Below are 56,099 nucleotides of genomic sequence, written 5' to 3' on the forward strand. Positions count from 1 at the left end.
GCCTGACCCACTCCAACGACACCACCGGCAAGGACAAGAAGGCCAACGGCTTCCGGCACTTCTTCAACGCCTATATGTCCGGTGCGGCTCTGGCCCCCGTGCTCGCTGCCCGCTACGGCACCGACCGCAAGGCCTATCACCTCACCGCCGATTACACCTGGGGCTGGACACAGGAAGAGTCGATCAAGGCATCAACCGAAGCCCTTGGTTGGGAAACCATCAACGCCGTGAAAACGCCGCTCGCCGCGACCGACTTCTCGTCCTATATCGCGCCCGTGCTGAACTCCGGTGCCGATGTGCTGGTGCTCAACCACTACGGTGGCAACATGGTGAACTCGCTCACCAACGCCGTGCAGTTCGGCTTGCTCGACAAGGAAGTGAACGGCAAGAAGTTCGAGATCGTCGTGCCGCTCTACTCGCGCCTGATGGCCCGTGGCGCTGGCGAGAACGTCAAGGGTATCCTTGGCTCGACCAACTGGCACTGGTCGCTTCAGGATGAAGCTTCCAAAACCTTCGTGAAGTCCTTCGGCACCAAATACGGCTTCCCGCCATCCCAGGCCGCGCACACCTGCTACGTGCAAACCCTGCTCTATGCGGATGCCGCCGAGCGCGCCGGAAGCTTCAACCCCTGCGCCATCGGCGAAGCCCTCTCGGACTTCGACTTTGACGGCATGGGCAACGGCCCAACCTCCTATCGCGGCGCAGACCACCAGTGCTTCAAGGATGTGCTGGTCGTGCAGGGTAAAGAAAACCCGACCTCCGAGTTTGACCTTCTCGAAGTGATCGAAGTGACCCCGGCCGCTCAGGTCACCTATGCGCCGGATCACCCGATGTTCGCCGGTGGCGACCTCGGCACCTGCAACGAAGGCGCCTGATCGCGCTTCGGGAAGCCGCTCCGGCGGCTTCCCACCCCCACGCCCCTTGGCGCAAAGAGGCCTGAGGCCCTTGGGGGGCAGCCCGGACAATACCTTGAAAGATAATACATAATCGGCCCATGCCGCGCGGCACCGCTTCGCGCGAACGGGCTTCCTGTAACCATAGCCGCTTAGGTGGGGATCATGGACGCCTTTCTACTGCAAATCCTCAACGGGCTCGACAAGGGCAGCGCCTATGCGCTCATTGCTCTCGGGCTCACTCTCATTTTCGGCACCCTCGGCGTGGTCAACTTCGCCCACGGTGCCCTGTTCATGATCGGGGCGTTTTGCGCCGTGACGCTCAGCCGTATCCTCGGGGCCTCCTACGAGGTGATCGACCCGACCAAAACAGATTTTCTGGGCAATCCCGCCAAGGTGCAGATGCCCTATGTGAACGACTGGTTCGGGCCCGTCGCTGGCCCCGCCCTGCAGGATTGGGCCGTGCCGCTGGCCATCCTCTTCTCCATCCCCGTGATGCTGCTGGTGGGCTGGATCATGGAGCGCGGGCTGATCAAGCACTTCTACAAACGCCCCCACGCCGACCAGATCCTGGTGACCTTCGGCCTCGCCATCACCCTTCAGGAAATCATCCGCAATTTTTACGGTGCCAACCCCATCCAAACCCCGGCCCCCGAAGCCTTCACCGGCTCGGTGGATTTTGGGGTCTGGCTCGGGTTTGCCGAAAACGCGATCATCTATCCCGAATGGCGCCTCGTCTACTTCGTCTTCGCCGGGATCGTGATCGCGGGGGTGTTTGCCTTCCTTCAGTTCACCACCTTCGGGATGGTCGTTCGCGCCGGTATGGCAGACCGTGAAACCGTGGGGCTGCTCGGCATCAACATCGACAAGAAGTTCACCATCATGTTCGGCATCGCTGCCGCCGTGGCGGGCCTTGCCGGGGTGATGTATGCACCTATCAACTCTCCCAATTACCACATGGGCATGGACTTTCTGGTGCTCTCCTTCGTGGTGGTCGTGGTCGGCGGCATGGGCTCTTTGCCCGGTGCCGTGCTGGCGGGCTTCCTCCTGGGCATCCTCGAAAGCTTCTTCTCGAACAGCTCGTTCAAGGGCTGGATCATCGAGAACCTCTACCTTGATGGCACCTTCCTGGCCTCGTTCATTCAAGGCATCGACCAGATCATCATCTACCTTGTCGCAATCGTTATCCTTCTGACCCGCCCGCGCGGTCTGATGGGTCGCAAAGGCGTGATGGAGGACTAATCACATGTTCGGACTTTCAAGCAAACATGACCGGACGATCCTGATCGTCGCAACGCTGTTCATGCTCCTCGCCCCGGTGATCTTCAACCTGTTCCCGGAAAACTCGGCCCTCGCCTTCTTCAACGGCGGCTACCCTGACCTGATGCAGCGGTTTGCGATCTTCGCGATCCTTGCGACCGGGTTCAACATCCTCTTCGGCCTCACCGGCTACCTCTCGTTTGGCCACGCGGCCTTCCTTGGGGTGGGCAGCTACTCGGCCGTGTGGATGTTCAAACTGCTGGGCTACAACGTGCTGCCCGCGATCCTGCTTTCGATCGTTGTCGCCGGGCTGTTCTCGGTGGTGATCGGCTACATCTCGCTGCGCCGCTCGGGGATCTACTTCTCGATCCTCACCCTCGCCTTCGCCGAAATGAGCTACCGCCTCGCCTACTCGGTGCTGACGCCGCTCACCAATGGTGAAACCGGCCTCCAGGTCTATAACAGTGACCCGCAGGTGCTGGCGGGCGCAAATTCACCAACCTCCCCACACCTCTTCGGGATCGAAATGAGCTCGGCCTTCGACATCAACCTCGGGCCTTGGCAGTTTACCTTCCCGGTGGGCTACTACCTCTGCGCGATCCTGATGCTGATCTCGTTTTACATCGCGATCCGCATCTTCCGCTCGCCCTTCGGGCTGATGCTGCGGGCCATCAAATCCAACCAGACCCGGATGACCTATACCGGCCTCAACCCCAAGCCCTACACCCTCGCGGCCTTCGTGATTTCGGGGATGTATGCGGGCCTCGCCGGTGGTCTCCTGGCCTCGATGGACCCGTTGACAGGTGCCGAGCGGATGCAGTGGACAGCCTCCGGCGAGGTGGTCATCATGACCGTCCTCGGCGGCGCGGGCACCCTTTTGGGGCCAATCCTCGGCGCGGGCGTCATCAAGTATCTTGAAAACGTGTTCTCCAAGATGAACGAAACCCTGCTCGAAACCTGGTTCGCCTTCCTGCCCGATTCACTGCAACACGCCGTGGTCTGGGTCCTGTCCAAGTTCACCGGCGAAGGCTGGCACCTCACCCTCGGCCTGATCTTCATGGTCGTGATCATCTTCCTGCCCGGTGGCCTCGTTGAAGGCGGCCAGCGTATCGGCAAGCGGTTCTCCAGGCGCAAATCGTCCGGCAACGACGACGACAATGCCGCCGCCTCTGAACCTGCTGAATAAGGAGAAAGACCAATGGGAATTCTCGAAGTCAAAGGCGTCAACAAGCGCTTCGGCGGCCTTCAGGCGCTGGGAGATGTCAATCTCTCGGTGCAGGAAAATACCGTCCACGCCATCATCGGCCCCAACGGGGCGGGCAAATCCACCCTGCTCAACTGCCTCGTCGGCAAGCTGATCCCCGATAGCGGATCGGTCAGCTTTGATGGCCAGTCGGTGCTGGGCCGCTCGCCCTTCGCGATCAATCAAATGGGGATTTCACGGGTGTTCCAGACACCCGAAATCTTCAGCGATCTCACCGTGCTCGAAAACGTCATGATCCCCTGTTTCGCGCGGCGCGACGGCACCTTCAAGCTGAACGGCATTCGCTCGGTGATGAGCCAGAACGACATGCGCGCCAAGGCAATGGCCATGCTGGAAGACGTGAACATGGCCGACAAGGCCACCATGCACGCCGCCGCCATGTCCCGCGGTGACAAGCGGCGCCTCGAAATGGCAATGTGCCTCGTGCAAGACCCCAAGATGCTCCTGCTCGATGAGCCAACCGCCGGCATGGCCCGCGCCGATACCAACAACACCATCGACCTGCTCAAGGAGATCAAGGAAAAGCGCAACATCACCATCGCCATCATCGAGCACGACATGCACGTCGTGTTCTCGCTGGCCGAGCGCATCACCGTGCTCGCCCAGGGCACACCGCTGGTGGAAGACACGCCGGAAAACATCAAGGGGCACCCGAAAGTTCAGGAAGCCTACCTTGGTGGCAACCACTAGGGCCGGAAAAGGAACCAATCAGATGAACGTCAAACCCGACTTTTCCAAGAACGCCAACCATGCGGCAACCGCCCCGGCCTATTTCTCGGTCTGGGATCTCGAGGCCTATTACGGCGAAAGCTACATCGTTCAGGGCATCAGCTTCAACGTCCATGAAGGCGAGATCCTCGCGCTTCTGGGCCGCAACGGCGCTGGAAAAACCTCAACCCTGCGCGCCCTCGCCCGGCTTGATTCCCCCATGGTGACCCATGGCGAAATCTGGCTAGACCACCAGCCGCTGCATGGCAAAAAGTCATATGAGGCCGCGATTGCCGGCATCTCGCTGGTGCCCGAAGATCGCCGCATCATCCCCGGCCTCACGGTGGAGGAAAACCTGAAACTGGCGCAGATCGTCGAGCCGGTCGGCTGGTCGCTGGAGCGCATCTACGAGCTGTTCCCCCGCCTCGGCGAGCGCCGCAGCCAGGAGGGCGTCACCCTCTCGGGCGGCGAGCAGCAAATGCTGGCCATCGCCCGCGCGCTGGCCCGTGACATCAAGGTGCTGCTGCTCGATGAGCCTTATGAAGGTCTTGCCCCGGTGATCGTTGACGAAATCGAGAAAACCCTGCGCATCATCAAGGAGCAGGGCATCACCACCGTGATCGTCGAGCAAAACGCCGTGCGCGCGCTTGAGCTTTCGGATCGCGCGGTGATCCTCGACACCGGAAAGATCGTGTTTGACGGCACCGCCGAAGAGGTGCTTGAAAATGAAAGCCTGCGGTCGGAATATCTCGCAATCTGACCGGGCCAAAATCAGGCACAGGACCAATGGAGGGCTGGCGTGCGAACCGGGCCAGCCCTACACACGACCCAAAGTCAAAGACCGGCCCCCAGCGGCGCATCCTACGTCCCGGGCCAAGAGGAGGACAGATGACCGACACACCCACCTACCCGCCCAGTGCAGACTTTGCCGCCAAGGCCCATGTCAACGAAGCCAAATATAACGAGATGTATGCCGCTTCGGTGAACGATCCCGAAGGCTTCTGGAAAGAGCAGGCCCGGCGCGTTGACTGGATGACCTTCCCGACCAAGATCAAGAACACCTCGTTCAAAAGCGATGACGTGTCGATCAAGTGGTTCGAAGACGGCGTGCTGAACGTCGCCGCCAACTGCATTGACCGCCACCTCGAAACCCGCGCCAACCAAACCGCCATCATCTTCGAGCCGGACGATCCCGAAACCCCGGCACGCCACATCACCTACCGTGAGCTTCACGAGAAGGTCTGCCGCATGGCCAACGTGCTGCTCTCGCAAGGGGTGATGCGCGGCGACCGCGTGGTGATCTATCTGCCCATGATCCCCGAAGCCGCCTTCGCCATGCTGGCCTGCGCGCGCATCGGCGCGATCCACTCCATCGTCTTTGCCGGGTTCTCGCCCGATGCGCTGGCCAACCGGATCAACGATAGCCAGGCCAAGCTCGTCATCACCGCCGATACCGCGCCCCGTGGCGGGCGGCGCACCGCGCTGAAATCCAACTGCGACGCCGCCCTGCTGCACTGCTCCGACAAGGTGCGCTGCCTCGTCATCAAGCACACCGGCGATCAAACCACCTGGATCGACGAGCGCGATGTGGATGTGCTGGCCCTGATGGAAACCGCCGCCCCCGATTGCCCGCCTCGCCCGATGAACGCCGAAGACCCGCTCTTCATCCTCTATACCTCCGGCTCCACTGGCAAGCCCAAGGGCGTGGTCCACACCACCGGCGGCTACCTCACCTATGCCGCGCTCACCCATGAGGTGTCGTTCGATTATCATGACGGGGATATCTACTGGTGCACCGCCGATGTGGGCTGGGTCACCGGCCACACCTATATCGTCTATGGTCCGCTGGCGAACGGCGCGACCACGCTGATGTTTGAAGGCGTGCCAACCTATCCAGATGCCGCGCGCTTCTGGCAGGTCGTCGAAAAGCACAAGGTGGCGCAGTTCTACGCCGCCCCCACCGCCCTGCGTGCCTTGATGGGCCAGGGCACCAAGTTCCCCGAAAGCTGCGATCTGTCGTCGCTCAAGCTGCTCGGCACCGTGGGTGAGCCAATCAACCCCGAAGCCTGGAACTGGTACAATGATGTGATCGGCAAGGGCAAATGCCCCATCGTCGATACCTGGTGGCAAACCGAAACCGGCGGCCACATGATGACCCCCCTGCCCGGCGCCCACGCCACAAAGCCCGGTGCCGCGATGAAACCCTTCTTCGGCGTGCAGCCCGTGGTGCTTGAGCCAACCACCGGCGAAGAGATCCACGACATCCCCACCGAAGGCGTGCTCGCCATCAAAGACAGCTGGCCCGGCCAGATGCGCACCATCTGGGGGGACCATGACCGTTTCGAGAAAACCTACTTCTCGGATTACAAAGGCTATTACTTCTCCGGTGACGGCTGCCGGGTAGACGGCGATGGCGATTACTGGATCACCGGCCGCGTCGATGACGTGATCAATGTATCCGGTCACCGCATGGGCACCGCCGAGGTCGAAAGCGCATTGGTGGCCCACGCCAAGGTCGCCGAAGCCGCCGTTGTGGGCTACCCGCATGACATCAAGGGCCAGGGCATCTACTGCTATGTCACCCTGATGAACGGCATCGAGCCCTCTGATGAGTTGAGCAAGGAGCTGCGCGCATGGGTGCGCACCGAAATCGGCCCCATCGCCACGCCCGATGTCATCCAATGGGCACCGGGCCTGCCAAAAACCCGCTCCGGCAAGATCATGCGCCGCATCCTGCGCAAGATCGCCGAAAACGACTACGGCGCATTGGGCGACACCTCCACCCTGGCCGACCCTTCGGTGGTGGACGACCTGATCGCCAACCGCGCCGGATAGCTCGTTTCCACCGGCTGTAGGGTGGGTGCCAACCCATCTCTCGCACCTAAAAAGGCCGGGCCTCCACGCCCGGCCTTTTTATGCGCTCCCCCCGGCTCTCGCGCCCCACCCCAAATCCCGTGGAACTTCCGGCACGACCATGGGTTGGTCTTTATGCAATGAAGGAGCGACCGATCATGCCCGATGAAAAAGACGTCCCCCACACAACCACAGATGCCGGAATTCGCGTTCAAAGTGATGAGCATTCGCTAACCGTCGGCCCCGATGGTCCGATCCTCTTGAACGACCATTACCTCCTCGAACAGATGGCCAACTTCAACCGCGAGCGCATCCCCGAGCGTCAGCCCCATGCCAAGGGCTCCGGTGCGTTTGGCCACTTCAAGGTCACCGAGGATGTCACCAAATACACCAAGGCCAGCGTCTTTCAGCCCGGCACCAAAACCGATGTGCTGATGCGCTTTTCCACCGTCGCCGGCGAGCGCGGCAGCCCCGACACATGGCGCGACCCCCGCGGCTTCTCGATAAAAATGTATACCGACGAAGGCAACTTCGACATGGTCGGCAACAACACCCCGATCTTCTTCGTCCGCGACCCGATGAAATTTCAGCACTTCATCCGCTCCCAGAAACGCCGCGCCGATAACGGCCTGCGCGATCATGACATGCAGTGGGATTTCTGGACCCTCTCCCCCGAAAGCGCCCACCAGGTCACCTACCTCATGGGGGATCGCGGCATCCCCAAAACCTGGCGCGAAATGAACGGCTATTCCAGCCACACCTACTCCCTGATCAATGCCTCGGGTGAGAAGTTCTGGGTCAAGTTCCACTTCCACACCGATCAGGGCGACGGCAACGCTCACTTCACCCAGGCCGAGGCTGACAAGATGGCTGGCATGGACGGCGATTATCACCGCCGTGACCTGTTTGATGCCATCGCAGGGGGCAATGCTCCAAGCTGGACCCTGAAATGGCAGATCATGCCCTACGAGGACGCCAAAACCTACCGCATTAACCCTTTCGATCTCACCAAGATCTGGCCGCACGCCGATTACCCGCTGATCGAAGTCGGCAAACTGGTGCTTGATCGCAACCCAACCGATTTTCACACCGAGATCGAACAAGCCGCCTTTGAACCCAATAACATGGTTCCGGGCGTCGGCCTGTCACCGGACAAGATGCTGCTGGCCCGTGGCTTTTCCTACACCGATGCTCACCGCGCCCGCCTCGGGGTGAACTACAAGCACATCCCGGTCAACGCGCCCCAATCCCCAACCCACAGCTACTCCAAGGATGGCGAAGGCCGGGTCGTGAACGCCACCGATCCGGTCTACGCTCCCAATTCCTACGGCGGCCCCGCCGCGCAGCCTCATCAGCACGAGGCCGGGCTCTGGCACACCGATGGTGAGATGGTCCGCGAGGCCTACACCCTGCGCCCCGACGATGATGATTGGAGCCAGGCGGGCGCGCTGGTTCGTGACGTGATGGACGAGGCCGCCCGAGGCCGTCTGGTCGACAATGTCACCGGCCACCTCTGCGATGGTGTCAGTGAAAAAGTGCTGGTGCGGGCCTTTGAATACTGGCGCAACATCGACCGCGAAACCGGCGACAAGATCGAAGCCGCCGTGCGCGAAAAGCTGGGCGGTGCATCCAAAGCACCGGGCCTTGCCTCCGCCAAAAGCATCAGCGGCTAAAGCCCGGACGAGACGACGAGAACACAAAAGGCGGGGCCATCGGCGCCGCCTTTTGCTCCCCAGCCCCCTCTCCAACACAGGCCCGCACCACCTCCCACATAGCCGCCCCCAAAGGCGCAACCGCCCCCTCTTGCACCCCGGCTCCCGTCCCTGACAGCCATTGCCGCAGCCATGCCGTCATAAAGCAATGCACCCAATTTTCCCCCATTTTCAGAGCCTTGAGCAACACCCTCACCGCCGGGAAACGTTTCATCCCACCGTTACAAAACCGTCGCGCCCCCGTTATGAAACCCGCCGACTTTGCGCGCGAAAGCGTTCATAACAGGGAATCCAACATGTCACTCAAACTGCTCGGCATGACGTCAATCATTGCGCTCACCGCAACACATGCTGAGGCTGAGATGAACTTCAATCGCATCAGCAGCTTTGCGACCTTTGCCAACAACGAAGATGCGACTGCGGAATCCTCCGCCGAAATCATCAGCGCATCCAGCGATGGCATGACGCTTGTTTATTCAGACAGCCCGCTTGGCGTGATCGGCATGATCGACATCACGGACCCATCCGCACCCGCCGCGAAAGGCACAATAAACGTGGGCGGCGAGCCAACAGCCGTGTCCGTTTCGGGCAATATCGCTATCGCAGGCGTGAACACCTCCAAAAGCTACACCGCCCCCTCCGGCATACTGAAAGCTTTCGATCTGAGCACTCTGCAAGAGGTCGCCGCCTGCGATCTGGGAGGCCAGCCCGACAGCACTGCAATTGCCCCCGACGGCAGCTTTATCGCCATTGCGATCGAAAACGAGCGTGATGAAGATCTGGGCGATGGCGGGCTTGGCCAAATGCCGGGCGGCTATGTTGTCACGGTTGGCCTCAACAATGGCATTCCCGCCTGTGACAGCATGGTCAAGATTGACGTCACCGGCTTGGCAGAGATCGGCGCCGACGATCCGGAGCCAGAGTTTGTGGACGTAAACGCCGACGGTGAAATCACTGTCACCATGCAGGAAAACAACCACATCGTGGTGATGACCCGCACCGGCGAAATCCTCAACCATTTCTCGGCGGGCTCCGTTGATCTCACCGGGATTGATGCCACCGACGAGCGCGGCGCGCTGTTGTTCACCGAAACCCAAAAGGGCCGCCTGCGTGAACCCGACGGCGTTCAGTGGATCGACGCGGATCACTTCGCAACCGCCAATGAGGGCGATATGGACGGCGGCGCGCGTGGCTGGACCATTTTCAACAAGGACGGAACCGAAGTTTTTGAGGCAGGCACCAGCTTTGAACATGCCATCGTGCAGCATGGCCACTACCCCGACAAACGCTCAGATTCCAAAGGTGCCGAGCCCGAAGGCATGGAGTTCGCCATTTTTGACGGCACGCCCTACGCCTTTATTCTGGCAGAACGCGCCTCACTGGTCGGGGTTTACGATGTCACCGACCCGCGTGCGCCGACCCTTGTGCAAGTGCTCCCCTCCGGTATCGCGCCAGAAGGGGCCATCGCGATCCCCTCGCGCGGCCTGTTCATCACCGCAAACGAGGCTGACCTGATCGAGGACGGCGGCGTGCGCAGCCATGTGATGATTTATGAGTATCAGGACGCCCCCGCAGCCTATCCGCAGCTTACCTCTGCAGGTGCGGATGATTTGATCGGCTGGGGCGCGATTTCGGGCATGGTCGCGGGCGAAAACGGCCTGGTTTACGCCGTCAACGACAGCTTTTACGGCTACCAGCCAACGATTTTCACCATCGACACAGCCGTTTCCCCGGCGCAAATCACCTCGGCCCTGCCGGTCACACGGGGGGGCTTTGCCGCGCAAAAGCTCGACCTTGAAGGTATCACGCTGGACGGTGAAGGCGGCTTTTGGCTCGCCTCCGAAGGCCGCACAGACCGCATGGTCCCCCACGGGATCTACCACGTAAATGCGAAGGGTGAGATCACGGAAGAAATCAGCCTCCCCGCCGCGCTCTTGGCGGTTGAGCGGCGTTTCGGGTTTGAAGGCATCACCCTGATCGACGGAACACTCTGGATGGCCGTTCAGCGCGAATGGGCAGACGATCCGGCGGATCATGTCAAACTGATCGCCTACAACATCGAGTCCGGTGAATGGGGCGCGGTTCTCTACCCCAAAACAGCGGCTGACAAGGGATGGGTCGGGCTTTCCGAAATCGTGAGCCACGCGGGCGATGTTTATGTCATCGAACGCGATAACCAGATCGGCGACAAGGCCAAGATCAAAATGGTCTACCGCATTTCCGGCGACCAAATGGTGCCCTCGGCCCTTGGTAGCGATCTCCCGGTGGTGGAGAAGGAAGCGGTTTACGATCTGATCCCGGATCTGCAATCCGGCAACGGCTATGTCGTGGACAAAATCGAAGGTCTGGCAATTTTCCCCGATGGCACAGCTTGGGTCAGCACCGACAACGATGGTGTTGATGACAGCTCGGGCGAAACGTTCTTCTGGACCATCGGCAAACTCTAAGCCAACCCGGTTTCAAGATTTCGGCGCGCAGCCCCCTGCGCGCCGATTGCGTTTTCAAAGCGGCCCTCGCAGCACGCCGCCCAAAGCCCCTACTGCGCGTTAAACACAAACAGCCCCTCGCCGCCGATCTCATAGCCATCAATCAGCGCTTTGGCGCGGGGGGATACCAACCAGCCCTCCAACTTCTCCGCAAGCTCGGCCTTCACATGCCCATGGCGCGCCGGGTTCACGGGGATGTAGGCATATTGGTTGAACAGCGCCGGATCGCCCGCATATAGCAGCGCCAACCCGCCCTTGTTGCCAAAGTTCAGCCAGCTCGCCCGGTCCGAAAGCACATAGCCCCCCATCCCCGACGCGGTGTTGAGCGCCGCCCCCATGCCCGCGCCCACCGCCTTGTACCACGCGCCAAAGCGCTCCGGTTCCAACCCGGCGGCGCGCCAGAGCGACAGCTCCTTCTTGTGGGTGCCGCTGTCATCCCCGCGGCTGACAAAATCCGCCTTCGCGCCCTCGATCCGTTGCAGCGCCCCTGCGGCGCTTTCAGCCTCGCCCACCCCGGCAGGGTCGCCAGCAGGGCCGATCACAACGAAATCGTTATACATGATCTCCCGGCGGTGGGTGCCGTAACCCGCTTCCACAAAGGCCTCCTCCGCCGCCTTGGCGTGGACCAGTATCGCATCCACATCGCCCGCCTCTCCCAGCTTCAAGGCCTGCCCGGTGCCCACCACCAAAAGCTGCACCTCAAGCCCCAAGTCATCGCTGATCTCGGGCAGCAGCACATCAGCCAACCCCGAGTTGTGAAAGGAGGTTGTCACCGCCATGCGCATCACATCTTCGGCCTGCGCAACACCCGCCGCCCACACCACGGCCACCGCCGCCAACACCCGCTTCATCATATGATATCTCCTCGCAAGAAAGCCTGTGCCTCTGCCGTTTCCGGCCCTTCAAAAAACCCCTGCGCCGGGCTGCGCTCCCGCACCCGCCCGGCCAGCAAAAACAACACCTCATCGCCCAGCCGCCGCGCCTGCCCCATGTCATGCGTGGCCATCACCAGCGCTGTGCCGCCTGCCTTGGCCTCGCTCAATATGGCCTCGATATCGCGGGTTGCAGCCCCATCAAGCGCAGCGCATGGCTCATCCAAAAACAACACCTCCGGCCCAATGATCAACGCCCGCGCCAGGGCCAGCTTCTGGCGTTCCCCGCCAGACAGCACCGGCGCCTGCCGCCCCAGCATCGCGCCCAAGCCCACCCGCTCAGCCCAGACCCTTGCCTTCGCGCGCGCCTCGCCCCGCGCCACCCCGCGCGCGCGCAGCGGATAGGCAAGGTTCTCCTCAACCGAGCGACGCAGCATCACCGGCTGCTGAAACACAAACGCCTGCCGCTGGCGCGCCTCTGCCTCGCCACAGCCCCAGCGCAAAGACCCACCCGTCAACCGCGCCGTGCCATGCATCAGCCGCAGGAGCGAGGTCTTGCCCGCCCCGTTCGGACCAATCACCACCGTGCAGCCCGCCCCCTCAAGGCGCACATCCACCGGCCCCACCAGCCGCTGGCCACGCCGCGCGGTTTCGGCAGCTTTCAACTCCAGCGGAAACAACGCCCTCACCAGCGCCCCTCCCGTTCGGTGCGGCTCAGGCTGTGGATCGCAAGGTTCACCGCAATCGCAAGGCCGATCAGCACAAAGCCCAGCGCCAGCGCCAGCGCAAAATCCCCCTTGCCGGTTTCCAGCGCGATCGCCGTCGTCAGCACCCGTGTCGCGTGATCAATATTGCCTCCCACGATCATGATCGCCCCCACCTCGCCAATCGCCCGCCCAAAGCCCGCCAGCGCCGCCGTCAACAGCGCCCGCCGCGCATCCCAAAGCAGGGTGCGCATCTTCTGGCCCTGGCTCACATTCATCGAGATCAGCAGATCATGGTATTCATGCCAAAGATCGCGCAGCGACTGATGCGCAATCGAGGCCACCAGCGGCACGATAATGGTAACCTGCGCAATCACCATCGCCGTGGGGGTAAACAGCAGCCCAAGCACCCCAAACGGCCCCGAACGGGACAGCAGGATATAAACCAGCAACCCCACCACCACCGGCGGCAGGCCCATCAAGGCATTGAGCAGCGCAATCACCGCCCGCCTGTAGCGAAACCGTTTGACCGCGAGGAAAGCCGCAAGCGGCATGGCGATGACAGAGGCAATCGCAAGCGCGCTCAGCGTCACCCGCAGGGAGCGCGCGGAAATCTCCACCAGTGCCGCGTCCAGCGTCACCACCAGCCAGAAGGCCTGCACCAACCCGTCCCAGAGATCGACCATCCGCGGGCCTCCCCCCTTGCCGCTCCTGTGGTAAACCTGTCAGAGGATCCCGGCCAGCGCCAGACCCACCTGCGCCTAGGCCAGTTGCTTGTGGCACCAGCCCAGCACCGCCTGCACATCGGCAGGCAAGGCCTCAGCCATGCCATCGGCAAAGCTTTCGAACCCGGCCAGACTGCCCCGCGCCACCGCCGCCAGCACCGGCACATCCCGCGCCAGCGCCTCGCCGATCAGCGGGCGAAAGCCTCGGCCATCCGCCTCTTGCTTGCCAAATTTGTTGATGATCATTAGCTGCGCGCCGCCCTCCAGCGCCGCGTTCGCAAGGCCCACCACCTGCTCCAGCCCATCCGGGTCCAGCCGGCAGCCCTCAGACAAGGCACCAAGGTCCTGGCTGATACGAACAACCTCGCCGCCCGCCAGCACGTGCAAATCCATGTGGCAGTGGTTTTCGGGGGCGGTCTCAAGGTTCACCTGCACCGCGCCCGCCAGCTTTACGCCCTCGGCCCGCAGCGCCTTGGCCACCTCTCGCAAGAGCGCATCCGACGCCCCCCGCCCCTCTGCCATGACATATCCCAACATGGCCAAATTCATGCGCCCCGCCCTCGCCGCCGTCAAGGCCCGCCGCCTGATTTGCCGGCCCGAACCCGGCGCAAATGTCCCATCCTTTCCGGGCGCTGCGTTAACCATCGAGTCACTTTTGGAGCGGCCGTTAACACCTTGGAGAGATGTGTGAAGATATCGTGTCTGTGTGGGGTCCCCTCAGGACAAAGGAGCGACGATATGAGCACCGTAAGGCTCGATGCAAACACCCAATCGCAGGCAGCCCTGGCCCTGCCCGCGCAAATCCTTGCCGCACGCCAGCAGCAAAACAGCGTCTCCCCGCAGGAGACAGATATTCGACCACCCGAAAGGGTTGAACCGGCTGAAAAGGCCCGGATGGACATGAAGCAAGGCGAATACGTCAACCACGATGGCGAGCGCCGTCCGCCTCCACCGCTCAAGGAATACGCCCGTATTCCCACCAAGGTCACCGCCGAGATCCTGCGCTTGCAGGAAGAAGCCCTGCAAAAGGCCGATGAAGCGCACCGGGCCGAGGCCAAGGCCGAAACCGCCCGCACCGCCGCCGCCCATGCCGAAGCCGCCGCCGCCAATGCGCGCACGGCTCCAACCGGCCCCAGCGAGGCCCCCGCGCCTGAGGTGGCACCGCAGATCACCCAGGCCGAGGCGCCCCCCCAGCCCAGCCCCGCCAGCACCGGCTACGCCAATGATCTGGTGGCGATCAGTGACACCGCCGAAAGCCGCGTCAACCTGCAAGCCTGAACCACGCCCCTTTTCCCGGTGTCGCGCTTGCTCACCAAGGCCGATTCCCGGCCCCAAAGCGCATGGTTCTATCTTGCCTGACCCCTCCGCTCTGCTAAACTTCTCCCACAATTGATTATTTAAAACTTGATTCAATCACGAGGTTATCCGCATGGCCGCCCCTGACTGGCTCCAGCACATCCAATGGTCCAAACCGCATCGGCTTTCCGAGCTTATGGCCGATATGTCGAAAATCCCTGACTACCAGGGCTTTTACGCCTTCAACGAAGATCCCGGCCCCCTCCAGGTGGGCCGTGTCCTCTACATCGGTGAAACTGGCCAAGCCGGCGGGTTGCGCTCCCGCCTGCGCACCTATCTCCACGCCGATCCGGAGAACGCCAGCATCAAGCACTCCGGCGCGATCTGGATTCACAACCACCGTCTCTACGAAACCTCCAACGATCAGATCTACCTGCGCTGGTCCGGCTGGGAGAGTGACAAACGCACCCGCATGGATATCGAAACCGGCCTCATGCAGTATTATCAGGCCTGGTATAACAAGCGGCAGATGAAAAAAGACATCGACCTCGAAACCATCTGACCCGCTCCCGATACCCCACAAAAAAAGCCCGGCAGGTTTCCCCGCCGGGCCTTCTTTCTTATCCCGCGCCTTACTTCAATGCAGCGTCAGTGATCTCATGGGTCCAGGCGGTGCCCTCCGGCTCCTTAGTGATCGCCGGGTTCTCCGGGCTCACCGCCGAAAGCAGCGTTGCCACCGTCTGCTCATAATCCTCCGGGGCAAGCTCACCGTCGGTCTCGGCCGTCAGCTTGGCAACCTCGGTCATCATGTAGGTCTGGTGAGCCAGCGTCTGCGCGCCGGTGTCATCGTTATCCACAACGATCTGCGCGGCCTCTTCAGGATGCTCCTCGGCATATTTCCAGCCCTTCATCGACGCCCGCACAAAGCGCGCCATCTTGTCCTTGAAGGCCTCGTCCGAAAGGTTTTCTTCCAGCACATAAAGGCCATCTTCCATCATGCCAACGCCCTCCTCGAGGTAGTTGAAGGTCACCAGCTCGTCCTCGGTGATCCCGGCATCCAGCACCTGGCCATATTCATTATAGGTCATCACGCTGATGCAATCGGCCTGCTTTTGCAGCAACGCATCCACGTTGAAGGCCTGCTTTAGCACTTCCACACCATCGTCACCGCCCTCGGTCGGCACACCCAGCTTGGCCATCCACGCAAAGAACGGATACTCGTTGCCAAAGAACCAAACCCCAAGCGTGTGGCCCGGAAAATCGTCCGGCGTGGCAATCCCGCTCTCCTTGAGGCAGGTCAGCTGCATCGCGCCCTTCTTGAAAGGCTGGGCGATGTTCACCAGCGGCACACCCCGCTCCCGCGCGGCGAGGCCCGCGGCCATCCAGGTCACAATCACATCGGCCCCGCCGCCTGCGATCACCTGCTCGGGGGCAATATCCGGGCCGCCGGGCTTGATCGTCACGTTCAGGTCTTCTTCTTCGTAAAAGCCCTTGTCGGCGGCCACATAGTAGCCGGCAAACTGCGCCTGCGTGACCCATTTGAGCTGCAATGTCACATCATCGGCGGCCTGTGCAGCCCCCCCGGCCAGCGCCAGCGCGGCACCCAATACCAGTTTCTTCATCGTCTAACCTCCTTGCAGGTTTTGCGCCTCTCCGGACGCAGATTTTTGGTTCCCCCCATCAAACCCTCTGGCTCGGATGCCAGAAGGTCACGATCTTCTCGATCAGCGCGACCAGCCCATAAAGGGTGGTGCCCACTGCGGCGGCCACGGTGATCTCCGCCCAGACGAGCGGAATGTTCAGGCTCCCCACCCCCGTCGAAATCCGAAAGCCCATGCCCCGGATCGGCGAGCCGAAATATTCTGCCACGATAGCGCCAATCAGCGCCAATGTGGTGGCAATCTTCAACCCGTTGAAAACAAAGGGCATCGCCGCCGGAAGCCGCAGCTTCATCAGGGTTTGCCCATAGGTGGCGCCGTAGGTGCGCATCAGGTCACGCTGCATCGGGTCTGTCTCTTTCAGGCCCTGCACCACGTTCACGAGGACCGGGAAAAACACCATCACCACCACCACCGCGGCTTTGGAATGCCAGTCAAATCCAAACCAGCTTACCAGGATCGGGGCGATGCCAATGATCGGCAGCGCGGCCACAAAGTTGCCAACCGGCAGCAACCCCGCCGTCAAAAAGGCCGAGCGGTCAATCAGCAGCGCCGTCAGAAACCCCACGCTACAGCCGAGCAAATACCCCGTCAGCGCGCCCTTCAGCACCGTTTGCACAAAGTCGACCCATAGCGTGTCGGTCTCATTGGCGAAGGTGGCGGCAATGTCGGTCGGTGCGGGCAGGATCACCGGCGAAACATCAAGCCCCCGCACCAGCCCTTGCCACAGCACCAGCAGGGTAAACCCAAACAGAACCGGCACAAAAATCCGCACAGCGCGCAAGTCTGACCAGCGCGAGCGCGCCAAAATGGTATTCACCCCCCATGCCGCCAGCCAAAAGGCCAAGGCCCCGTAAAGCACCGTCATCGCGCCATCCCCATGCGTTTAAGGACCAGGCCCTGCGCCAGCCCTAGCAGCGTCACCAGAACGCCCGCAAGGATCGCGGCGGCAAACAGCGCCGCCCAGATCGCCAGTGGCGTGCCAAACTGGTCGCCAATCAAAATCCGCGCGCCCAGCCCGCTGATGGCCCCGGTCGGCAACTCGCCCACGATGGTGCCCACCAACGCCGCCGCAATAGCAATCTTGAGCGAGGTGAACAGATAGGGCATCGAGGCGGGCAACCGCAGCTTGAAAAAGCTCGCCGCCACGCCGGCGTTATAGGTTTTCAGCAGGTCCAACTGCTCGGTTCCGGGCGAGTTCAGCCCTTTGACCATGCCAACCAGCACCGGGAAATAGCACAGGTAGGCCGAAATTATCGCCTTTGGCACCGCGCGGCTCTCGATCCCCACCGCGTTTGACAGCACAATAATCATCGGCGCCAGCGCCACGATCGGGATCGTCTGGCTGACAATCGCCCAGGGCATCAGGCTCATCTCCATCACCCGGCTATAGGTGATTGCCACCGCCCCCAGAATCCCGATAAACACCCCCAGCGCAAAGCCCGTCAACGTAGAGCCAAGGGTGATCGCCCCATGGTAAATCAGCGACCTTTTGCTAAAGGCCTTCCCCCGCTGCACCATCGCCCCGGTAGATTTCCAAAGCTCCGAAACCACCTGATGCGGCGCCGGAAGCCGCGGGCGATCTTGCTGCATCGTGGCCTTGAAAAGCTCCCCGGTGGTTAGTGTCTGCTCCGCCCGCGCCGCTTGCTGAAGGGCCCAGGGCGTGTTCATCCGCCAGGAGCCAAGATACCAGATCGCGGTGATGACCAGCAAAACGGTTATAACAGGGAAAGTTTTACGCATTGGTTAATCGACCTATGCGCCAAACGCATGTGTATGGGTTGTGCATGGGATGTGCATCACTTGTGCCCTTTAACTATTTCGACCTTAGTCATCGTAGGAATGCCCCGCTCTCAGCCCTTCACGGACCCGGTGCGCCACTTCAAGAAAGGCTTGCGAGTCTCTGATATCCAACGGCCTTTCCTTTGGGAGAGGGCTTTCTATCACATCCGTTATCCGACCGGGCCTTGGGCTCATCACAACAATTCTGGTTGAGAGATAGACCGCCTCTGGTATGGAATGGGTAACAAATCCAATGGTTTTCCCGGTGCGCGCCCAAAGCGCCAAAAGCTGCTCATTCAGGTGGTCACGAACGATCTCGTCAAGGGCGCCAAAGGGTTCATCCATAAGGAGAATTTCGGCATCAAAGGCCAGTGCGCGGGCAATCGAGGCCCGCTGCTGCATACCGCCTGAGAGCTGCCAGGGGTATTTTCCACCAAAGCCTTCAAGATCAACAAGTTGTAGCACGTTCTTCACGCGTTGCTCTTGCTCGTCGCGCGAAAAGCCCATGATTTCGAGCGGCAGCTTGATGTTTCCCGCAATCGTGCGCCACGGGTAAAGCCCCGCCGCCTGAAAAACATAGCCGTAAGCCCTTGATTTTCTGGCCTGTTCCGGCGTCATCCCGTTCACGGTCAGCGTCCCGCCGGCGGGGGTTTCGAGGGCGGCGATACAGCGTAAAAAAGTGGTTTTGCCACAGCCCGATGGTCCGATGAAGCTCACAAAATCGCCCCGCTGAATGTCCAGCGAAACCCCCTTGAGCGCATGCACCGGCCCATCTGTGGTCTCGAAAGTAAGATCAAGGTTTTCCGCCCTGATAACAGTATCTTCCGACGGGTTCCTAACGTTCTCGTTCACTCAGATCCCCGCCGGAATATACATCGGATCGCGCTCGATCCGCTTTGGTGATGTCAGCTCTTTCCACTTGCTAAGGGCTTGATGCGCCGAAGGAAATGCCGGTCGCGGCACAAACCGACCCCGCCCAGGTTGGGGCTGAGAGTTCTGCCCCCAGGCCCAGATCACCTCGCCACGAGACAGGGTGAAACGGCTTTGCGCCTTCACGTCAAACCCTTCGAAGACGTTGTAATCCAACACAGAATGGTGGTTAGCCTGCGAAATCGTCTTGCTGATTTTCGGGTCCCAAACCACCACATCCGCATCGGCCCCCTCAACGATCGCGCCTTTCTTGGGATAGATGTTCAGGATCTTGGCCACATTGGTCGAGGTTGCCGCGACAAACTCATTCGGCGTCAACCGCCCCGTCTCCACCCCTTCGGTCCAGAGCACCGCAAGCCGCTCTTCCAGCCCGTTGGAACCATTTGGAATCAGGCAGAAATTGTCGACGCCCAGGCGCTTTTGTTCGGTGCTGAAGGCTGCGTGATCTGTCGCCACAACCTGCAAGCTGCCGCTCTGCAAACCGGCCCAAAGGCTTTGCTGGTGGTCCTTGTTTCGGAACGGCGGCGACATTACGCGGCGCGCAGCATGGTCCCAGTCTTTGTTGAAATACTCGGATTCATCCAATGTTAGGAATTGTATGAGAGGTTCACCATATACACGCATCCCCTTCTGCCGCGCCCGCCGGATCGCTTCATGGGACTGCTCACAGGAGACATGCACGATATACAGCGGCACACCCGCCGCATCGGCGATGGTGATGGCGCGATTTGCCGCCTCGCCCTCAAATTCGGGCGGGCGAGAATAGGCGTGGCCTTCGGGCCCGGTGATCCCCTCGGCGAGCATCTGCTCCTGCATGTCGGCCACCAAGTCGCCGTTCTCGGCGTGGACCATCGGCAAGGCCCCAAGTTCCTTGCAACGCTTGAAGGAGGCAAACATCTCGTCGTCCTCGACCATCAGAGAGCCCTTATAGGCCATGAAATGCTTGAATGAGTTCACGCCCATCTCTACGGCGTCTTTCATCTCATTGAAAATCGTTTCGTTCCAACCGGTTATCGCCATATGATAACCGATATCGCAGCATATCTGCGGCGCTGACTTGCGGTGCCACTCATTGATCGCATTCTTGATCGAGCCATCTTCGCCCGGCAAACAGAAGTCGATCAGCATCGTCGTGCCGCCCGCCGCCGCCGCCCATGTGCCCGATTCGAAGGTTTCCGCCGCAGTGGTGCCCATGAAGGGCATCTCAAGGTGCGTGTGGGGATCAATGCCGCCGGGGATCACATAGGCCCTCTCCGCATCGATGTACTCATCCCCTTTCAAGTCTTCACCGATCTGCTTGATGATCTCGTCCTCGATCAGCACATCGGCTTTCCATGTGCGATCAGCGGTACAGACCATACCACCTTTGATGACTTTGCTCATTGGCTAACTCCCCGTGTCAATTGCAAGATTTACTCCCGCTGCGATATCATGGTCCTTCAACAGCAGCTTGATCCCGCGTGTTTTACTGTCCGTACAGATGGTGCCTGCATCCAAGCTACCGTCGATTTATTCTATTGCCAACACATCCTAACCCCCCTCGGCGTGGGGCTAAAGATCATCACAAGACTGGCCCGTGCAGCCCACATCAACCATCAAAAAAGCGAACGTGCTCACCAATTCATCCCCTAGGTCAGGCGCGGTTTTCTACGCAACTTCCGGCCCCTCAAAGTGGGCATGGTCAGCCATGCCGTGCACATAGATTAGAGCGTCGTCCTGGTTGATTGGAAAGCCGCACCTTCATTGGAGCCAGCACGCGTGGATCACGAGTGTTGAGGTAGGTCTCATCACGCCATCCGCCGAAGGGCCTGCCCCGCAGTTCGGCCGGAAAATCAATGACTTCCTCACGCCTCGATCCCTGCGGTTTCGACCACCGCGTGGAACAGCACATCCGCGCCAGCGCTCGCCCATTCCTTGGAAATCTCCTCAGCCTCATTGTGCGAAAGCCCGTCCACGCAAGGGCACATCACCATCGCCGTTGGCGCAACATCGTTGATCCAGCAAGCATCGTGGCCGGCCCCTGATACGATATCCATGTGGCGATAGCCGAGCCGTTCAGCGGCCTTCCGAAGGGCCCCAACGCAGCCCTCGTCGAAGGTGGGCGGATCAAACTGGCCGACGATCTCGGCATCAAACTCCACTCCGATCTCGGCGCAGATTCCGGGGGCCTTTTCCATCAATTCCGCGGCCATTCCCTCAAGCTTTTCAAGGTTGGGGGTGCGGAAATCGATGGTGAAAACAACCTTGCCGGGGATGATATTGCGCGAGTTCGGGTAGACATCGATATGCCCAATCGCCCCCACCGCATTGGGCTGATTTTTCATAGCGATTTCATGCACCAGCTCGGTGATCAGCGCCAGACCGCGGCCTGCATTCTTGCGCATGTGCATCGGAGTGGAGCCGGTGTGGCTTTCCTTGCCGGTGACCGTGCATTCGATCCAGCGCAGCCCTTGGCCATGGGTCACAACGCCAATATCACAGCCCTCGGCTTCAAGGATCGGGCCTTGCTCGATGTGCAGCTCAAAGAAGGCGTGCATCTTGCGATCCCCCACCTTTTCGGGGCCTTTCCAGCCGATCCGCTCCAGCTCATCGCCAAAGCGTTTCCCTCCGGCATCAACCCGGTCATAGGCCCAGTCACGCTCATGGATTCCGGCAAACACGCCCGAGGAAAGCATCGCGGGGGCAAAGCGGGTGCCCTCTTCGTTGGTCCAGTTGGTCACAACGATCGGGTGCCTGGTTTTGATGTCCAAGTCATTGAGAGAACGGATAATTTCAAGCCCGCCAAGCACGCCAAGCACGCCATCATACTTGCCGCCAGTCGGCTGGGTATCAAGGTGGCTGCCCACGTAAACCGGCAGCGCGTCGGGGTCGGTGCCCTCACGGCGGGCAAACATATTGCCCATCTCGTCCACACCCATCGTCATCCCTGCGGCTTCACACCATTTCTGGAACAGGGCGCGGCCTTCGGCGTCTTCGTCGGTCAGGGTCTGGCGATTGTTGCCGCCTGCGATTCCGGGGCCGATCTTGGCCATCTCCATCAGGCTGTCCCACAGCCGATCACCGTTGATCCTAAGGTTTTCTCCTGGGGCGGCCATGGGCGTTCCTTTTGCGCTGGGGGCCACCCTGGGTGGCCGTCTTGCTATTGTGGGGGCCGCCATCAGCTTTGGCGGGTCGCCCCGGAGTTTGGCAGCGGGTGCGCACCCGGCTGATATGGATGTTTGACCATATGGTCAGGATAACGCTACCACTCTCAGGAAGAGGGTCAAGAAAATGCGGGGCAACAGTCGGGTGCATGATTTGAAATTTGGGCACAGACCCCGGATAGCGGCTGGAATTTGGGCGGGATGAAAAGTTTCACGAGTGCGCGGTAGAGCAGACCGCGAGGAAAGGTTGGGAATGGAAGGAAAACCGCAAACGCGAATCCAGCACAAGAACACGGCGGCCATCCTTGATGCGGCGCTTGATGTGTTCTCAAGCCACGGGTTTCGCGGCGCGACGGTGGACCAGATCGCCAAGGCGGCCGGTCTCTCAAAACCCAATCTTCTTTACTACTTCTCCTCAAAGGAGGTGATCCACCGAACCCTCCTCGAAGGGCTGCTTGATACCTGGCTCGCGCCGCTGCATGCCCTTGATTCCCAAGCCGAAGATCCGCTGGAAGAGATCCTCGATTATGCCCGGCGCAAGCTGGAGATGAGCCGCGAGATGCCGCGCGAGAGCCGCCTTTTTGCTAATGAAATCCTGCAAGGGGCGCCCCGTCTGGAGGAGGTGCTGAGCGGCCATCTGAAACCCTTGGTGGATGAAAAGGCGCAGATCATTTCAGGCTGGGTTGCGGCGGGCAAGATCGCGCCGGTTCACCCCTATCACCTGATCTTTTCGATCTGGTCCCTCACCCAGCATTACGCCGATTTTGACATACAGGTGCGCACCGTCCTGCCCGAAAATGAAGCGGCTGACCCCTTCCCGGAGGCCAGCCACCATTTGGAAACCATACTGCGCAAAATGCTGGCGCCCTAGGGTTACTCCGCCGCCGTCACGGCACCGGGGTTGTTGGGGTGGGTTGTCCAGTTGGCATAGTCCGCCTCCACCTTGCGGCCGGTGCGCGGGTCGGTCGTGCCCGGCTCCAGGCGCTCCATGGTGATGCACCCCTCCACCGGGCACACGTTGACACACAGGTTGCAGGCCACGCATTCGGCGTCGATCACCTCAAACACCCGGTCTTCGCTCATCGAGATCGCCTGGTGCGATGTGTCCTCACATGCGGCAAAACAGCGGCCACATTTGATGCAATCGTCCTGGCTGATCCGCGCCTTGGAGATGTAGTTGAGGTTGAGGTGCTGCCAATCGGTGACGTTGGGCACGGCCATGCCGATAAAATCGGCAGTTGAGGTATAGCCCTTCTCGTCCATCCAGCTGGACAGGCCCGAGCACATCTCCTCCACTACCTTGAAGCCATAGGTCATCGCGGCGGTGCACACCTGCACATTGCCGCACCCCAGCGCCATGTATTCCGCCGCATCGCGCCACGTGGTCACGCCGCCGATCCCGCTGATCGGCAGCCCGTGGGTCGCCGGGTTGCGCGCAATTTCAGAAACCATCGACAGCGCAATCGGCTTTACCGCCGGGCCGCAATAGCCCCCGTGCGAGCCCTTGCCATCAATGGTGGGTTCAGGGGCCATGCAATCCAGATCAACGGCGGTGATCGAGTTGATCGTGTTGATGAGCGACACCGCATCGGCGCCGCCCAGCTTGGCGGCTGTCGCCGGTTTGGTGATATCGGTGATGTTGGGGGTGAGCTTCACGATGACAGGTTTTGAGTAGTATTTCTTGCACCACTCAGCGACCATCTGAATGTACTCAGGCACCTGCCCCACCGCCGATCCCATGCCGCGCTCGCTCATCCCATGCGGGCAGCCAAAGTTCAGCTCGATGCCATCCGCGCCGGTTTCCTCCACCAACGGCAGGATCGCCTTCCAGCTCTCCTCATCGCAAGGCACCATGATTGAAACGATCACAGCTCGGTCGGGGTAATCGCGCTTCACGCGGGTGATCTCTTCGAGGTTGGTGTAAAGGTCACGGTCGGTGATCAGCTCGATGTTGTTGAGCCCCAGCAAGCGCCGGTCCGCCCCCCAGATCGCGCCGTAGCGGGGGCCGTTGACGTTAACAACAGGCGGCCCTTCCTCGCCCAGCGTTTTCCACACCACGCCGCCCCAGCCAGCCTCGAAGGCGCGGCGAACGTTGTATTCCTTGTCGGTCGGCGGCGCAGAGGCGAGCCAGAACGGGTTGGGGCTTTTGATGCCCAGAAAGTCGGTTGTGAGGTCGGCCATGGTTCAGCCCTCCATCAACGTGCTGTGAATGTCTTCTGCGGCGTCGCGGCCCTCGGCCACGGCCACCACGGTGAGGTCTTCACCCGGCGTGCAATCCCCCCCGGCCCATACCCCCTTGAGAGAGGTGCGCCCCGGTCCGCTGACGGCAATCTTGCGCCCGTCAAGCTCCAGCCCATCGGGCACCCCATCAAGGCGCTGGCCTATGGCCATGAAAACCTGATCGGCCTTTAGGGTGATGGTTTCACCGGTGGTCGCCAGCCCGCTCGGCCCGCTTTTTGTGCGCTCAAAGGTGATGTCGGTTACCCCGGCGTCGCCATTCACCGCAGAGGGCGCCGCATTGGTGACGACGCGCACGCCCTGTTGGGCGGCATAATCAACCTCGTAATCCGAAGCGCCCATCGCCGCGCGGTCCCGGCGATAAACCATCGAAACAGTCTCCGCGCCGAGTTTGCGGGCCTGCACCGCCGCATCAACCGCCGTCATCCCGCCGCCCACAACAACCACATCACGGCCAACGGGAAGGGCCGCAAGATCATCGCTCTGGCGCAGGCGATCAATGAAATCCACGGCGTCATCGCAATTATCAAGGGTTTCACCGGGAAGGCCGGGACGGTTGACGCCCGCAAGGCCAATGCCAAGGAAAACCGCATCATAACCGTCCTGCAACTCTGCCAGCGTGATGGTTTCGCCAAGCTTGTGGCCGGTCTTGAGGGTGATGCCGCCGATTCCCATCAGCCAATCCACCTCACGGGCCGCAAAATTTTCCACCGATTTGTAAGCGGCGATGCCATATTCATTGAGGCCACCGGGCTTTTTGCGCGCCTCATATAGCGTCACCTCATGGCCTTTCATGGCCAGCCGGTGCGCACAGGCAAGCCCCGCCGGCCCCGCACCAACCACCGCAATCCGCTTTCCGGTGGGTTCGGCGCGGCTGAAGGGGTGCGTATTGCCCGCCATGACCCTATCGGTGCCATAGCGCTGAAGGCGGCCAATCTCGACAGGCTCACCCTCGGCCGCGTTGCGCACGCAGGCCTCTTCGCAAAGCGTTTCGGTGGGGCAGACGCGGGCGCACATACCGCCCAGAATATTCTGGCCCAGAATCGTTTGGCCCGCATCCGCTGGCTTTCCGCCCTGAATCTGCCGGATGAAAAGCGGGATATCAATCGCCGTGGGGCAGGCCGTGATACAGGGGGCATCGTGGCAAAAGTAGCAGCGATCAGCCGCGACAGATGCTTCATGGTCGCCGAGCGGCGCATGCATATCGGTGAAGTTCGCGGCGATCTCCTCGCCCGTCAGTCGGGCGGGCTTCACCCCGTCGGCATAGTGATTTACGGTCATCGTGGCGTCCTTTGCTGCAATGATCGGTGTGCAGGAACGCTGGCACAGGGTCAATTTTTTATCAAATGGTAAATTTCTAAAAATGCGTTTTGCTCTTTCAAAGCGCTTGCGCTTTCACTCGGCTGGCAATCGGCGTATAACCTGCCCATAAATTGTGCCCGGCGTGAACAGGCACAGGCAGAAAGAGGACGGCATGAGTAAGACCCACGATGCAGACGTCGCCTTCATCCAGGCACTGGCCGAGATGTTGGAGGCCAACGATCTTACCGAGCTTCAGGTGAAGCGTGAGTATAGCGAGAATGACAGCCTCAATGTGCGGGTGAGCCGCAAGGGTGAACCGCCCGTCATGCAGATGGCCCCGCCTCCGGCGCCTCACGGGGCGTTCGCCCCGGCACCCGCCGCTCCGGCTCCCGCTGCTGCTGCCGCCCCGTCTGACGACCCGGCCCAACTGCCGGGGGCCGTGACCTCCCCCATGGTTGGCACCGCCTATTTGCAGCCCGAACCCGGCTCTGCCGTCTTCGTGAAGGTTGGCGATAAGGTCGAAGAAGGGCAAACTCTGCTGATCGTCGAGGCGATGAAAACCATGAACCAGATTCCCGCCCCGCATGGGGGGACCGTTAAGCGCATCTTGATCGAAGATGGAGCGCCGGTGGAGTTTGGCGCGCCTCTGATGATCGTCGAGTAAGGGCGCAGGGCATGTTCGACAAGATCCTCATCGCCAACCGGGGCGAGATTGCGCTGCGTGTCGTGCGGGCCTGCCGTGAAATGGGCATTCCCTCTGTTGCGGTTCACTCAACGGCTGATAGTGACGCGATGCACGTTCGCATGGCGGACGAGGCCATTTGTATTGGCCCCCCCTCTTCGACTCAAAGCTACCTCAGCTTTCCCGCCATCATCTCGGCGTGCGAAATTTCCGGCGCGAATGCGATTCACCCCGGCTATGGCTTCCTGTCCGAGAACGCCAATTTCGTGCAGATCGTCGAGGATCATGGCCTCACCTTTATCGGCCCGACCGCCGAACATATCCGGGTGATGGGGGACAAGATCACCGCCAAGGAAACCATGCGAAACCTCGGGGTGCCTTGCGTTCCTGGCTCCGAAGGTGGTGTGCCCGATTATGAAACGGCCAAGGTCGTGGCCGAAGAAATCGGCTACCCGGTCATCATCAAGGCCACCGCTGGCGGCGGCGGGCGCGGCATGAAGCTGGCCAAAACGGCGGCTGATCTTGAAACGGCCTTCCGCACCGCGCGGGCCGAGGGCAAATCGGCCTTTGGCAACGATGAAGTCTACCTTGAGAAATATCTTGGCAAGCCGCGCCATATCGAGGTTCAGGTGTTTGGCGATGGCAAAGGCGGCGCGGTGCATCTGGGTGAGCGTGACTGCTCGCTGCAACGCCGCCACCAGAAGGTTTTTGAAGAGGCCCCCGGCCCCTCAATCACCCCTGAACTGCGCGCCCGGATCGGGAAAACCTGTGCCGATGCTGTGGCCTCGATCAACTACGCGGGCGCCGGGACGATCGAGTTCTTGTACGAGAATGGCGAGTTCTACTTCATCGAAATGAACACCCGCCTTCAGGTGGAACATCCGGTGACGGAACTGGTGTATGGCCAGGACCTCGTGCGCGAACAAATCCGTGTGGCCGCAGGCTTGCCACTGTCGTTCACGCAGGACGAAGTCAAGCTGAACGGTCATTCCATCGAGGTGCGGATCAACGCTGAAAAATTGCCAGACTTCTCGCCCTGCCCCGGCCGGATTACCCAATTTCACGCGCCCGGCGGGCTCGGCGTGCGGATGGATAGCGCCCTTTACGATGGCTATTCGATCCCGCCCTACTACGACAGCCTGATCGGCAAGCTTATCGTCCATGGACGGGATCGCCCCGAAGCGTTGGCCCGGTTGAACCGGGCGCTTGGGGAGTTGATCGTGGATGGGGTTGATACCACGGTGCCGCTGTTCAACGCCCTGCTCCAGGAGCCTGACGTGCAAAGCGGTGACTATGATATCCACTGGCTGGAAGGCTGGCTGGAACACAATTTCCAAGGCTGAAAGCCGGGAACAGCATGGATGAGCTGACCCCCGACCTCCTGCTTCAGGCCTATCGGATGGGCCTCTTCCCCATGTCCGAAGGCGCCGAGGACGAGGAGATCTTTTGGGTCGAGCCACGCCAGCGTGGGATTTTCCCGTTGGACAATTTCCACATTTCCCGCTCCCTCGCCCGCCAGATCCGGCGCGAGGCTTTCACTATTTCGATCAACCGCGACTTTGCAGGCGTTATGCGGGGCTGTGCCGACCGCGAGGAAACATGGATCAACGCGATCATCCTCGATCTCTACCAGCAGCTCCACGAGCGTGGCGATGCCCATTCGCTGGAGGTCTGGGAAGGTGACGAATTGGTGGGTGGTGTCTACGGGGTCGCCCTTGGCGGGGCGTTTTGCGGGGAGAGCATGTTTTCGCGCCGCACAGGGGCCTCAAAAATTGCGCTCGCCTACTTGGTGGATCACCTTCGGCGCAACGGGTTTGCCCTGTTTGACACCCAGTTCCTGACACCCCATCTGGCGCGCCTTGGAGCGATTGAAATCCCCCGCGCCGACTATTTGAAGAGGCTCAGGAACGCGTTGGAATTGCAGGCGGATTTCATCGCCGATTGCCAAATTCCGCCCGGTTACTCAGTGGTGCAGCGCAATACCCAAACATCGTAGCGTTGATGATCCAGAGCGTTCAACGCGGGGGCCGAAGCGTCCATCCAGCCTGTGAACGCCGGCACGCTGGCCCGCTCATCCTCAATCACCAGATAGGCCATAGCCCGCGCGGGCGCACCACTGGGATAGCGGCAGTCCGACAGGGTGATCTGTAGCTTGCCGTAGGCCACGGTTTGGCCGGGGCGAATGGTGATATCGGTGGTTTCGCTCGACACCTTATCAAGCCCACGCAGCACCGCGCCAGTGCCGGTGATGGCCTCTTGAGCCGTGAGCGGCATGGCGAAAAACGCGGCGATGCCAAGGGCTTGCAGCGCGAGCTTCATTCTTCTCCCGATCCGGATACGAAACTTGACAACAACCCAATGAGGCTGATCGCCCCTTGGGTATCCTCAATCTCGCCACCCTCTTCGAGGTTGAAGGGCGATCCGCCGGGGATGATCTCAACATAGTTTCCACCAAGCAGCCCCTCGGAGGAAATGGCAACCGTGCTGTCCTCGGGCAGGTCAACGCCTTCTTCAACGGCGAAGGTCATATCGGCGCGGAAGGTCTGGCGATTGAGATCAAGCTGCTGCACCGCGCCAATCTTCACTCCCGCGAGGCGCACATCGGTGCCCACAGACACACCGTCGGCAGAGCGAAAGCTTGCCGTCAATGAATAGCGCCCACCGCTTGAAACGCCTGCATCGGTAACGCCAGCGGCATACCAAAGGAAGGCTCCGGCAGCGACCAGGACGGCAGCGCCCACCAGCGCTTCTGTGGTGTTTTCTGACATGGCTTACTCGGGGCTCCAGGCCTCATAGTCGGTGCGGCGCGCAGGCTGTGCACGGCGGATCGAGCCAGCGGGCGCATAGGCCAGCGCGGTGCCCGTGTGGTTTTCCTCGTGCGGCTTTTCCCATGGCTTGTGGGTCAGCGGGCGGTCAGCGGGCGAATCGGCATAGGTGTGATGCAGCCAACCGTGCCAATCGGGGCTGATCTTGCTCGCCTCGACCTCACCGTTGAAGATCACCCAGCGGCGGCTGTCATCAGCGTTGCGGTAAAACACATTCCCCGCCTCGTCTTCGCCAACTTTCTTGCCCTTGCGGGCCGTGAAATACTGGGTGCCCAGGGTAGACCCGTGCCACCATGTGAACAGGCGCAGGATGAAGTTCTTGATGCCCATCAGCTCGGCTCCTTGTTTGCATCCCCCGTATGCCCCAGCGGGCAGGCGAGGTCTAGAGTTTCGAGGAAATCATACCGGTATTGATCCCGCCCATTCGCAACTCGCCAAACAGGCGCTGATATTCCATCTTGGGGCAGAGGTTTTGGACCACGGTGACGCCACGCGCCTCGGCCATTTCGGACGCCTCAGGGCTTTCGATGCCGATCTGTAGCCAGAGCGTTTTGAGATCGGGGAAAGCCTCCAGCGCTTCCTTGGCGATGGGCTGCACATGCTCGGAGCGGCGAAAAACATCAACCATATCAACCGGCGCGTCGATCGAGGCCAGATCGGGCATGATGGTTTCGGCAAAAAGCTGCTTGCCTGCGTGGCCGGGGTTCACCGGGATCACCCGATAGCCCTTCAGCGAAAGATAGCGCGCCACGAAGTAGCTGGGGCGCGCTTCGTTCATGGAAACGCCAACACAGGCGATGACCTTTGTTTCGTTGAGGATTTGGCGGAGGAGATCGTCAGGATACGTCATGCTTTCGCTTTACCCGAAAAAAAGCGCCCAGGCCATACAGCCCGAGCGCCAGTCACGGAACGAGGGACAGTGAAGTGAAACGATGGTGTTCCGGGCCATCGCTCCTGTGCAAAAGGTAATCACCGGAGGGGCCTTTCCAAGAGGGTGTAATATACATGTGAACAACCCGTTAACTTCCGCAGGCGGCGCGCGATTATTTCAACAGGCCGGGCCAGGCCTTGTCCGCCGTCTCTATCCGGGCCGCCGCGCTTTTCGTCCAGATCGTTCTTACCGCCCTGGAGGCGTTCAAAAAGAGCCGCCCTTCGTGGATGGTGAAGGCCTCTGGGTCGGTTGGCGCCACATAGCCCTCGGAGGCCGCATAGGCGCAGTAGCCGCCGTAGGCGGGCGCGTATTTTTGCGGCATCCGCTCAAACCGCTCCCGATTCGTCGCGGTTGAAAAGCGCCACGTCGTGCCCATCCACATCAGTTGATAGGCCTCTTTGCCCCGCACCGGGCCGCCCTCGCTGAAGTAGGAAACCGGATCATACCCACCCAGCGCAAGGCCGGAGGCGGAATAAATAGGCGGCTCCCCGGCAAGCGCCGGGAAGGCGGCTGCACCAAGGGCGGTGGCAATGAACAGGCGGCGCGTGAGCATCATGGCTTCTCCTTGGGCCAAAGGATGGCCCAGTGCCGCGCGCCCGACTAGCCCCTTCGCAGAAAGGTGAAATCAGGAAACATTTCGCGACGCAGCATAAAGCGATACGGCGGCCGCGTTGGACACATTGAGCGAGCCGAAATCGCGGGCGAAGGGGATTTTCACCAGCCTGTCGCAGGTCTCCTTGGTGCGCTCGCGCAGCCCCGGTCCCTCGGCCCCGAGCACCAGCGCAATCGCGGCCCCTTCGGGCATTTCGCCAAGCGCGTGATCCAGGGTTTCCTCCGCCTCGCCATCAAGCCCGAGCAGGATGTAGCCAAGGCCGCGCAGGGTTTCCATCGCGTTGGCAAGGTTCTTCACCCGCAGGTAGGGCTGGCGCTCCAGCGCCCCGGAGGCGGTTTTGGCCAGGGCCCCGGTTTCGGGGGCTGAGTGGCGGGCGGGGGCGATGACCGCTTTGGCGCCGAACACCTCAGCCGAGCGCAGGATCGCGCCCACATTGTGCGGGTCTGTCACCCGGTCAAGCAACACCGTCAGCGCCGCCCCGGCACCGGGATAACAGGCATCCTCCAGCCCACCCCAATCCAGCGGGCGCACCTCAAGCGCGGCCCCCTGGTGCACCGAACCAGGATCAAGCGGCACCGGAAACCGGCGCGGATCGGCGATCTCCGGCTCAATCCCGGCGCCGGCCCAGGCATCCTCGCCCAAACGGTCGGCGGCATTGCGGGTGAGCACCAGCCGCAGCTTTACACGGGCCGGATTGGCCAATGCATCACGCACCGCATGTAGCCCAAAAAGCCACAGCCCCTCGCGCTTTTCACGTTCCTTGTCGATCACCCAGGACGGTTTCTTGGCCACGTTTCTCTGCCTTTCCCTTGTCGGGCCTCTCCATGCGGCCCGCCCGGAAAAAGCGCAAGGTTTTTCGTCTTGACGGGGGTGAGGGCGGCGTTTATCCACCCCTTCGCAGTGGGCGACAGGCCGCAAGGTGTGGCAGGGGACTGTAACTCCCTCGCGGAGACGCACGCCTGGTTCGATTCCAGGGTCGCCCACCACTGCTCCCCCTCTTTCACAGCGTTGCAATGTGATCGCATCCGCGCGATGCTGCATGTGCATCCTTGGTCGGAGCTATCGCTGTGCGCATTGTCCAAACCCTTGCTTTTATTGCCGGTATAGGCGCGGGCACCGCCGCTTGGGGCCTCGATGAGATCACCGATTTTGCCCATAATCCCGGTGCGTTGCGCGCCTTTCTGCATCGCCCTGAAGGGGCTGGCAGCAACCTGCCGCTGATCGTGGCGCTGCATGGCTGCACCCAGGAGGCGGCTGATTTTGACAATGAAACCGGGTTGACCGCCCTTGCCGATGACCTCCCCGCGCTGCTTCTCCTCCCCGAGCAAACCCCCGCCAATATGGCCCGGCGCTGCTTTCGTTGGTGGGACACCGACGATAATCGCCCGGCCTCAGGCGAAAGTGCGTCGATTTTGGCGATGATCGACCATGCCATCGCGGTTGAGGGGGCCGATCCAGACCGGGTGTTCATCCTGGGCCTTTCGGCAGGGGGCAGCATGGCGGGCGTGATGATGGCCAACCACCCTGCCCGGTTTCAGGGCGGCGCGGTGATCGCCGGGCTTCCCTTTGATTGCAATCGTCCCCGAGGCCTTTTTGACGGGCTTTGGTGGTGGCTCCACACTTGGGGCCTGGACGGAGCCGATGCCTCTTATGCCTGTGGGCTCCTCGGCGCAAAACCTGCTGACCGGGAGGCAACCGACTGGGCTGAATATGCCAGGTCGGTGGCAGCGGGGCCGCAAATCTGGCCACCGGTATCCCTTTGGCAGGGTGGCGCAGATGGCACCGTCAACCCCGATAACCTGCGCGAGTTGGTTGACCAATGGACCGGCCTGCACCAGATAAACGCGCGGCCTGACAGCACTGAAACCGTGGGAACCGCCACAAGGCAACGCTTCTTCGATGCACAAGGCAAGCCACGCGTCGAAGCCTGGGCCCTGCCCGGCTTCCCCCATGCGGTGCCGATTGATGGTGATGGAGATCCCCTGCCCTGCGGAACAACCGGGGCCCACATCGCCGAGGCCAACCTTTGCGCTGTGCGTGAGATCGCCCGCTTCTGGGGTTTGCACCAACAATAGCCAACTCGCGGTTTGGTCACGGGCTTCGGCATCAGGTGCTGTCAAACCTCAGCATTCTCTTGCCAAAAATATCCCCGCCGGAGGCGAATAAAACAAAGGAATGCGCCGCAGGCGCTCAATTTAACAACAGCTCATCCAAGGAAATGGCCAAGGATGCGGCGGGTCCATTTGCCGTAAGGTGGGCGGATCAGCGCGGCACCGTTCCACTTGGCCTGGGTGAACACCGATTTCGCGTGGCTCATCGAGCGAAACCCTTCAGGCCCGTGATAAGACCCAAGACCAGAGGGGCCGATGCCGCCGAAGGGCAGGTCATCAACCGCCACATGGAGCAGCGTGTCGTTCACCGTCACCCCGCCGGAGGTGGTGCCGCTCAAAACCGCCTCGCGGGCGGCGTCATCAGGGCCAAAGTGATAGAGCGCCAGCGGACGGGGCCGCGCGTTGATATAGGCAATCGCCTCGGAGATACTGTCATAGGGGACAACGGGCAGCAGGGGGCCAAAGATTTCCTCCTGCATCACCTTCATATCGTCATTCACCCCGGTGAGCAGCGCCGGCCCATCGCCACCTTCCAGCAGGGCGATGCGTTTTGCGCCCTGGGCCTCGGCGTCATCCGTAAAGGCCGCGAGGCGCTTTGCGTGGCGGGCGTGGATGGGGCCGGTGAGGTTCGCGTCAGCCGCGCCGTCCGGGTAAAGTGCGCGCGCGGCGCTGATCATACCGTCACAAAAAGCCTCCATCTCGGCGCGGGGGACCAGCGCGTAATCAGGCGCAATGCACGTTTGCCCGCCGTTGGCCAGTTTGCCAAAGGCGATGGAGGCAGTGGCCTTTTCAAGGTCGGCACCCGGCGCAAGCACAGCAGGGCTTTTGCCACCGAGTTCCAGCGTCACGGGGGTGAGGTTTTTGGCTGCCGCCTGCATCACCTTGCGGCCCACCTCAGTGCCGCCGGTGAAGAACAGGTGATCAAACGGCAAGGCCGCAAAGGCCGCGCCGAGCTTGGCATCGCCCTGCACCACCGCCACCTCGCCCGGACGAAAGAGATCATCAAGCAAATCGGCCAGCACGGCGTTGCAAGCAGGGGTAAATTCGGACGGTTTCAGCATCACCCGGTTGCCAGCGGCAAGGGCCGTTGCGAGCGGGACAAGGGCCAGCAAAATCGGGTAGTTCCATGGCGAAACCACCCCAACCACCCCTTTGGGCTGGTAGTGCACATGCGCGCGCCCCGGCCAGAGCGCAGGGGTCACCCGGCGGCGCTCGGGGGCCATGAACCGGCGCAGATTGGCATCAAGGTAGTCGATGGCATTAACCGTTGGCAGAATGTCGAGCAGCTTGGTTTCGTCAGGTGCGCGATTGAAAAAGTCCTGCGCGGTGGCCTTCGCAAGGTCATCAGCGCGTTTCACCACCGCTCTTCGCAGGCGTGAGAGGGTGGCGCGCCGGGTGGCCAGTTCGGGCGCAGGAGCCTCGGCGAAGGCGGCGCGTTGGGCGGCAAGAATGGCTTCAAGGTCGGTCATATTTTTGGCCTTTCAACAGGGCATCAAGGAAGGCCTCGGCCTCCCGCGACGCGAAAATGAGCGTGTGGGTCATGGCGTGGTCACGCACCTCCTGTGGCGGCGTTTTGGAAGCTGTCAAAGCGGCTACAGCCTACCTCCCATCCATCATCCTGCAGGCGGGTCGAAGGTCAGGGCGTTTTTCTTGGGCGGGCGCGCGCATCGTCAGCCTCTGCCGCCACCTTGGCCATCACCACAGGGTTTATCCCCTTTCCCGGCGGCCTGCAAAGCGGCCACCGGGACGCGGGGTTGACCGCTTGAAACGCGGACAAGGCGCATGGCTTACCAGCTGCCGGTATTTTCCATGCTAGCCCAAGGTTCTTGCGGGGCTTGGGCATCACCCTCCTGAAGCAGCTCGATCGAGATGTTGTCGGGCGATTTCACAAAAGCCATCCAGCCATCGCGCGGCGGGCGGTTGATGGTAACACCCGCGTCCATCAGCTTTTGGCAGGTCGCATAGATATCATCGACCCGATAGGCGAGGTGGCCCCAGGCGCGGCCGGTTTCAAGCTTTTCGTCGCTGTCCCAATTGTAGGTAAGCTCCAACTCGGGCGCGCGGGTTTCAATGGCGCTGGCTTTGTCAGCCGGGGCGGCGAGGAAGATCAGGGTAAATTTGCCCTCGGGCACCTCGGTGCGGCGCACCTCTTCAAGGCCAAACTTGTTCACCCAGAAATCAAGGCTTTCGTCGATATCGGTGATGCGAACCATCGTGTGAACGTAGCGCATTGCTGCCCCTCCTTTTGCTTCTGTCTGGTCGCAAGATAGGGCTGCCCGGCGCGGCGTCTATGGCATAAGCACTTCTTTGCGCGTTATCTTCTGCTGGTCGAGCGCGCCGTCCCGGTAGACGAGGCGCACCGTTACGCTTTCGACCGATTTCGCAGGCGCGGTGACAAGCGGGATCGGGTCATCATCGAGCATCACGTTGGGGTTGGCGAACTCGGTGTGGCACTCGCCCATCTCCAACTCGGTGGTTGGTGGATCGTCGTTGAACCCATAGTGGACCTCTTGCAACCCGCAGCGCCATGAGGTGAGCGCGGTGAAGAACACGAAGTCCTGCGCGCCCTCGACGCGGATCGCCACCCATCCCGGCTTGGCCGCATCAAGCGCCATTTTGGTAAAAACCGGGTCCATGAAGTCTGCCGCGGTGGCGGATGTGGTGGCCTGTGTGGCGGCAAGGCACGCAGCCAAAGTGAACTTTCGGAAATTCATCAGGGTCTTCCCCCTTTTCGCAAATGATCTGATCTCTATAGTGGCCCCAAAATAAGCGGGGCTGAGGGCAGTATGGCCGCGAAGGCGCGAAAAGCAAAACCTTTCAATATCCTTGTGGTGGCACAGGGGGGGCGGCTGCAATATGAAGCGCTGCTGTTTGCGGCGTCGTTGCGCCACTCTGATCCCGGCTTCAAGGGCCGCCTGATTGTGGCCGAGCCGCAGCCCGGCCCGCGCTGGGAAAGTGACCCGAGGATCCAAAGCCACGGCGTGCGAGAAGCGCTGGAGTGGCTGGGCGCCGAGGTGCTGCCCTTCGAAAGCAAGCATTTTGGCCAGTCCTACCCTTATGGCAACAAGATCGAGGCACTCCGGGTGCTGCCGAAGGGCGAGCCTTTTGTTTTTTTTGACAGTGACACGCTGGTCACCGGCGCACTTTCAAAGCTGGCGTTCGATTTCAAGCGTCCCTCGGCCTCGATGCGGCGAGAGGGCACATGGCCGGAAGTGCCGCTTTACGGGCCGGGCTACGGCGGCATCTGGAAATCACTCTATGACAAGTTGGGCCTTGAGTATGAAAGCAGCCTCGATCTGAGCCAGCCGGATGAATACTGGCAGCGTTACCTTTACTTCAACGCGGGCTGGTTCTTTGGCCCATGCGGCCCGAGCTTTGGCGCGCGGTTCGAGGAGTATGCGCTGGCGATCCGCGATGACACACCGGATGCGCTGGCCTGCCAAGAGCTTGATCCCTGGCTTGATCAGGTGGCGCTGCCGCTGGTGATCCACTCCTTTGGCGGTGGCCGTCCGGGGCCGGAACTTGACGGGCTGGACGGCGATATCACTTGCCATTGGCGAGTGCTGGCCTTGCTGTTCGCGCGGGAAAGTGACCGGGTGGTCGAGGTGCTGCAAGAGGCGGCCGCGCCCAACAAGGTGAAGAAGGTGCTAAAGGAATACGAGCCCTTCAAGCGGATGATCTACCAGAACAAAGGCACACGAGCGCGGGAGATGTTTGACCGCGACAACCTGCCGCGCAAGGAACAGCAGATGCGCAACCAATTGAAGAAAAAGAACCTTTGGTTGCGCTAGGCGCGGTCAATCCATTTCCGGATCGGGGCGCAGATGCGTCAACCTACCCGCAAAGAGCCGCGCCAGTGCCTGCTTCAAAAGCTCCACCGTGCTGAACGCCCCCCTTGCGGCGAGCGGTGTCAAGCAAGACCCTCACCATGAGAGAACCCGCCAAGGAGATGCGCACGATCATCGGGCCGATGACAGCTTGATGTTCCGGCATACCTTGCCCCAGCATGGCCTTTCGCGCCCTCCCTCAACTGCCTTGGCCTTGGCACCAAACCATGCCCAAAGGGAAGCGGCGGCCTGAAAAGCCGGGATCATGCCCTACAATCCGCTTGGTTTTATGGAGCGCGTTCCGTTTTTGAGGAGGGGCCAAAAACAGCATCCCTTCCGGACAATGGCTGATTGCCGATGAGGGCGTGTTCGCCTAGTTTGCGGCCAAAACCAGCCTCAGGGAGAGAACTATGACCGCCAATTACGGTTTCGACACGCTGCAAATCCACGCGGGCGCTCGCCCCGATCCGGCCACTGGCGCGCGCCAGACCCCGATCTACCAAACCACCGCCTATGTGTTTCGCGACGCCGATCACGCGGCGGCGCTTTTTGGCCTGAAAGAGGTGGGTTACATCTATTCGCGGCTGACCAACCCCACCGTTGCCGTGCTGCAAGAGCGCATTGCCACGCTGGAAGGCGGCGCGGGCGCTGTGTGCTGCTCGTCGGGCCATGCGGCCCAGATCTTGGCGCTGTTTCCGTTGATGGAACCGGGCAGAAATGTCATTGCATCCACACGGCTTTACGGCGGGACCGTCACCCAGTTTTCGCAAACGATCAAGCGGTTTGGCTGGTCGGCCAAGTTTGTTGATTTTGATGATCTCGACGCGCTGGAAGCGGCCGTCGACGATGACACGCGGGCGATCTTTTGCGAATCCATCGCCAACCCCGGCGGCTACATCACCGACCTGCCCGCCGTGGGCAAACTGGCGCAAAAGGTGGGCCTGCCGCTGATCGTGGACAACACAGCGGCCACCCCCTACCTCTGCCGCCCGATCGAGCATGGGGCAACGTTGGTGGTGCATTCAGCCACCAAATACCTCACCGGCAACGGCACCGTCACCGGCGGCTGTGTGGTGGATTCCGGCACCTTTGATTGGGCCGCATCGGGCAAGTTTCCCTCCCTCAGCGAACCGGAACCAGCCTACCATGGCCTCAATTTCGCCGAGACGTTCGGGCCGCTGGCCTTCACCTTCCACGGCATCGCCATTGGCCTGCGCGATCTGGGGATGACGCTGAACCCCCAAGCCGCCCATTACACCCTGATGGGGATCGAAACCCTGAGCCTGCGGATGGAGCGCCATGTTGAAAACGCCAAAAAGCTGGCCGCGTGGCTTGAAACACACCCGGCGATAGAGGCCGTTACCTACGCGGGCCTGCCCTCCTCGCCCTACCACAACCGTGTGAAAACCGTGTGCCCCAAGGGCGCTGGCGGGCTATTCACCATCGTGCTGAAGGGCGGCTATGATGTTTGCGTCAAGCTGGTGGATAGCCTTGAGCTGTTTTCGCACGTGGCCAACCTCGGCGACACGCGCTCGCTGATCATCCACTCGGCCTCAACCACCCACAGCCAGCTTTCGGAAGAGCAACAAAAGGCCGCCGGGGCTGCGCCCGATGTGGTGCGCCTGTCGATCGGGACGGAAACAGCGGATGACCTGATCGCCGACCTTGATCAGGCACTGGCCAAGGCAACCGCATAAGGCCGCGGGCAGCGGCGCTCCGCCTGTCACCTCGCCGCCATAGGCGGGTTTCCGCCATTTCTGCGCCGTTGCGTCACAACATCGGGAGGCCCGCCAGCGGGCTTCCCATCCCCCTCACCGCAAACAAATTTCCCTATTGTCGCCAATCGGTTGGACGGCAAAGCGAAAGGGCGCGGCGCGACATCGTGATAAATTGAAAAATTGCCCCTCATGCTGTAGAACACATTTGCGGGACAACAGTGTAACGTTGCCCCAATGCTTGGCCATTTTTGATCCTGTTTTGCTGGACCCGTTTGATGACCCCCGATTTTGCCCTCGATCTTAGCCATGACGGCATCACCCTTTTCGGCCGCGCCGCCGATGGATGGCGGCGTATGGGCGCTGTCGCGCTGGATGCTGACCATCTGGTCGAAGATCTCGCTGCGCTGCGCCACACCGGTGAGGCTGCGGCGAAGGAGGGCAAGCTTGCCACCAAGCTGATGCTGCCCCACAGCCAGATCCTTTACACAACCTGCGCCGCCAGCGGCAAAGACGCGCTGGCCGATGAGGTGCGCATCCGCGCCGCGCTGGTCGGGGCCACGCCCTATGAGGTTTCCGACCTCGTGTTTGACTGGGAGCTTGTTGGCCAGGAATTGAAAGTCGCCGTTGTGGCGCGCGAAACCCTCGAAGAGGCCCGCGCCTTTGCCGCCGAATACGGCTTTGCGCCGGTCTGCTATGCCACCGTTCCACCAGAGGGCGCCTTTAGCCGCGAGCCGTTCTTCGGCCCGGTCGAAACCGGACCGGGCGCAATGATGGTATCTCCGGACCCGGTGCCGATGAAAGTGCTGGGCGATTGGATCGAAGCGCCTTTGGCGGTGGATGAGGGCGAGGCGCAGACAGGCCCTGAAAGCCCGCTCAGCGCACCCTCCGAAGCGGCATTGGATGCAGCCCCGCAGGAGGCAAAAGCCGAAGATCCGCCGGTTGAGGAGGTCAAGGCCGAGGAGGTGGAAACCGAGGAGGCCGCGCTGGTTGAGACCATCCCAGCCTTCCATTCCATCCGCGCCACCGCTGAGCCGGGCAACGCCCCCGCCCTGCGGAACGTGCATGATGAGGCCACCGCCAGCACGGGCCGCAAACTCGGCGGTGCGCGGCGCGAGGAAGCTGCCGCAGAGGCCCCTGTTAACGCCGAAATTGCGGCGCAGCCCGAAGGCACTCGCAGGGGCACAGCGCTGGCCGGGCTGCGCGGCAAGGTCGCCACCTTGCAAAACAGCCGCAGCGCCAGGAAACGTGCGAAAGCCGAGCGCGAAACAATGACCCGGCAAGAGGCCATGGCCGCTGCCATTGCCGAACCAACCAAAACAGAAACCCCGCCCACACGGCCCGAAGCCGCACCAACAGCAGGGCCGGTAGCCAAGTTCCTCAACCGAAAGGCGAAAGAGGCCGCAAAGGCCCCTGCCCCCACGCTTGATCCCGCCGAGGCCCACCCGCAAGACGAAATCGAAGCGACAGACACCACCGGAGCCCAGTCAGAAAATCTGACCGTCTTTGGCGCCAAGGCCGACTCGGGCACGCGCAGGAGCTTCCCGGTGGGTCTCACGGCGGCGCTGGTGGTGTTCATGGCGGTGGTTGGCCTGTGGTCCAAGTTCTTCCTCGGATCAGACAGTGCCAGCACCGATGCTCCCGCAGCTCTGAGCGAGCAAAGCCTTGCCTCTGCCGTGCCGCTGCTTGGCGAGGGCGGTGCCCTCACCCGGTCGATCACCTTTGGTGAGGCGGGCACCAGCGGGGCGACCCTGCCTGACTCACAAAGCTCCGGCACGATGGACCCGGAGCTTGCCGATGCGCTCCAGGCCCCCGTGGTTGAGGGCGAGGCGGAGGCCGCGATTGATACCGCAAGCCTTGCCGATGATCCGTTTTCCGCCTTGCCGGAGCCAGAGTCCGGCGTTTCCGAGCCCTTCTTCGAAAACGCCCCCCTCCCCGAGATGGACGCCGACCCAGAGCTTGCAGACAGTGAGCCAGAGCCGGTAGAGGGCGCCGAACCGCTGACCGATGAAGAAGCCGGGCAAGCCTATGCTGAAAGCGGCATCTGGCAGCGGGCGCCAAGCGCCGATGGCACCCCGGATGCAGAAAGCTCAAATGATATCTTCCTCGCCGCCGTTGATCCGCAGGTTGATCTGCATGACGCCGTGGCCCTGCCCGATGCCGCCATCGAGGCGGAGCCGCAGCGCCAGCCCAATCCGCTGCCACCGGGCCAATTGGTGGTGCTGGATCAAAATGGCCAGGTGATCCCCAGCGAAGACGGGGTTGTCACCTCGGATGGCATCACCCTCTACGCGGGCAAACCCGCCAAGCTGCCGCCCGTGCGCCCCGGCACCCCGGCCACCGAAGCATCCGCGCCGGCCACCAGTTCGCTGGCCGATAACCGCCCAAAGGCCCGCCCCGAAGGCCTGGCCGAAGAGAACCAGAGGTCCAATCTGGGCGGCCGCACCTTTGCCGAGCTTGCAGGCCTGCGCCCCAAGGCACGGCCCCAATCGGTGCAGGATGAGGCCGAGGCCGCCCGCCAGGCCGCTATCGAAGAGGCGGTGAAGAAAAGCGCCGCCGAGGCCGCTGAACTGGCCGTCGAGGAAGAGCAACGCGCCGCCGCCGCCGAAGGGCGGGCCGAGGCCGAGTTGCAAAGCGCCTCCCGCCTTGCCATCGCCTCCTCGCCGGAGCCAAAGTCCCGCCCGCGCGGGTTTGAGCGCAAGGTGGCCGCTGTCAAGAAGCAAAACGAGCGCCAGGAGGCCGAAGAGAAAAAGGCCGCCGCCAATGCCGTGGTGATCCCCAAGAACCAGAAAACCGCGCCGCGCCTGCCCTCCAGCGCCAATGTCGCCAAGGTCGCCACCAGCAACAACGCGCTGAAAATGCGCAAGGTGAACCTGATCGGCGTGTTCGGCTCTTCCTCGCAGCGCCGCGCCCTCGTGCGCCTGCCCTCAGGGCGGTTGGTGAAGGTAAAGGTGGGCGACCGGGTGGATGGCGGCAAGGTTGCCTCTATTGGCGAGAGCGATTTGCGGTACATCAAACGCGGCAAAAACATCACCCTGACCATGCCCCGGGGATAGTTTAGCAGTCTCCAGACTTTACGATGGTATGCCCCCTCCGGCCTGCAATCATCACACAGGATTTCTGGCTCCAGCGGCGATGGTCAAATCGGTGTGCGCGGCGCGGGTCTTGGCGGCTTTCAGCGCATTAACAGCGATTTGGATACGCGCACCCTCAAGTTCGCCGATCAAACCGAAACAGGACGCCAACCATACAGCCGAGATGCTGGACAAGGCGCTTGACCTTAGCCCCAACCACGCCGGGCGGCGCAGGCAACGGTTGGAAACCGAAGCGCTGGTAGAGGGCTATCACGCACGGCTCGGTGGCCCGCGTGCAAAGCCAGATCGTGAACGACGCGCTCCTGCGGGTTTGAGCGGCGCTTGTCACGGGGTGAAGGATTTTGTGCTTGGCGCGGCGAGGGTTTACGGCGCATTTAGGCGCAAGCGATACAAAAATACGATAAGCTCCGGAGTGACGGGGCAATGATTGGCCTGGAAATGCGGGCAGCAGCGGGAGCAGGATGGAAGGTTTTCTCTTTCAGGCGGTGATCTACCTGGGCGCGGCGGTTATTGCAGTGCCCATCTGCGCAAGGCTGGGGCTGGGCTCGGTGCTGGGCTACTTGCTTTCGGGTATCGCGATTGGGCCAATCCTTGGGCTGGTTGGCTCAGAAACACAGGAGCTTCAGCACTTCGCAGAGTTTGGCGTGGTGGTGATGCTGTTCCTGATCGGCCTGGAGTTGGAGCCAAAGGCGCTTTGGCGTTTGCGCCACCGCCTGCTGGGACTTGGTGGAATGCAGGTGGTGGGCACAACGCTGGTGATCGCGCTGTTCGCCTGGTTGTTTGGCAATAGCTGGAGCCTGTCGCTTGCCGTAGGGATGGTGCTGGCCCTGTCTTCCACCGCGATCGTGCTGCAAACCCTCAGTGAAAAAGGGCTGATGCAAACGCCGGGCGGGCGCTCGGTCATATCGGTCCTGCTGACCCAGGATATCGCGGTGATCCCGATCCTTGCGCTGCTGCCCCTGCTTCCGGTGACCGTGGTCATGCAGCTGGATGCTTCCGGCACCATCCAGCGGGGCGAAGCGGCAGACAGCCACGCGATGTCGCTGGTGGAGGGGCTGCCCGGATGGGGCGTGGCGCTGGTTACGGTGGGCGCGGTGGCGGCGGTGATCCTTGCGGGCATCTTCCTGACGCGGCCGTTGTTTCGCTTCGTCCATATGGCCAAGCTGCGCGAGCTTTATACCGCCACCGCGCTGCTGATGGTGGTGATGATCGCCTTCCTGATGAACCTCGTCGGCCTCTCCCCGGCGCTTGGCGCGTTTCTGGGCGGGGTGATGCTGGCCAACACCGAGTTCAAGCACCAGCTTGAGGCCGATCTCAACCCCTTCAAGGGCCTGCTGCTGGGGCTGTTTTTCATCACCGTTGGCGCGGGCATCAACTTTACCGTGCTGTGGAACAACCTCTTCACCATCCTTGGCCTCACCTTCGCGGTGATGTTCCTCAAGGGGGTGGTGCTTTATGCCCTTGGCCTTGTTTTTGGCCTCAAGGGCAAGGGGCGGTGGCTGTTTACCCTGGGGCTGGCGCAAGCGGGTGAATTTGGCTTTGTGCTGATCGGTTTCATGACAGGGCAACGCATGCTGGAGCCGCTGATGGCGCAGATTTTGCTGCTGGTGGTCGCTATGACGATGCTGCTCACACCGTTGTTTTTCATCCTGAATGACAAGCTTTCAACCCGGCTGACCGAAGAGAGCGCCGCGCCGGAGCCGGACGAAATGAACGAAGACGCGCCGGTGATCATTGCCGGGCTGGGCCGGTTTGGCCAGGTGGTGAGCCGGATGGTGCAGGTGGCGGGCGTTAAAACAACGGTGCTGGATTCAGACCTCGACACGGTGAACCTGCTGCGGACCTTTGGTTTCAAAGGGTTTTTCGGCGATCCCAACCGCCCGGAGCTGCTCCATGCCGCCGGGTTGGAGCATGCGCGGGTGCTTGTGGTGGCAATGGATGATCCAGAGGCCGCGGTGCAATTGGTGAGCTATGCCCGCGCTGAGCGGCCTGATCTGCACATCGTCGCGCGGGCGCGGGACAGGCTGCAAGTTTATGAGCTTTACAAGGCGGGCGCCAATGACATTGTGCGCGAACTCTTCGATTCAAGCCTGCGGGCGGGCCGCTATGTGCTGGAAAATATGGATTTTTCCGAGTTTGAGGCGAGCGAGATCGAGAAGGATTTTTACAAGCACGACCGTTACAATCTGCGCGAACTCGCCGAGTTGTGGCAGCCCGAGGCACCGATCATGGAGAACTCCGCCTATCTGGAACGGGTTCGCGAGCTGAACTCCGATCTCGAAGCTGCTTTGGTTGAGGGCTTGCAGGAAAGCGAGACTGCCAAGAAAACCTGAAGCGTTTCGGTGAAAGCCTCAATCGCGGGGGGCCGTTTTACCCCTGTTTGGCAGGATGGATCACTTCAGCGCTAGCGTCTGACGATGGTTCGCAAGCTGGGGCAAGCAAGCTCTGATCGCAGATGCGCTAATCCGGCAGGACACCGCAGAGCGAACCCGCGCAGGCCCTCTACCACCATGGCTTCACCGGCGGGTTCGATGCCATCAGCACACTCTGCCGCCTCTACGCCTCGCCCGTTTGCTGGACCCACTTCAAGGCTGCCGGAAATGCCACGAGTTGATCCCGAAGGCGCTCACGCACAAAAAAAGGCCGCGCCTATAAGGCACGGCCAGTTTTTACCGGATCAGGGCGCGTTCAGGCGGCGACGCGGCTCACCAGAACGTCATCAATCTGCTTTTGCGCAACGGCTTCATCACCGCCCGAAACAGCGGCGACTTCGCGGGTCAGGCGCTCTAGCGCGGCTTCGTAAAGCTGGCGCTCGGAGTAGGACTGTTCCCGCTGGTCATCGGTGCGGTGCAGGTCACGGACCACCTCGGCAATGGCGATCAGGTCGCCCGAGTTGATCTTTTGCTCGTATTCCTGCGCACGGCGCGACCACATGGCCCGCTTGACCTTGGCCTTGCCTTTGAGGGTTGTCATGGCTTTGCTCACCTCATCGGGCGAGGAGAGCGAGCGCATGCCCACTTCGGTAGCCTTGTGGGTGGGAACGCGCAGGGTCATCTTGTCTTTTTCAAACGAGATCACGAACAGTTCCAGCTCTATGCCGGCCACTTCCTGTTTCTCGATCGAAACGATTTTCCCAACCCCGTGGGCCGGGTAAACAACGAATTCGTTAGGGCGAAAGTCGAGCTTCTTCTTGGACATGTAGTGCCTTCTCCGAAAGGATCCCTTGGAGCCGAAAAGGCCCTGTCCCCGGAACGTAGGTGCCGGGAGCGGGCCTTTGTTGCGCTATGTTATCCCCCGCTTCGGGCGAGCAGCGCAGCCTCGGGGGACTAGGATCTTATTTGCATTGGTAAAGACCATATCACAAATTGGGCGATTCTCAAAGCGCTTGGGGAACGCAGAACAGCGCCCCGGCAGATATGCCGCAACGTTCGGGCCGCTTTCGCGCCGTTTGGCCCCGTTTAGCCGCCCTCGCCGGGCGCTTCGGAGAAGAGCTCCATCTTGCCCTCCTTGCCATCCATCTCTTCGGCGGTTGGCAGCGGGTCTTTCTTGGTCACGATAACCGGCCAAAGCTCGGAATACTTGCGATTGAACTCCACCCATTTTTCCATCTCCGGCTCGGTGTCCGGGCGGATCGCATCGGCGGGGCATTCGGGCTCGCAAACGCCACAGTCAATGCACTCGTCCGGGTGGATCACCAGAAAGTTCTCGCCCTCGTAGAAGCAGTCCACGGGGCACACCTCTACGCAATCGGTGTATTTGCAGGCGATGCAGTTTTCGGTGACGATATAGGTCATGACGGCCTCTCAGCTGTTTGGGCAGAGGTATTTCAAACGCCCCGGTCAATCAAGCGGCTTGCCCCGCAAAAGACGCGCCTTGCGACGATCCCTCGCATGAGGGCGCTTTTCGGTCTGCATTCCGCCCGGATCGCGGGACTTTGTTTCGGGTGGGGCCAGATCTTCGTACAGCGTTTGCGCTTCGGGGGCGGGGCCGCGCCGGGTGCCAAGAGCCACAATGCGGATCACCCGGATCGCATCGCCCTTGGGGAAGGTCAGCACATCGCCGGGCGACACCATGCGCGAGGGTTTGGAGATGCGGGTGCTATCAACCCGCAGCTTGCCCTCCCCCACCACACGGGCGGCGAGGGAGCGGGTTTTGAAGAAGCGGGCGTGAAACAGCCACTTGTCGATCCGCAGGCTCTCCGCAGAGCCGTCGTCGCTCAAGACTTGTCCTTGAGCCCCATCAACGCCTGAGCAAACGGGTTATCGGGGTCGATCTGCTTTTCCTTGCGCGGCGGGCGGGCCTGAAAGCTTTTGGCCTTGTTGTCATCGCGGCGCGGGCCGCCCTTGCCCTTGGGGCCACCCTTGCCGCCCTTGTTGGCGCGGGGTTTGCCCTGCCCTTGCGGACGGCCACCGCCGCCCTGGCGGCGCTGCCGGTTGCCGGCCCATGTGAAGGTGTAAAAAACCTCCATCTCGGGGCCTGCGATCTCGGCGTCGGGCGCGGTGCCGGGGGCCAGCTCTTCTGCCGGGGTCTCGGCGATGGGCTCTTCGGGGGCCGGATCGGCAGGCGTTTCGGCAATGGGGGCAAGGCCTTCGTCAGGCAGCGCCTCGGCGGCGGGCAGGGTATCATCCGCCGGGGTTTCGGGGGTGGGCTGCTCGATAATGCCGCCTTCAGGCGCGGCCTGGGCCGCATCCATCACCGGGGTATCCTCGGGCACCGCCTCGGCCTTATCGGCCTCTGGCACCACCGCATCAACGGCCTTCACCTTGGCGCGCTCGCCCTTTTCGGCGGCATATCCAAGGCCCTGCATCAGATCGGCGAATTGCTCCAGCGTCATCCCGGTGATCGAGAGCATATCGGCGTTGGCCTCAAAACCACCACGGGTATTCTGGCTGCGAAGCTGGTCGGCCAAGCGCTCAAGCATGTCGATCCGGATGGCGCGCGCCCCTGCGGGGCGATAGCCTGACAGGGTGGCATAGCCCTCGGGCTGGCCCTGCGGCGTGGGGATGGTGACAAGGCCAGGCGGCGGGCTTTCGGGGAACTCCTGCAAGCCCTTGTCGAGCGACCAGAGCACAAGGCGCAGGCGCGTGGGCGCGGGTTTCAGCAGCAGCGGCATGAAAATGGTGAACTGGCCAAAACGCACACCATGTTTGCGCAAAGCGCCACGGGCGTCCTGATCCAGCTCCTTGACCTCATTGGCAACCTGATCGCGCGGAATCACGCCCAGAGCCTCGATCATCTGGAAGCCAAAGCCACGGGCCAGCCCGGTGAGCGCTTCGTCATTCTTGATCGTCATCAGCGGCTCGAACAGCGTAGCGATCTTGCGATCAATGAAGTGCTGCAAGCGGCGTGTGACCTTCTCGGCAACATCGGCGCCAGCCTCGTCATCCACAAAGGCATGAACCTGCGGCTTGAGCGCCTCGGACCCTTTGACCAGCTTGCCAACAGCCTGATCGCCCCACATCAACCCACCCTGCTCGGTGTAGTCAAACTCGGTATCGGGCGCGTTATAAAAGCGATCCGCCCGCAGGTGGAATTGCGGCCCAAGAGCGGCGGTGGCGGCGGCGCGTAGGGTTTTCGCCTCGCCCGCATCCGAGGTTTCTTCCTGCCGGAACCGGAAGCCCTCGATCCGGCCCACAACGTGACCTTCGATTACCACTTCGCCCTTGTCGTTCACATCAGCCACGAGGCTCTCCTTCTGTTTCAACCGGCGCAGCAACACAGAGGTGCGCCGGTCGACAAATCTTTGGGTCAGCGCACCGTGCAGCGCATCTGACAGGCGGTCTTCTACAGCGCGGGTGGCCCCGCGCCAATGGGATTCGTCGTCAAGCCAGCCCTTGCGCTGCGCAACGTAAGTCCAGGTGCGAATATAGGCGAGGCGCTTGGACAGGGTATCAATATCACCATCGGTACGATCTATGCGTTTAACCTGCCGCGCAAACCAATCCTCCGGCACCCGGCCAAACTCATGCAGATCGGCGAAAATCCGCGTGAGCAGGCTGGCGTGCTCGCCGTGGGAGATGCTGCGAAAGTCCGGGATGCGGCAGACATCCCACAAAAGCTGCACATCAGCGCGGGCAGTAAGGCGCGCGGCCAGCTCCGGCTGGGCCGAAAGCACCTTGAGCGAGGTCAGATCATCAGCCGGGCGGGCGCGCAGCAACAGGTCATTCTCAGGGCGCGCTTCAAGCGAAGCGATAAGGGCGGGCGCGGACGCAAAGTTAAGCTGCGAGGAGCGCCATTGCAGCTTTTGCACCGGGGCAAAACGGTGCTCGGTCACCGCCTCGACCATCTCTTCATGCAGCGGCGGGGCCTCGCCCGTGACGCCAAAGGAGCCGTCTTGCTGGTAGCGCCCGGCCCGCCCCGCGATCTGGCCAATCTCGGACGGGGTGAGCGGGCGCATCCGGCGGCCATCAAACTTGGAGAGCGCCGAAAAGGCGACATGGCGCAGATCAAGGTTGAGCCCCATCCCAATGGCATCGGTCGCCACGAGGTAATCAACATCGCCGTTTTGATAGAGCGCCACCTGCGCGTTGCGAGTGCGCGGGGAAAGCGCCCCCATCACCACCGCACAGCCGCCCTTCTGGCGGCGGATCAGCTCGGCGATGGCATAGACGTTCTCAACCGAGAAGCCGACGATGGCCGAACGGGCGGGCATCCGGCTGATCTTCTTGGAGCCTGCATAAACCAAGTGCGAAAACCGCTCGCGCCGCATGAACTGGGCGCGGGGCACCAGCTTGGCGATGGTGGGGCGCATGGTATCGGCGCCAAGGAACAGGGTTTCATGCAACCCCCGCGCATTGAGCAGACGGTCGGTAAAGACATGGCCGCGCTCGGGGTCATCACAAAGCTGGATCTCGTCAATCGCCAAAAAATCATGGCCGCCGCCGGTAGGCATCGCCTCCACCGTGCACACCCAGAAGCGCGCACGCTCCGGCACGATCCGCTCTTCGCCGGTGAGCAGCGCCACCGCGTTGGGGCCGCGCAGGCTGACGATCCGGTCATAAACCTCGCGCGCCAGAAGCCGCAGCGGCAGGCCGATGATCCCGGTGCGATGGGCCAGCATCCGCTCGATCGCGTAATGCGTTTTGCCCGTGTTGGTGGGGCCAAGGATGGCCGTGATGGTGCTTTGCTCGCCGCCCATGGTTCGCTGCCCTTTCGGCCTGCCGCAGGGCGGCGATCAGATACGCTTGCCCAGAACGGCAAGCTCAAGCCGCTCCACGGCCTCGGCCACATTGGGCCGGTGCGGATGCAGGCGCATGACTTCGCGGTAAGCATCCAGCGCCTCGTCCTCGCGGCCCATCTGCTCAAGAATCACGGCCAGACCGGTGAGGGCGGCAAAGTGGCGCGGGTTCAGCTCCAGCGTGCGGCGAATATCCATCATCGCCGGGCCATATTGATCCATCTGGAAGTAGGTCGTGGCGCGGGCATTATAGCCCTCGGCAAAGTCTGGCGCGTGGTCAATGAGGGCTGTCAGGTGGCCAAGGGCTAGATCGTAATCCTCACGCTCCAGCGCGTCACGCCCTTGTTTCAACAGTAAATCCATCGAAGGCGAGCCGGATTTGGACCACTCCAGCCAAATCGCATCTTCGATCCGTTGCCAGCCCTCTTGCTCCGGCTCGGCCAGTTCATCAAACAGCTGATCAAGCGTTGGCCCCGCGGCATAGGCCGGAGAGACAAGCGCCATCGCGACAATAAATGCCGTGACGTGAAAGTTGAGGTATCGCAACGTGTCCTTCATATCTAAGCATGAGTTTAGCGCATGAGACGGGCGCGCCAAGCCCCCGGATCGTCACATTAGAAGGAGAAGCGCATGAGTTCGGTGATCGAGGGGGCAGTTGCGGCCCTCAATGAGAAGATCGAAGGGGGTTTTGATGGCGGCACCGCGAAGTTCGACATCGAAGACGAAGGCTGCATCATGCTGGATGGCGATGGCGCCCGCGCTGGCGATGAAGAGGCCGATGTGACGCTTTCTGCCAGTGCCGATACCTTTCAGGAAATGCTGTCGGGCGAGTTGAACCCAACCGCCGCCTTCATGACCGGCAAGCTCAAGGTTGATGGCGACATGGGCCTTGCGATGAAGCTCGGCGGCGCATTGGGCTAACCCATGCAAGAGGCACCGCTCTATGAAGAGGCCGAGGGGCCGGCCGGTGGCCGGGCCTTCTGGCTGACCACCTCTGATGGGGTGCGCATCCGCATGGGCTGGTGGCCTGCGCAGGGTGAGGCAAAGGGCACGGTGCTGCTCTTCCCCGGACGTACCGAATACGTCGAAAAATATGGCCACGCGGCCTGCGCCTATACCAAGGCCGGGTTCAACATGATCTCGGTAGACTGGCGCGGCCAGGGCCTGGCCGACCGGGCGCTGCCCGAGCGCGCCACCGGCCACATCGACGAGTTTGATGAGTATCAGCGCGACGTTGCCGCCGTTACCGCCGCCGTGCGCGAGCTTGAGGGCGAGCGCCCGCTGCCCTGGTCGGTGATCGGCCACTCAATGGGCGGGGCGATTGGGCTGCGGGCGATCTACGAAGGGTTGCCGGTTGCCGCCAGCGTCTTTTCGGCACCGATGTGGGGCATCCGCTTTCATCCCATTGTACGGCCTGCGGCCTGGGTGCTGAGCACCCTGTCACGCCCCCTGCGGATGAGTGATCGGTTTGCGCCGGGCACCGTGCCCGAGGCTTACACCCAAGCCAATCCCTTTGCCGACAACATGCTCACCCGAGATCCTGAAATGTGGGAGTACATGCGCCGCCAGATCGCCGCGCACCCCGACCTGTCACTTGGTGGCCCCAGCCTCAACTGGCTCAACCGCGCCCTGCTCGATGTGCGTGACCTGATGCGCCGCCCCGCCCCTGCCCTGCCCTGCATGACATGGCTGGGCGAAGGCGAACGCATCGTTGACAAAAGCGCGGTGCAAAAGCGCATGGCAAGCTGGCCCGATGGGGATCTGGTGATGCCCGAAGGGGCCGAACATGAGATCATGATGGAGCTGCCCGAAGTGCGTGAGGCGTTCTATGCCCGCACCACAGCATTTTTTGCCGAGCACTTCGCCAAGGCCAAGCCCTCGGCCTGATTGCTGTTGCGGGCTGGCCTTTGGCGTGGGCCCCACCAGTCGCTACCTGACCCAATAAATAATGTAATGCGCCGCAAGGCGCGCAATGTAACAGCAGCACCCATGAAAAAGGCCCGCCGGTCAGGGCGGGCCTTTTCAAGTTGATGGGTTGAAGCCTTAGTCGAGCGAAAGCGCCACGAAGCGCGGCTCACCCGAGCGACGGATCAGCAACAGCAGAGATTTGCGCCCGGCCTCGCGGGCCTCTTCCACGCGGTCTTCCAGATCGCTCACGTCACGCACCTTTTGCTGGCCGGCTTCGGTGATTACGTCCCCTGCCCGCAAGCCCTTTTCGTAAGCTTCGGCAGCTTCGTCGACCTGCTTGATCAGCAGCCCCTCCTCAGCCTCGTCCAGCCCCATCTGCTCACGGGTCGCGGCATCAAGCTGCGCTACCGTGAGGCCCAAAAGCTCGGCCTCGGCGGGGGCTCCGGGCTCACCGCCCTGCTCGGCAGAGGCAGGCACAGCGGCTTCAGCCTCTTCACGGCGACCAAGGGTGACCTTCAGCGTTTCGGTCTTGCCGTCGCGGAACACCAGCACACGCACGGTTTTTCCAACTTCGGTATTGCCGACCTGCTTCACGAGGCCGCGCACATCGTCCACGTCAACGCCGTCAAACGACAGGATCACATCGCCCGCTTCCATGCCGGATTCCATCGCCGGACCTTCGGGCACATCCGTTACCAAAGCGCCTTTGGCGGGGGTCAGCCCCATCGCTTCGGCCACGTCAGGGGTGACATCCTGAATGCGCACGCCAAGCCAGCCGCGCCGGGTTTCCCCAAACTCCTTCAGTTGGTCCACGACCCTGGTAACAACGTTGGACGCCATCGAAAACCCAATGCCAATAGAGCCGCCGTTGGGCGAAAGGATCGCCGTGTTCACCCCGATAACCTCACCGTCCATGTTGAACAGCGGGCCACCCGAGTTGCCCCGGTTGATGGCTGCGTCGGTCTGGATATAGTCGTCATAGGTGCCCGAAAGGGCACGGTTGCGGGCCGAAACGATCCCGGCGGAAACAGAAAATCCCTGCCCCAGCGGGTTGCCCATCGCCATGACCCAATCGCCGACGCGCGCGATGTCGCTGTCACCAAAGGGCACAAACGTCAGCGCCTCTTCCGGCTCTACCTTCAAAAGGGCGATATCGGTATTGGCATCCGTGCCAACCACCACGGCATCAAGCTCTTCGCCGGAGAAGAATTCGATGGTGATCTCATCCGCGCCTTCGATAACGTGGTTGTTCGTCACGATGTAGCCATCCTCGGAAATCACGAAGCCCGAACCAAGTGCCGAGCTGCGGCGCGGCCGATTGGGTTGATCCTGACGATCAAAGAAATCTTCGAAGAAGTCCTCAAAAGGTGAGCCTTCGGGCACCTGTGGCCGCGCTTGGGTGTTGCGCGAGATGGTGGTTGAGGTGGTGATGTTCACCACCGCCGGGCTGACCTGATCAGCCAGATCGGCAAAGCTGCCGGGAATGGTGCGGGCCTGCGCCGAGAGGCTCTGCGCTGCGAACAGCGCCAGAACCAGCAGCATGGCGAGGCCAGCCTTGAAGGCCAGTCCGGCCTGCGTGGCGCGGCGGGGAATTGCGGTTGCCTGTGATATCACTTTCGGGGTCTCCCTGATCTTGCGGGCGCGAGGCCGGGCCGCAATGGACGGGGCCTCATCAACTGGGTCTGTCATTCCAGATAGTGGCACGGGTGTGCAACTCAAGGCCTATCGCGGCGCGTCAACTGCCCGTGAGGATGTTGTCAGCGCGACGTGAGTGTCTCAGGCCGCGCGATGCTGTGCAAGGAAAACACACGCAGGAGCCCAGAAAACGGTTTTTCGCAGAAAAATCGCCCGCAGGGGGCCTGCCGAGCGAAGCGAGGCTACGAGGCACTATCTGAGCGTAGCGAAGCCACCGAAAGCCCGCCGCGCAGCGGCGTCAGCCAGTGAGCCAGGCTGCGGCCCAAAGGCAAAAGCCGCCTGCGGTGAGGGCGAGAAAGCCGATCAGGCGGCGGGTTTCCAGCGGCTGCGTGATGAGCCAGCGCAGGATGTCTTCATAAAGCGAAGGGGCCAGTGCAAGCACCAGCCCCTCCACGACACATACAAAGCCCAGCGCGGCCAGCGCGAGGGCCATGGCTAGTTGCCCGACCCGGTGGTTTCACCCATGTCAGAAGCCTCCGGCGCGGGGGCCTCCTCGGCAGGAGCCTCCTCGGCGGGAGAGGCGTCTTCCACCGGGGTTTCGCCGGTCGCCTTTTCGCTGGCTTTCAGTGCCTCGCTGGCCTGTTGCGCCTCTTCGGTTGTCTTCTTGGCGGCTTCCTCAGCGGCCCTGATCGCGGCGCTGTTGTCTGCCGCCGAAGCGATTGGCGCAACATCCGCCAAGGCACCCACACCATCGTTGATCATATAGTTGAAGAACTCCGAATTGGGCGAGAGCACCATGGTTGAGTTTTTCCCTTGCAGGGCCTGCTCATAGGCTGTGAGAGAGCGATAGAAGTCAAAGAACTCAGGGTCTTGGCCATAGGCTTCGGCAAAGATCCGGTTCCGTTGCGCATCGGCCTGACCTTCAATGATCCGCGAGTCACGATTGGCTTCCGAGAGCAGCTCGGTATAGGTCCGGTCGGCGGCGGCGCGGACGCGCTTGGCGGCCTCCTGACCACGGGCGCGCTCGTCAATCGCTTCCCGCTCACGCTCGGCGATCATCCGCTGGAGCGTCGCATCAAAGTTCTGCTCCGGCAGGTTGGTCTGGCGCAAACGCACGTCCACCACGTCGATCCCCAGCGCCGAGGCCCGTGCGTTCACGCGCTCCTCGATCTGCTCCATCAGCTGGGTCCGCTCGGGCGACAGGATGGTGTTGGAGGTCACACCGTCCGAGCCAAGCACCGCGCGGATCTGACCGTCGAGGATATCGCCAAGGTCAATCTCGGCCTTGCGCTGGCCACCACGGGCCACAGCTTGGCGAAACTGCACCATGTCTTCGATCCGCCACAGCACGAAAGCATCCACCACAAGGCGGCGATCATCGGCCGGGGTCACTTCGATCAGCGGAGTTTCGAGCGACAGGATACGATCCTCGTAGCGCACAACCTCATCAAACAGCGGCAGCTTGAAGTACCAGCCCGCCTCGTCGCGGGTTTGCTCAATCTGGCCGAAGCGCAGCACAAGCACCTGTTCGCGCTCATCAACGATATAGATCGACGACAAAAGCCCGGCGATCACCAGCACGAAGACTGGCAGGATATAGGTTAGGCGGTTCATCAGTTGCTCCCCCCTGTGTTGGAACCGCTGCGGCGCAGCTCATTTAGCGGAAGATAAGGAACCACGCCCTGGCCGCCGCCCGGACCGCCTTGATTTTCAATGAGAACCTTGTCGACGCCCCCCAGAACCTTCTCCATGGTTTCAATGTAAAGGCGCTTGCGCGTCACCTCGGGAGCGGCTTGGTATTCCTCCAGCACCGACAGGAAGCGAGAGCTTTCACCGGTGGCGTCATTCACCACGCGGGCGCGGTAGCCTTCGGCGGCTTCGAGCAGGCGGGCACTTTCACCACGGGCTTCTGCGAGTTTGCCGTTGGCGTAGGCGTCGGCCTGGCGCTCAAGCTGGTCACGCTGCTGTTCGGCGGCCTGCACATCGCGGAAAGCGTCGATCACCGAGGTGGTCTTGGTCTGACCCTGAATGTCGGTCACCTGCACCTGCTGCGAGGGCGGGTCCACCTTGTTGAAGTTGACGCGGATCACGTTGATGCCCGTCGACTGCTGGTCAAGCACGCTTTGGATCAACTCGCGCACCGCGGCTTCAATCGAGGCGCGGTCACGGTTGAGGATCGGTGCCAGCTCGGATTGTGCGATCACTTCGCGCATTGCCGATTCGGCGACAGCCTGCACAGTGGCTTCGGGCTGTTCGAGCGCAAACAGGAACTCCTGCGCGCTTTTCACGTTCCAGACCACCTGAAAATCAATATCAACGATGTTCTCGTCGGTCGTCAGCATCAGCCCGTCATTGCCAGAGCCGCCGCGGCGCACGCCAATGTCTTCGGTGCGGTTGGTGGTCACGTCGATCACCTCGGCGCGGACCAGCGGCCAAGGCGCAAAGTTCAGGCCTTCGGTGCCGATATCGTAGAATTCACCAAGAAACAGCTCTACGGATTCCTGCTCGGGCTGAACGGTGTAAAAGCTTGAAAACGCCCAAAGAAGTGCCGCAGCACCTACCCCCAGAAGGACCGTGCCGCCGGTGAGCCAGGGGGCACCGCCGCCGGAGCCGCCGGGCTTGCGCCCACCGCCATTTCCGCCGCGTCCGCCCATGAGCACCTTCAGTTGCTCCTGGCCCTTTTTCATCATCTGTTCAATCTCGGGAATGCCCTGCGGGCCGCCCTGATTGTCACCGGGCCTGCGACCGCCGCGATCCCGATCATCCCCGTTTCCGTTATCTCCACCGGAGCCACCGGACGAGCCGCCGCCCCAGGGGCCGCCATTGTTGCCAGCCATAAGTTTTTCTTTTCCTCTCCTAGCGGCCTGCCTCGCACGCAGTGCGAAGGGCCTTTCATCCAAATTCTTGCGGACTGCTCTATCAGGTGGGGAGCGAAGTGCCAATTTCAACTGGACGACCTGCCGCAGCCCCTTGCCTGCCGTCAGCTCTCCCGCACCGGGCTTTTCATTGTGACCAGTTCTTCGGCCATGGTCGGGTGGACCGCGCAGGTGCGGTCAAAGTCTTCCTTGGTGGCGCCCATCTTGATGGCGATTCCGGCCATCTGGATCATTTCGCCCGCATCGGGCGCAACGATGTGGCAGCCCAGCACCTTGCGGGTGGTCTTGCACACGACGAGCTTCATCATCACGCGATCTTCCTTGCCCGCAAAGAGCGATTTCATCGGGCGGAAGGTGGTGGAGTAGACCTCGATCGGCCCGGCATCTTCGGCCTCGGCCTCGGTCATCCCAACGGTGCCAAACTCTGGTTGGGTGTAGACGGCGGAGGCCACAAGCTCGTGGTCAACCGGGGTGGGCTTGCCGTGAAAGACGGTGTTCACAAAGGCCACGCCTTCGCGGATCGCCACTGGCGTCAGCTCGATCCGGCCGGTGACATCGCCGATGGCATAGATCGAAGGCACATCGGTTTGGCTATATTCGTTGACCAGAATTTCCCCGAAACGCCCGAGGGTTACACCGGCATCTTCAAGTCCCAGACCGGCGGTGCTGGGGGCACGCCCGGTCGCAAAGAGGATTTTATCAAAGTCGCCCTCATGGCCGGTGGTGGAGCGCACATGGATCGGTGCGCCCTCTGCCTCGCGGCTCATCTCAAGGATGGAGGAGCCGCAGTGAATTTCGATGCCCATGCTTTCCATATGGTCGGAAAGGTGGCCGCGTGCCTCATCATCAAAGCCGCGCAAAATCTGCGCGCCGCGCAG

The 56,099-nt window shown here is 61.7% G+C and carries 52 protein-coding genes and 1 tRNA gene (1 of these 53 running past the window's edge); 22 read left to right on the top strand and 31 right to left on the bottom strand.

All coding sequences use genetic code 11. From position 1 onward, the window contains the following. From P1U55_RS03175 to P1U55_RS03210, 8 genes are all read left to right on the top strand, one after another. Window positions 1-875: ABC transporter substrate-binding protein (locus P1U55_RS03175; RefSeq protein WP_301046047.1), on the top strand; the 875-nt coding region annotated here is incomplete at its 5' end. Between the two features lie 183 nt (window positions 876-1,058). After that, the gene (locus P1U55_RS03180; protein WP_301046048.1) at window positions 1,059-2,135 is read left to right on the top strand and encodes a branched-chain amino acid ABC transporter permease; all 1,077 of its coding nucleotides are present in this window, start codon (window positions 1,059-1,061) and stop codon (window positions 2,133-2,135) included. 4 nt (window positions 2,136-2,139) lie between these two features. Further along, entirely contained in the window at window positions 2,140-3,339 is a 1,200-nt protein-coding gene (locus tag P1U55_RS03185; RefSeq protein ID WP_301046049.1) for a branched-chain amino acid ABC transporter permease, read from the top strand. A gap of 12 nt (window positions 3,340-3,351) precedes the next feature. Beyond that, window positions 3,352-4,107: an ABC transporter ATP-binding protein gene (locus P1U55_RS03190; protein ID WP_301046050.1), complete on the top strand. Its 756-nt coding sequence runs from the start codon at window positions 3,352-3,354 to the stop codon at window positions 4,105-4,107. Window positions 4,108-4,129: 22 nt separating this feature from the next. After that, window positions 4,130-4,885 (top strand): ABC transporter ATP-binding protein, encoded by a 756-nt coding sequence (locus tag P1U55_RS03195; protein WP_301046051.1) that lies wholly within the window; start codon window positions 4,130-4,132, stop codon window positions 4,883-4,885. Between the two features lie 128 nt (window positions 4,886-5,013). Then, window positions 5,014-6,960 carry an acetate--CoA ligase gene (gene acs / locus P1U55_RS03200; RefSeq protein WP_301046052.1) on the top strand — a complete coding sequence of 649 codons (1,947 nt, stop codon included), beginning with the start codon at window positions 5,014-5,016 and terminating at the stop codon, window positions 6,958-6,960. A 176-nt stretch (window positions 6,961-7,136) separates the two neighbouring features. Continuing rightward, the gene (locus P1U55_RS03205) at window positions 7,137-8,651 is read left to right on the top strand and encodes a catalase (protein WP_301046053.1); all 1,515 of its coding nucleotides are present in this window, start codon (window positions 7,137-7,139) and stop codon (window positions 8,649-8,651) included. Window positions 8,652-8,986: 335 nt separating this feature from the next. Beyond that, window positions 8,987-11,137 carry an esterase-like activity of phytase family protein gene (locus P1U55_RS03210; RefSeq protein WP_301046054.1) on the top strand — a complete coding sequence of 717 codons (2,151 nt, stop codon included), beginning with the start codon at window positions 8,987-8,989 and terminating at the stop codon, window positions 11,135-11,137. Window positions 11,138-11,226: 89 nt separating this feature from the next. Here the strand turns inward: P1U55_RS03210 and P1U55_RS03215 are convergent, their stop codons facing one another. The 4 genes from P1U55_RS03215 to P1U55_RS03230 form a co-directional block, all read right to left on the bottom strand. Continuing rightward, a complete protein-coding gene (locus P1U55_RS03215; RefSeq protein ID WP_301046055.1) occupies window positions 11,227-12,030 on the bottom strand; it encodes a substrate-binding domain-containing protein in 804 nt (267 codons plus the stop codon). Continuing rightward, complete coding sequence (locus P1U55_RS03220) at window positions 12,027-12,737, bottom strand: ATP-binding cassette domain-containing protein (protein WP_301046056.1); 711 nt, start codon at window positions 12,735-12,737, stop codon at window positions 12,027-12,029. The genes P1U55_RS03215 and P1U55_RS03220 overlap by 4 nt, the downstream gene beginning before the upstream one ends. Further along, window positions 12,734-13,438 carry an ABC transporter permease gene (locus P1U55_RS03225; RefSeq protein WP_301046057.1) on the bottom strand — a complete coding sequence of 235 codons (705 nt, stop codon included), beginning with the start codon at window positions 13,436-13,438 and terminating at the stop codon, window positions 12,734-12,736. Before P1U55_RS03225 ends, P1U55_RS03220 begins: the two co-directional genes overlap by 4 nt. A 75-nt stretch (window positions 13,439-13,513) precedes the next feature. Beyond that, entirely contained in the window at window positions 13,514-14,014 is a 501-nt protein-coding gene (locus P1U55_RS03230; RefSeq protein WP_301046058.1) for a DUF2478 domain-containing protein, read from the bottom strand. Window positions 14,015-14,215: 201 nt separating this feature from the next. On the opposite strand from P1U55_RS03230, the gene P1U55_RS03235 reads away from it, so the two are divergent. Together P1U55_RS03235 and P1U55_RS03240 are read left to right on the top strand one after the other, a co-directional pair. Continuing rightward, window positions 14,216-14,755, top strand: coding sequence for a hypothetical protein (locus P1U55_RS03235; RefSeq protein WP_301046059.1), 540 nt, complete (start codon window positions 14,216-14,218; stop codon window positions 14,753-14,755). A gap of 151 nt (window positions 14,756-14,906) precedes the next feature. Further along, complete coding sequence (locus P1U55_RS03240; RefSeq protein ID WP_301046060.1) at window positions 14,907-15,335, top strand: hypothetical protein; 429 nt, start codon at window positions 14,907-14,909, stop codon at window positions 15,333-15,335. 70 nt (window positions 15,336-15,405) lie between these two features. Here the strand turns inward: P1U55_RS03240 and P1U55_RS03245 are convergent, their stop codons facing one another. The 6 genes from P1U55_RS03245 to P1U55_RS03270 all read right to left on the bottom strand — a co-directional run bounded on the left by P1U55_RS03245 (window position 15,406) and on the right by P1U55_RS03270 (window position 22,238). After that, the gene (locus P1U55_RS03245; RefSeq protein ID WP_301046061.1) at window positions 15,406-16,395 is read right to left on the bottom strand and encodes an ABC transporter substrate-binding protein; all 990 of its coding nucleotides are present in this window, start codon (window positions 16,393-16,395) and stop codon (window positions 15,406-15,408) included. A gap of 58 nt (window positions 16,396-16,453) precedes the next feature. Then, the gene (locus tag P1U55_RS03250; protein WP_301046062.1) at window positions 16,454-17,299 is read right to left on the bottom strand and encodes an ABC transporter permease; all 846 of its coding nucleotides are present in this window, start codon (window positions 17,297-17,299) and stop codon (window positions 16,454-16,456) included. Then, a complete protein-coding gene (locus P1U55_RS03255) occupies window positions 17,296-18,174 on the bottom strand; it encodes an ABC transporter permease (protein ID WP_301046063.1) in 879 nt (292 codons plus the stop codon). Before P1U55_RS03255 ends, P1U55_RS03250 begins: the two co-directional genes overlap by 4 nt. Window positions 18,175-18,258: 84 nt before the next feature. After that, window positions 18,259-19,065: an ABC transporter ATP-binding protein gene (locus P1U55_RS03260; RefSeq protein ID WP_301046064.1), complete on the bottom strand. Its 807-nt coding sequence runs from the start codon at window positions 19,063-19,065 to the stop codon at window positions 18,259-18,261. Further along, on the bottom strand, window positions 19,066-20,526 hold the full coding sequence (hydA, locus tag P1U55_RS03265) for a dihydropyrimidinase (RefSeq protein ID WP_301046066.1): 1,461 nt from the start codon (window positions 20,524-20,526) through the stop codon (window positions 19,066-19,068). It lies immediately after the preceding gene. A gap of 461 nt (window positions 20,527-20,987) precedes the next feature. Next, on the bottom strand, window positions 20,988-22,238 hold the full coding sequence (locus tag P1U55_RS03270) for a Zn-dependent hydrolase (protein ID WP_301046067.1): 1,251 nt from the start codon (window positions 22,236-22,238) through the stop codon (window positions 20,988-20,990). Window positions 22,239-22,539: 301 nt separating this feature from the next. On the opposite strand from P1U55_RS03270, the gene P1U55_RS03275 reads away from it, so the two are divergent. Next, on the top strand, window positions 22,540-23,157 hold the full coding sequence (locus tag P1U55_RS03275; RefSeq protein WP_301046068.1) for a TetR family transcriptional regulator C-terminal domain-containing protein: 618 nt from the start codon (window positions 22,540-22,542) through the stop codon (window positions 23,155-23,157). Window positions 23,158-23,159: 2 nt separating this feature from the next. On the opposite strand, the gene preA is transcribed toward P1U55_RS03275, so the two are convergent. Continuing rightward, a complete protein-coding gene (gene preA / locus P1U55_RS03280) occupies window positions 23,160-24,467 on the bottom strand; it encodes an NAD-dependent dihydropyrimidine dehydrogenase subunit PreA (protein WP_301046069.1) in 1,308 nt (435 codons plus the stop codon). A 3-nt stretch (window positions 24,468-24,470) separates the two neighbouring features. After that, window positions 24,471-25,805 (bottom strand): NAD(P)-dependent oxidoreductase, encoded by a 1,335-nt coding sequence (locus P1U55_RS03285; protein WP_301046070.1) that lies wholly within the window; start codon window positions 25,803-25,805, stop codon window positions 24,471-24,473. A gap of 193 nt (window positions 25,806-25,998) precedes the next feature. Between P1U55_RS03285 and accB the strand changes: the two genes are divergently transcribed. From accB to aat, 3 genes are read left to right on the top strand one after another with little or no spacing between them, the layout of a single operon-like run. Continuing rightward, the gene (gene accB, locus P1U55_RS03290; RefSeq protein ID WP_301046071.1) at window positions 25,999-26,490 is read left to right on the top strand and encodes an acetyl-CoA carboxylase biotin carboxyl carrier protein; all 492 of its coding nucleotides are present in this window, start codon (window positions 25,999-26,001) and stop codon (window positions 26,488-26,490) included. A gap of 11 nt (window positions 26,491-26,501) precedes the next feature. Beyond that, window positions 26,502-27,851 (top strand): acetyl-CoA carboxylase biotin carboxylase subunit, encoded by a 1,350-nt coding sequence (gene accC, locus P1U55_RS03295; protein ID WP_301046072.1) that lies wholly within the window; start codon window positions 26,502-26,504, stop codon window positions 27,849-27,851. Window positions 27,852-27,865: 14 nt separating this feature from the next. Beyond that, a complete protein-coding gene (gene aat, locus P1U55_RS03300; protein WP_301046074.1) occupies window positions 27,866-28,504 on the top strand; it encodes a leucyl/phenylalanyl-tRNA--protein transferase in 639 nt (212 codons plus the stop codon). Here the strand turns inward: aat and P1U55_RS03305 are convergent. From P1U55_RS03305 to rlmB, 6 genes are all read right to left on the bottom strand, one after another. Continuing rightward, the gene (locus tag P1U55_RS03305; RefSeq protein ID WP_301046075.1) at window positions 28,468-28,827 is read right to left on the bottom strand and encodes a DUF2155 domain-containing protein; all 360 of its coding nucleotides are present in this window, start codon (window positions 28,825-28,827) and stop codon (window positions 28,468-28,470) included. The two genes, aat and P1U55_RS03305, sit on opposite strands and share 37 nt — an antisense overlap. After that, window positions 28,824-29,276, bottom strand: a complete 453-nt coding sequence (gene mlaD, locus P1U55_RS03310; protein ID WP_301046076.1) for an outer membrane lipid asymmetry maintenance protein MlaD — start codon at window positions 29,274-29,276, stop codon at window positions 28,824-28,826. The genes P1U55_RS03305 and mlaD overlap by 4 nt, the downstream gene beginning before the upstream one ends. Window positions 29,277-29,279: 3 nt before the next feature. Continuing rightward, window positions 29,280-29,663 (bottom strand): NADH:ubiquinone oxidoreductase subunit NDUFA12, encoded by a 384-nt coding sequence (locus P1U55_RS03315; RefSeq protein ID WP_301046077.1) that lies wholly within the window; start codon window positions 29,661-29,663, stop codon window positions 29,280-29,282. Window positions 29,664-29,715: 52 nt separating this feature from the next. Continuing rightward, complete coding sequence (locus tag P1U55_RS03320; RefSeq protein ID WP_301046078.1) at window positions 29,716-30,183, bottom strand: CoA-binding protein; 468 nt, start codon at window positions 30,181-30,183, stop codon at window positions 29,716-29,718. A gap of 193 nt (window positions 30,184-30,376) precedes the next feature. Next, the gene (locus tag P1U55_RS03325; protein ID WP_301046079.1) at window positions 30,377-30,820 is read right to left on the bottom strand and encodes a YHS domain-containing (seleno)protein; all 444 of its coding nucleotides are present in this window, start codon (window positions 30,818-30,820) and stop codon (window positions 30,377-30,379) included. Between the two features lie 69 nt (window positions 30,821-30,889). After that, window positions 30,890-31,669, bottom strand: coding sequence for a 23S rRNA (guanosine(2251)-2'-O)-methyltransferase RlmB (rlmB, locus tag P1U55_RS03330; RefSeq protein ID WP_301046080.1), 780 nt, complete (start codon window positions 31,667-31,669; stop codon window positions 30,890-30,892). Window positions 31,670-31,779: 110 nt separating this feature from the next. Between rlmB and P1U55_RS03335 the strand changes: the two genes are divergently transcribed. Further along, window positions 31,780-31,863, top strand: a tRNA-Tyr gene (locus P1U55_RS03335). Between the two features lie 81 nt (window positions 31,864-31,944). Further along, entirely contained in the window at window positions 31,945-32,952 is a 1,008-nt protein-coding gene (locus P1U55_RS03340; protein ID WP_301046081.1) for a PHB depolymerase family esterase, read from the top strand. 131 nt (window positions 32,953-33,083) lie between these two features. Here the strand turns inward: P1U55_RS03340 and P1U55_RS03345 are convergent, their stop codons facing one another. The 3 genes from P1U55_RS03345 to P1U55_RS03355 all read right to left on the bottom strand — a co-directional run bounded on the left by P1U55_RS03345 (window position 33,084) and on the right by P1U55_RS03355 (window position 35,702). Continuing rightward, window positions 33,084-34,457: a coniferyl aldehyde dehydrogenase gene (locus P1U55_RS03345; RefSeq protein WP_301046082.1), complete on the bottom strand. Its 1,374-nt coding sequence runs from the start codon at window positions 34,455-34,457 to the stop codon at window positions 33,084-33,086. 318 nt (window positions 34,458-34,775) lie between these two features. Beyond that, window positions 34,776-35,219 (bottom strand): VOC family protein, encoded by a 444-nt coding sequence (locus tag P1U55_RS03350; RefSeq protein ID WP_301046083.1) that lies wholly within the window; start codon window positions 35,217-35,219, stop codon window positions 34,776-34,778. 57 nt (window positions 35,220-35,276) lie between these two features. Beyond that, entirely contained in the window at window positions 35,277-35,702 is a 426-nt protein-coding gene (locus P1U55_RS03355) for a hypothetical protein (RefSeq protein WP_301046084.1), read from the bottom strand. 72 nt (window positions 35,703-35,774) lie between these two features. Here P1U55_RS03355 and P1U55_RS03360 point away from each other — a divergent pair, with 72 nt between their 5' ends. The 4 genes from P1U55_RS03360 to P1U55_RS03375 all read left to right on the top strand — a co-directional run bounded on the left by P1U55_RS03360 (window position 35,775) and on the right by P1U55_RS03375 (window position 43,958). Further along, the gene (locus P1U55_RS03360; RefSeq protein WP_301046085.1) at window positions 35,775-36,779 is read left to right on the top strand and encodes a hypothetical protein; all 1,005 of its coding nucleotides are present in this window, start codon (window positions 35,775-35,777) and stop codon (window positions 36,777-36,779) included. 446 nt (window positions 36,780-37,225) lie between these two features. Beyond that, a complete protein-coding gene (locus P1U55_RS03365) occupies window positions 37,226-38,512 on the top strand; it encodes an O-acetylhomoserine aminocarboxypropyltransferase/cysteine synthase family protein (protein WP_301046086.1) in 1,287 nt (428 codons plus the stop codon). 296 nt (window positions 38,513-38,808) lie between these two features. Further along, window positions 38,809-41,586, top strand: a complete 2,778-nt coding sequence (locus tag P1U55_RS03370) for a hypothetical protein (RefSeq protein ID WP_301046087.1) — start codon at window positions 38,809-38,811, stop codon at window positions 41,584-41,586. 500 nt (window positions 41,587-42,086) lie between these two features. Beyond that, complete coding sequence (locus P1U55_RS03375; RefSeq protein WP_301046088.1) at window positions 42,087-43,958, top strand: cation:proton antiporter; 1,872 nt, start codon at window positions 42,087-42,089, stop codon at window positions 43,956-43,958. A 355-nt stretch (window positions 43,959-44,313) separates the two neighbouring features. On the opposite strand, the gene P1U55_RS03380 is transcribed toward P1U55_RS03375, so the two are convergent. The 5 genes from P1U55_RS03380 to P1U55_RS03400 form a co-directional block, all read right to left on the bottom strand. Then, window positions 44,314-44,823, bottom strand: a complete 510-nt coding sequence (locus P1U55_RS03380) for a CarD family transcriptional regulator (RefSeq protein WP_301046089.1) — start codon at window positions 44,821-44,823, stop codon at window positions 44,314-44,316. Window positions 44,824-45,083: 260 nt separating this feature from the next. Continuing rightward, window positions 45,084-45,419: a ferredoxin FdxA gene (gene fdxA, locus P1U55_RS03385; protein WP_301046090.1), complete on the bottom strand. Its 336-nt coding sequence runs from the start codon at window positions 45,417-45,419 to the stop codon at window positions 45,084-45,086. Window positions 45,420-45,464: 45 nt separating this feature from the next. Beyond that, window positions 45,465-45,845: an RNA-binding S4 domain-containing protein gene (locus P1U55_RS03390; protein ID WP_301046091.1), complete on the bottom strand. Its 381-nt coding sequence runs from the start codon at window positions 45,843-45,845 to the stop codon at window positions 45,465-45,467. Then, window positions 45,842-48,763, bottom strand: coding sequence for a helicase-related protein (locus P1U55_RS03395; RefSeq protein WP_301046092.1), 2,922 nt, complete (start codon window positions 48,761-48,763; stop codon window positions 45,842-45,844). Before P1U55_RS03395 ends, P1U55_RS03390 begins: the two co-directional genes overlap by 4 nt. A gap of 36 nt (window positions 48,764-48,799) precedes the next feature. Further along, window positions 48,800-49,360 carry a tetratricopeptide repeat protein gene (locus P1U55_RS03400; protein ID WP_301046093.1) on the bottom strand — a complete coding sequence of 187 codons (561 nt, stop codon included), beginning with the start codon at window positions 49,358-49,360 and terminating at the stop codon, window positions 48,800-48,802. 72 nt (window positions 49,361-49,432) lie between these two features. On the opposite strand from P1U55_RS03400, the gene P1U55_RS03405 reads away from it, so the two are divergent. Then, window positions 49,433-49,723 (top strand): SCP2 sterol-binding domain-containing protein, encoded by a 291-nt coding sequence (locus tag P1U55_RS03405; RefSeq protein WP_301046094.1) that lies wholly within the window; start codon window positions 49,433-49,435, stop codon window positions 49,721-49,723. Between the two features lie 3 nt (window positions 49,724-49,726). Then, the gene (locus P1U55_RS03410) at window positions 49,727-50,689 is read left to right on the top strand and encodes an alpha/beta hydrolase (RefSeq protein WP_301046095.1); all 963 of its coding nucleotides are present in this window, start codon (window positions 49,727-49,729) and stop codon (window positions 50,687-50,689) included. 156 nt (window positions 50,690-50,845) lie between these two features. Here the strand turns inward: P1U55_RS03410 and P1U55_RS03415 are convergent, their stop codons facing one another. The 5 genes from P1U55_RS03415 to gorA all read right to left on the bottom strand — a co-directional run. Then, window positions 50,846-52,252: a Do family serine endopeptidase gene (locus P1U55_RS03415; protein ID WP_301046135.1), complete on the bottom strand. Its 1,407-nt coding sequence runs from the start codon at window positions 52,250-52,252 to the stop codon at window positions 50,846-50,848. A 391-nt stretch (window positions 52,253-52,643) separates the two neighbouring features. Next, entirely contained in the window at window positions 52,644-52,838 is a 195-nt protein-coding gene (locus P1U55_RS03420; protein WP_301046096.1) for a DUF2065 domain-containing protein, read from the bottom strand. A 2-nt stretch (window positions 52,839-52,840) separates the two neighbouring features. Continuing rightward, entirely contained in the window at window positions 52,841-53,959 is a 1,119-nt protein-coding gene (gene hflC / locus P1U55_RS03425; protein ID WP_301046097.1) for a protease modulator HflC, read from the bottom strand. After that, window positions 53,959-55,182, bottom strand: coding sequence for an FtsH protease activity modulator HflK (gene hflK / locus P1U55_RS03430; protein ID WP_301046098.1), 1,224 nt, complete (start codon window positions 55,180-55,182; stop codon window positions 53,959-53,961). The genes hflC and hflK overlap by 1 nt, the downstream gene beginning before the upstream one ends. Before the next feature lie 143 nt (window positions 55,183-55,325). Beyond that, window positions 55,326-56,099, bottom strand: partial view of a glutathione-disulfide reductase gene (gorA, locus tag P1U55_RS03435; RefSeq protein ID WP_301046099.1) — the 3' portion only. 594 nt of this gene lie beyond the right edge of the window; the window shows 774 of its 1,368 coding nt (coding positions 595-1,368); its start codon lies beyond the right edge, outside the window — the gene reads right to left on this strand; it ends in the stop codon at window positions 55,326-55,328.

The sequence above is a fragment of the Vannielia sp. genome (genome assembly GCF_029212645.1).
Classification (GTDB): Bacteria; Pseudomonadota; Alphaproteobacteria; order Rhodobacterales; family Rhodobacteraceae; genus Vannielia.

What these genes read in the sequence shown, in the direction of transcription:
- P1U55_RS03180 (WP_301046048.1), top strand. Translation starts at nt 1,059, where the DNA reads ATGGACGCCTTTCTACTGCAAATCCTCAACGGGCTCGACAAGGGCAGC.
- P1U55_RS03185 (WP_301046049.1), top strand. Translation starts at nt 2,140, where the DNA reads ATGTTCGGACTTTCAAGCAAACATGACCGGACGATCCTGATCGTCGCA.
- P1U55_RS03190 (WP_301046050.1), top strand. Translation starts at nt 3,352, where the DNA reads ATGGGAATTCTCGAAGTCAAAGGCGTCAACAAGCGCTTCGGCGGCCTT.
- P1U55_RS03195 (WP_301046051.1), top strand. Translation starts at nt 4,130, where the DNA reads ATGAACGTCAAACCCGACTTTTCCAAGAACGCCAACCATGCGGCAACC.
- acs (WP_301046052.1), top strand. Translation starts at nt 5,014, where the DNA reads ATGACCGACACACCCACCTACCCGCCCAGTGCAGACTTTGCCGCCAAG.
- P1U55_RS03205 (WP_301046053.1), top strand. Translation starts at nt 7,137, where the DNA reads ATGCCCGATGAAAAAGACGTCCCCCACACAACCACAGATGCCGGAATT.
- P1U55_RS03210 (WP_301046054.1), top strand. Translation starts at nt 8,987, where the DNA reads ATGTCACTCAAACTGCTCGGCATGACGTCAATCATTGCGCTCACCGCA.
- P1U55_RS03215 (WP_301046055.1), bottom strand. Translation starts at nt 12,030, where the DNA reads ATGATGAAGCGGGTGTTGGCGGCGGTGGCCGTGGTGTGGGCGGCGGGT.
- P1U55_RS03225 (WP_301046057.1), bottom strand. Translation starts at nt 13,438, where the DNA reads ATGGTCGATCTCTGGGACGGGTTGGTGCAGGCCTTCTGGCTGGTGGTG.
- P1U55_RS03230 (WP_301046058.1), bottom strand. Translation starts at nt 14,014, where the DNA reads ATGTTGGGATATGTCATGGCAGAGGGGCGGGGGGCGTCGGATGCGCTC.
- P1U55_RS03235 (WP_301046059.1), top strand. Translation starts at nt 14,216, where the DNA reads ATGAGCACCGTAAGGCTCGATGCAAACACCCAATCGCAGGCAGCCCTG.
- P1U55_RS03240 (WP_301046060.1), top strand. Translation starts at nt 14,907, where the DNA reads ATGGCCGCCCCTGACTGGCTCCAGCACATCCAATGGTCCAAACCGCAT.
- P1U55_RS03245 (WP_301046061.1), bottom strand. Translation starts at nt 16,395, where the DNA reads ATGAAGAAACTGGTATTGGGTGCCGCGCTGGCGCTGGCCGGGGGGGCT.
- P1U55_RS03250 (WP_301046062.1), bottom strand. Translation starts at nt 17,299, where the DNA reads ATGACGGTGCTTTACGGGGCCTTGGCCTTTTGGCTGGCGGCATGGGGG.
- P1U55_RS03255 (WP_301046063.1), bottom strand. Translation starts at nt 18,174, where the DNA reads ATGCGTAAAACTTTCCCTGTTATAACCGTTTTGCTGGTCATCACCGCG.
- hydA (WP_301046066.1), bottom strand. Translation starts at nt 20,526, where the DNA reads ATGAGCAAAGTCATCAAAGGTGGTATGGTCTGTACCGCTGATCGCACA.
- P1U55_RS03270 (WP_301046067.1), bottom strand. Translation starts at nt 22,238, where the DNA reads ATGGCCGCCCCAGGAGAAAACCTTAGGATCAACGGTGATCGGCTGTGG.
- P1U55_RS03275 (WP_301046068.1), top strand. Translation starts at nt 22,540, where the DNA reads ATGGAAGGAAAACCGCAAACGCGAATCCAGCACAAGAACACGGCGGCC.
- preA (WP_301046069.1), bottom strand. Translation starts at nt 24,467, where the DNA reads ATGGCCGACCTCACAACCGACTTTCTGGGCATCAAAAGCCCCAACCCG.
- P1U55_RS03285 (WP_301046070.1), bottom strand. Translation starts at nt 25,805, where the DNA reads ATGACCGTAAATCACTATGCCGACGGGGTGAAGCCCGCCCGACTGACG.
- accB (WP_301046071.1), top strand. Translation starts at nt 25,999, where the DNA reads ATGAGTAAGACCCACGATGCAGACGTCGCCTTCATCCAGGCACTGGCC.
- accC (WP_301046072.1), top strand. Translation starts at nt 26,502, where the DNA reads ATGTTCGACAAGATCCTCATCGCCAACCGGGGCGAGATTGCGCTGCGT.
- aat (WP_301046074.1), top strand. Translation starts at nt 27,866, where the DNA reads ATGGATGAGCTGACCCCCGACCTCCTGCTTCAGGCCTATCGGATGGGC.
- P1U55_RS03305 (WP_301046075.1), bottom strand. Translation starts at nt 28,827, where the DNA reads ATGAAGCTCGCGCTGCAAGCCCTTGGCATCGCCGCGTTTTTCGCCATG.
- mlaD (WP_301046076.1), bottom strand. Translation starts at nt 29,276, where the DNA reads ATGTCAGAAAACACCACAGAAGCGCTGGTGGGCGCTGCCGTCCTGGTC.
- P1U55_RS03315 (WP_301046077.1), bottom strand. Translation starts at nt 29,663, where the DNA reads ATGGGCATCAAGAACTTCATCCTGCGCCTGTTCACATGGTGGCACGGG.
- P1U55_RS03320 (WP_301046078.1), bottom strand. Translation starts at nt 30,183, where the DNA reads ATGACGTATCCTGACGATCTCCTCCGCCAAATCCTCAACGAAACAAAG.
- P1U55_RS03325 (WP_301046079.1), bottom strand. Translation starts at nt 30,820, where the DNA reads ATGATGCTCACGCGCCGCCTGTTCATTGCCACCGCCCTTGGTGCAGCC.
- P1U55_RS03345 (WP_301046082.1), bottom strand. Translation starts at nt 34,457, where the DNA reads ATGACCGACCTTGAAGCCATTCTTGCCGCCCAACGCGCCGCCTTCGCC.
- P1U55_RS03350 (WP_301046083.1), bottom strand. Translation starts at nt 35,219, where the DNA reads ATGCGCTACGTTCACACGATGGTTCGCATCACCGATATCGACGAAAGC.
- P1U55_RS03355 (WP_301046084.1), bottom strand. Translation starts at nt 35,702, where the DNA reads ATGAATTTCCGAAAGTTCACTTTGGCTGCGTGCCTTGCCGCCACACAG.
- P1U55_RS03360 (WP_301046085.1), top strand. Translation starts at nt 35,775, where the DNA reads ATGGCCGCGAAGGCGCGAAAAGCAAAACCTTTCAATATCCTTGTGGTG.
- P1U55_RS03365 (WP_301046086.1), top strand. Translation starts at nt 37,226, where the DNA reads ATGACCGCCAATTACGGTTTCGACACGCTGCAAATCCACGCGGGCGCT.
- P1U55_RS03370 (WP_301046087.1), top strand. Translation starts at nt 38,809, where the DNA reads ATGACCCCCGATTTTGCCCTCGATCTTAGCCATGACGGCATCACCCTT.
- P1U55_RS03375 (WP_301046088.1), top strand. Translation starts at nt 42,087, where the DNA reads ATGGAAGGTTTTCTCTTTCAGGCGGTGATCTACCTGGGCGCGGCGGTT.
- P1U55_RS03380 (WP_301046089.1), bottom strand. Translation starts at nt 44,823, where the DNA reads ATGTCCAAGAAGAAGCTCGACTTTCGCCCTAACGAATTCGTTGTTTAC.
- fdxA (WP_301046090.1), bottom strand. Translation starts at nt 45,419, where the DNA reads ATGACCTATATCGTCACCGAAAACTGCATCGCCTGCAAATACACCGAT.
- P1U55_RS03395 (WP_301046092.1), bottom strand. Translation starts at nt 48,763, where the DNA reads ATGGGCGGCGAGCAAAGCACCATCACGGCCATCCTTGGCCCCACCAAC.
- P1U55_RS03400 (WP_301046093.1), bottom strand. Translation starts at nt 49,360, where the DNA reads ATGAAGGACACGTTGCGATACCTCAACTTTCACGTCACGGCATTTATT.
- P1U55_RS03405 (WP_301046094.1), top strand. Translation starts at nt 49,433, where the DNA reads ATGAGTTCGGTGATCGAGGGGGCAGTTGCGGCCCTCAATGAGAAGATC.
- P1U55_RS03410 (WP_301046095.1), top strand. Translation starts at nt 49,727, where the DNA reads ATGCAAGAGGCACCGCTCTATGAAGAGGCCGAGGGGCCGGCCGGTGGC.
- P1U55_RS03415 (WP_301046135.1), bottom strand. Translation starts at nt 52,252, where the DNA reads ATGCTGCTGGTTCTGGCGCTGTTCGCAGCGCAGAGCCTCTCGGCGCAG.
- P1U55_RS03420 (WP_301046096.1), bottom strand. Translation starts at nt 52,838, where the DNA reads ATGGCCCTCGCGCTGGCCGCGCTGGGCTTTGTATGTGTCGTGGAGGGG.
- hflC (WP_301046097.1), bottom strand. Translation starts at nt 53,959, where the DNA reads ATGAACCGCCTAACCTATATCCTGCCAGTCTTCGTGCTGGTGATCGCC.
- hflK (WP_301046098.1), bottom strand. Translation starts at nt 55,182, where the DNA reads ATGGCTGGCAACAATGGCGGCCCCTGGGGCGGCGGCTCGTCCGGTGGC.